The organism is Bradyrhizobium sp. NDS-1 (assembly GCF_032918005.1).
GTDB classification, from domain to species: domain Bacteria; phylum Pseudomonadota; class Alphaproteobacteria; order Rhizobiales; family Xanthobacteraceae; genus Bradyrhizobium; species Bradyrhizobium tunisiense.
In genome coordinates, this window is record NZ_CP136628.1 from 4,374,696 (window position 1) to 4,431,024 (window position 56,329).

The 56,329-nt window shown below is 64.4% G+C and carries 52 protein-coding genes (1 of these 52 running past the window's edge); 19 read left to right on the forward strand and 33 right to left on the reverse strand.

The window, feature by feature from the left end; all coding sequences use genetic code 11:
- Window positions 1-264, forward strand: partial view of an HlyD family secretion protein gene (locus RX330_RS20720; protein ID WP_212085495.1) — the 3' portion only. Its footprint begins 969 nt before the window's first position; 264 of the gene's 1,233 nt are visible here — the last part of the coding sequence; the start codon falls outside the window, past its left edge; the stop codon is at window positions 262-264.
- Window positions 265-363: 99 nt separating this feature from the next.
- On the opposite strand, the gene RX330_RS20725 is transcribed toward RX330_RS20720, so the two are convergent.
- The 6 genes from RX330_RS20725 to RX330_RS20750 all read right to left on the reverse strand — a co-directional run bounded on the left by RX330_RS20725 (window position 364) and on the right by RX330_RS20750 (window position 6,641).
- Complete coding sequence (locus RX330_RS20725; RefSeq protein WP_317239629.1) at window positions 364-1,374, reverse strand: 4-hydroxythreonine-4-phosphate dehydrogenase PdxA; 1,011 nt, start codon at window positions 1,372-1,374, stop codon at window positions 364-366.
- The gene (locus tag RX330_RS20730; RefSeq protein ID WP_317239630.1) at window positions 1,371-2,909 is read right to left on the reverse strand and encodes a tripartite tricarboxylate transporter permease; all 1,539 of its coding nucleotides are present in this window, start codon (window positions 2,907-2,909) and stop codon (window positions 1,371-1,373) included. Before RX330_RS20730 ends, RX330_RS20725 begins: the two co-directional genes overlap by 4 nt.
- Window positions 2,910-2,920: 11 nt before the next feature.
- Window positions 2,921-3,403 (reverse strand): tripartite tricarboxylate transporter TctB family protein, encoded by a 483-nt coding sequence (locus RX330_RS20735; RefSeq protein WP_317239631.1) that lies wholly within the window; start codon window positions 3,401-3,403, stop codon window positions 2,921-2,923.
- Window positions 3,404-3,538: 135 nt separating this feature from the next.
- Complete coding sequence (locus tag RX330_RS20740; RefSeq protein WP_317239632.1) at window positions 3,539-4,531, reverse strand: Bug family tripartite tricarboxylate transporter substrate binding protein; 993 nt, start codon at window positions 4,529-4,531, stop codon at window positions 3,539-3,541.
- 52 nt (window positions 4,532-4,583) lie between these two features.
- Window positions 4,584-5,837, reverse strand: coding sequence for a CaiB/BaiF CoA transferase family protein (locus tag RX330_RS20745; protein ID WP_317239633.1), 1,254 nt, complete (start codon window positions 5,835-5,837; stop codon window positions 4,584-4,586).
- A 9-nt stretch (window positions 5,838-5,846) separates the two neighbouring features.
- Complete coding sequence (locus tag RX330_RS20750) at window positions 5,847-6,641, reverse strand: enoyl-CoA hydratase/isomerase family protein (RefSeq protein WP_317239634.1); 795 nt, start codon at window positions 6,639-6,641, stop codon at window positions 5,847-5,849.
- 118 nt (window positions 6,642-6,759) lie between these two features.
- On the opposite strand from RX330_RS20750, the gene RX330_RS20755 reads away from it, so the two are divergent.
- Entirely contained in the window at window positions 6,760-7,425 is a 666-nt protein-coding gene (locus RX330_RS20755) for a GntR family transcriptional regulator (protein WP_212085515.1), read from the forward strand.
- Between the two features lie 157 nt (window positions 7,426-7,582).
- On the forward strand, window positions 7,583-8,554 hold the full coding sequence (locus RX330_RS20760; RefSeq protein ID WP_317239635.1) for an MBL fold metallo-hydrolase: 972 nt from the start codon (window positions 7,583-7,585) through the stop codon (window positions 8,552-8,554).
- Window positions 8,555-8,605: 51 nt separating this feature from the next.
- On the opposite strand, the gene RX330_RS20765 is transcribed toward RX330_RS20760, so the two are convergent.
- Both RX330_RS20765 and RX330_RS20770 read right to left on the reverse strand, forming a co-directional pair.
- Entirely contained in the window at window positions 8,606-11,743 is a 3,138-nt protein-coding gene (locus tag RX330_RS20765; protein WP_317239636.1) for an efflux RND transporter permease subunit, read from the reverse strand.
- Window positions 11,744-11,748: 5 nt separating this feature from the next.
- Window positions 11,749-12,951, reverse strand: coding sequence for an efflux RND transporter periplasmic adaptor subunit (locus tag RX330_RS20770; protein ID WP_212085551.1), 1,203 nt, complete (start codon window positions 12,949-12,951; stop codon window positions 11,749-11,751).
- 172 nt (window positions 12,952-13,123) lie between these two features.
- Between RX330_RS20770 and RX330_RS20775 the strand changes: the two genes are divergently transcribed.
- Window positions 13,124-13,780: a TetR/AcrR family transcriptional regulator gene (locus tag RX330_RS20775; RefSeq protein WP_317239637.1), complete on the forward strand. Its 657-nt coding sequence runs from the start codon at window positions 13,124-13,126 to the stop codon at window positions 13,778-13,780.
- A gap of 7 nt (window positions 13,781-13,787) precedes the next feature.
- Here RX330_RS20775 and RX330_RS20780 read toward each other — a convergent pair whose 3' ends face one another.
- From RX330_RS20780 to RX330_RS20805, 6 genes are all read right to left on the reverse strand, one after another.
- Window positions 13,788-14,204 carry an ASCH domain-containing protein gene (locus RX330_RS20780; RefSeq protein ID WP_317239638.1) on the reverse strand — a complete coding sequence of 139 codons (417 nt, stop codon included), beginning with the start codon at window positions 14,202-14,204 and terminating at the stop codon, window positions 13,788-13,790.
- A gap of 27 nt (window positions 14,205-14,231) precedes the next feature.
- The gene (locus tag RX330_RS20785; protein WP_317239639.1) at window positions 14,232-14,951 is read right to left on the reverse strand and encodes a haloacid dehalogenase type II; all 720 of its coding nucleotides are present in this window, start codon (window positions 14,949-14,951) and stop codon (window positions 14,232-14,234) included.
- An 89-nt stretch (window positions 14,952-15,040) separates the two neighbouring features.
- Window positions 15,041-16,042, reverse strand: coding sequence for a class II fructose-bisphosphatase (gene glpX / locus RX330_RS20790; RefSeq protein ID WP_212085566.1), 1,002 nt, complete (start codon window positions 16,040-16,042; stop codon window positions 15,041-15,043).
- A gap of 163 nt (window positions 16,043-16,205) precedes the next feature.
- The gene (locus tag RX330_RS20795) at window positions 16,206-17,522 is read right to left on the reverse strand and encodes a homoserine dehydrogenase (protein ID WP_212085568.1); all 1,317 of its coding nucleotides are present in this window, start codon (window positions 17,520-17,522) and stop codon (window positions 16,206-16,208) included.
- A 29-nt stretch (window positions 17,523-17,551) separates the two neighbouring features.
- Window positions 17,552-18,772 (reverse strand): LL-diaminopimelate aminotransferase, encoded by a 1,221-nt coding sequence (locus RX330_RS20800; protein WP_212085570.1) that lies wholly within the window; start codon window positions 18,770-18,772, stop codon window positions 17,552-17,554.
- A gap of 214 nt (window positions 18,773-18,986) precedes the next feature.
- Entirely contained in the window at window positions 18,987-19,262 is a 276-nt protein-coding gene (locus RX330_RS20805; protein WP_212085572.1) for a hypothetical protein, read from the reverse strand.
- 253 nt (window positions 19,263-19,515) lie between these two features.
- On the opposite strand from RX330_RS20805, the gene RX330_RS20810 reads away from it, so the two are divergent.
- Window positions 19,516-21,324: a PHA/PHB synthase family protein gene (locus tag RX330_RS20810; RefSeq protein ID WP_212085574.1), complete on the forward strand. Its 1,809-nt coding sequence runs from the start codon at window positions 19,516-19,518 to the stop codon at window positions 21,322-21,324.
- A gap of 64 nt (window positions 21,325-21,388) precedes the next feature.
- Window positions 21,389-21,787, forward strand: a complete 399-nt coding sequence (locus RX330_RS20815) for an MAPEG family protein (protein ID WP_094974315.1) — start codon at window positions 21,389-21,391, stop codon at window positions 21,785-21,787.
- A gap of 154 nt (window positions 21,788-21,941) precedes the next feature.
- Here RX330_RS20815 and argC read toward each other — a convergent pair whose 3' ends face one another.
- From argC to RX330_RS20830, 3 genes are all read right to left on the reverse strand, one after another.
- Window positions 21,942-22,925, reverse strand: coding sequence for an N-acetyl-gamma-glutamyl-phosphate reductase (argC, locus tag RX330_RS20820; protein ID WP_317239640.1), 984 nt, complete (start codon window positions 22,923-22,925; stop codon window positions 21,942-21,944).
- On the reverse strand, window positions 22,922-23,587 hold the full coding sequence (locus tag RX330_RS20825) for an FMN-binding negative transcriptional regulator (protein ID WP_212085578.1): 666 nt from the start codon (window positions 23,585-23,587) through the stop codon (window positions 22,922-22,924). The genes argC and RX330_RS20825 overlap by 4 nt, the downstream gene beginning before the upstream one ends.
- A 225-nt stretch (window positions 23,588-23,812) precedes the next feature.
- Entirely contained in the window at window positions 23,813-24,343 is a 531-nt protein-coding gene (locus RX330_RS20830; protein WP_317239641.1) for a DedA family protein, read from the reverse strand.
- Window positions 24,344-24,614: 271 nt separating this feature from the next.
- Between RX330_RS20830 and parE the strand changes: the two genes are divergently transcribed.
- From parE to RX330_RS20850, 4 genes are all read left to right on the forward strand, one after another.
- Complete coding sequence (parE, locus tag RX330_RS20835; RefSeq protein ID WP_212085582.1) at window positions 24,615-26,657, forward strand: DNA topoisomerase IV subunit B; 2,043 nt, start codon at window positions 24,615-24,617, stop codon at window positions 26,655-26,657.
- Window positions 26,658-27,102: 445 nt separating this feature from the next.
- Window positions 27,103-27,885, forward strand: a complete 783-nt coding sequence (locus RX330_RS20840; protein ID WP_212085585.1) for an outer membrane protein — start codon at window positions 27,103-27,105, stop codon at window positions 27,883-27,885.
- A 300-nt stretch (window positions 27,886-28,185) separates the two neighbouring features.
- Window positions 28,186-28,371 carry a hypothetical protein gene (locus RX330_RS20845; protein ID WP_027557870.1) on the forward strand — a complete coding sequence of 62 codons (186 nt, stop codon included), beginning with the start codon at window positions 28,186-28,188 and terminating at the stop codon, window positions 28,369-28,371.
- A 21-nt stretch (window positions 28,372-28,392) separates the two neighbouring features.
- The gene (locus RX330_RS20850) at window positions 28,393-29,163 is read left to right on the forward strand and encodes an SDR family NAD(P)-dependent oxidoreductase (RefSeq protein WP_317239642.1); all 771 of its coding nucleotides are present in this window, start codon (window positions 28,393-28,395) and stop codon (window positions 29,161-29,163) included.
- A gap of 101 nt (window positions 29,164-29,264) precedes the next feature.
- Here the strand turns inward: RX330_RS20850 and RX330_RS20855 are convergent, their stop codons facing one another.
- The 4 genes from RX330_RS20855 to RX330_RS20870 form a co-directional block, all read right to left on the reverse strand.
- Window positions 29,265-30,029, reverse strand: a complete 765-nt coding sequence (locus RX330_RS20855; RefSeq protein WP_317239643.1) for an outer membrane protein — start codon at window positions 30,027-30,029, stop codon at window positions 29,265-29,267.
- Window positions 30,030-30,207: 178 nt separating this feature from the next.
- Complete coding sequence (locus RX330_RS20860; protein ID WP_317243939.1) at window positions 30,208-31,455, reverse strand: FAD-dependent oxidoreductase; 1,248 nt, start codon at window positions 31,453-31,455, stop codon at window positions 30,208-30,210.
- A 1,170-nt stretch (window positions 31,456-32,625) separates the two neighbouring features.
- The gene (locus RX330_RS20865) at window positions 32,626-32,805 is read right to left on the reverse strand and encodes a hypothetical protein (RefSeq protein ID WP_317239644.1); all 180 of its coding nucleotides are present in this window, start codon (window positions 32,803-32,805) and stop codon (window positions 32,626-32,628) included.
- The gene (locus RX330_RS20870) at window positions 32,802-34,316 is read right to left on the reverse strand and encodes a caspase domain-containing protein (RefSeq protein ID WP_212085594.1); all 1,515 of its coding nucleotides are present in this window, start codon (window positions 34,314-34,316) and stop codon (window positions 32,802-32,804) included. Before RX330_RS20870 ends, RX330_RS20865 begins: the two co-directional genes overlap by 4 nt.
- Before the next feature lie 198 nt (window positions 34,317-34,514).
- Between RX330_RS20870 and RX330_RS20875 the strand changes: the two genes are divergently transcribed.
- From RX330_RS20875 to fabA, 4 genes are all read left to right on the forward strand, one after another.
- A complete protein-coding gene (locus RX330_RS20875; protein WP_317239645.1) occupies window positions 34,515-35,474 on the forward strand; it encodes an AraC family transcriptional regulator in 960 nt (319 codons plus the stop codon).
- 300 nt (window positions 35,475-35,774) lie between these two features.
- Window positions 35,775-37,325: a DEAD/DEAH box helicase gene (locus tag RX330_RS20880; protein WP_317239646.1), complete on the forward strand. Its 1,551-nt coding sequence runs from the start codon at window positions 35,775-35,777 to the stop codon at window positions 37,323-37,325.
- Between the two features lie 165 nt (window positions 37,326-37,490).
- Entirely contained in the window at window positions 37,491-38,558 is a 1,068-nt protein-coding gene (locus RX330_RS20885) for a GGDEF domain-containing protein (RefSeq protein WP_317239647.1), read from the forward strand.
- A gap of 180 nt (window positions 38,559-38,738) precedes the next feature.
- A complete protein-coding gene (gene fabA / locus RX330_RS20890; RefSeq protein ID WP_317239648.1) occupies window positions 38,739-39,269 on the forward strand; it encodes a bifunctional 3-hydroxydecanoyl-ACP dehydratase/trans-2-decenoyl-ACP isomerase in 531 nt (176 codons plus the stop codon).
- Window positions 39,270-39,323: 54 nt separating this feature from the next.
- Here fabA and RX330_RS20895 read toward each other — a convergent pair whose 3' ends face one another.
- The 9 genes from RX330_RS20895 to RX330_RS20935 all read right to left on the reverse strand — a co-directional run bounded on the left by RX330_RS20895 (window position 39,324) and on the right by RX330_RS20935 (window position 48,222).
- The gene (locus RX330_RS20895) at window positions 39,324-39,776 is read right to left on the reverse strand and encodes a TfoX/Sxy family protein (protein ID WP_317239649.1); all 453 of its coding nucleotides are present in this window, start codon (window positions 39,774-39,776) and stop codon (window positions 39,324-39,326) included.
- A 180-nt stretch (window positions 39,777-39,956) separates the two neighbouring features.
- Window positions 39,957-40,355, reverse strand: a complete 399-nt coding sequence (locus RX330_RS20900) for a HesB/IscA family protein (protein WP_195798296.1) — start codon at window positions 40,353-40,355, stop codon at window positions 39,957-39,959.
- 49 nt (window positions 40,356-40,404) lie between these two features.
- Window positions 40,405-40,776 (reverse strand): SUF system Fe-S cluster assembly protein, encoded by a 372-nt coding sequence (locus RX330_RS20905; protein ID WP_212085606.1) that lies wholly within the window; start codon window positions 40,774-40,776, stop codon window positions 40,405-40,407.
- Window positions 40,773-42,020, reverse strand: coding sequence for a cysteine desulfurase (locus RX330_RS20910; protein WP_317239650.1), 1,248 nt, complete (start codon window positions 42,018-42,020; stop codon window positions 40,773-40,775). Before RX330_RS20910 ends, RX330_RS20905 begins: the two co-directional genes overlap by 4 nt.
- Entirely contained in the window at window positions 42,017-43,321 is a 1,305-nt protein-coding gene (sufD, locus tag RX330_RS20915; protein WP_317239651.1) for a Fe-S cluster assembly protein SufD, read from the reverse strand. The genes RX330_RS20910 and sufD overlap by 4 nt, the downstream gene beginning before the upstream one ends.
- Before the next feature lie 11 nt (window positions 43,322-43,332).
- Window positions 43,333-44,085, reverse strand: a complete 753-nt coding sequence (gene sufC, locus RX330_RS20920) for a Fe-S cluster assembly ATPase SufC (RefSeq protein WP_212085618.1) — start codon at window positions 44,083-44,085, stop codon at window positions 43,333-43,335.
- A gap of 130 nt (window positions 44,086-44,215) precedes the next feature.
- Window positions 44,216-45,712 carry a Fe-S cluster assembly protein SufB gene (gene sufB / locus RX330_RS20925; RefSeq protein ID WP_317239652.1) on the reverse strand — a complete coding sequence of 499 codons (1,497 nt, stop codon included), beginning with the start codon at window positions 45,710-45,712 and terminating at the stop codon, window positions 44,216-44,218.
- 125 nt (window positions 45,713-45,837) lie between these two features.
- The gene (locus tag RX330_RS20930; RefSeq protein WP_317239653.1) at window positions 45,838-46,977 is read right to left on the reverse strand and encodes a cysteine desulfurase family protein; all 1,140 of its coding nucleotides are present in this window, start codon (window positions 46,975-46,977) and stop codon (window positions 45,838-45,840) included.
- A gap of 9 nt (window positions 46,978-46,986) precedes the next feature.
- Window positions 46,987-48,222: an acyltransferase family protein gene (locus RX330_RS20935; protein ID WP_317239654.1), complete on the reverse strand. Its 1,236-nt coding sequence runs from the start codon at window positions 48,220-48,222 to the stop codon at window positions 46,987-46,989.
- 179 nt (window positions 48,223-48,401) lie between these two features.
- Between RX330_RS20935 and RX330_RS20940 the strand changes: the two genes are divergently transcribed.
- Window positions 48,402-49,259, forward strand: coding sequence for a LytTR family DNA-binding domain-containing protein (locus RX330_RS20940; protein ID WP_317239655.1), 858 nt, complete (start codon window positions 48,402-48,404; stop codon window positions 49,257-49,259).
- A 337-nt stretch (window positions 49,260-49,596) separates the two neighbouring features.
- A complete protein-coding gene (locus RX330_RS20945; protein ID WP_014495555.1) occupies window positions 49,597-50,244 on the forward strand; it encodes an alpha/beta hydrolase in 648 nt (215 codons plus the stop codon).
- Here RX330_RS20945 and RX330_RS20950 read toward each other — a convergent pair.
- The 3 genes from RX330_RS20950 to RX330_RS20960 form a co-directional block, all read right to left on the reverse strand.
- A complete protein-coding gene (locus RX330_RS20950; RefSeq protein WP_212085628.1) occupies window positions 50,241-50,564 on the reverse strand; it encodes a DMT family transporter in 324 nt (107 codons plus the stop codon). The two genes, RX330_RS20945 and RX330_RS20950, sit on opposite strands and share 4 nt — an antisense overlap.
- A gap of 11 nt (window positions 50,565-50,575) precedes the next feature.
- A complete protein-coding gene (locus tag RX330_RS20955; protein ID WP_212085630.1) occupies window positions 50,576-51,253 on the reverse strand; it encodes a glutathione S-transferase family protein in 678 nt (225 codons plus the stop codon).
- 229 nt (window positions 51,254-51,482) lie between these two features.
- Window positions 51,483-52,586, reverse strand: coding sequence for an anhydro-N-acetylmuramic acid kinase (locus tag RX330_RS20960; RefSeq protein WP_317239656.1), 1,104 nt, complete (start codon window positions 52,584-52,586; stop codon window positions 51,483-51,485).
- Window positions 52,587-52,752: 166 nt separating this feature from the next.
- Between RX330_RS20960 and tyrS the strand changes: the two genes are divergently transcribed.
- From tyrS to RX330_RS20975, 3 genes are all read left to right on the forward strand, one after another.
- On the forward strand, window positions 52,753-54,006 hold the full coding sequence (gene tyrS / locus RX330_RS20965) for a tyrosine--tRNA ligase (RefSeq protein WP_212085640.1): 1,254 nt from the start codon (window positions 52,753-52,755) through the stop codon (window positions 54,004-54,006).
- 57 nt (window positions 54,007-54,063) lie between these two features.
- The gene (locus tag RX330_RS20970) at window positions 54,064-55,335 is read left to right on the forward strand and encodes an MFS transporter (RefSeq protein WP_212085642.1); all 1,272 of its coding nucleotides are present in this window, start codon (window positions 54,064-54,066) and stop codon (window positions 55,333-55,335) included.
- 221 nt (window positions 55,336-55,556) lie between these two features.
- Window positions 55,557-55,961 (forward strand): DoxX family protein, encoded by a 405-nt coding sequence (locus RX330_RS20975; RefSeq protein ID WP_212085643.1) that lies wholly within the window; start codon window positions 55,557-55,559, stop codon window positions 55,959-55,961.
- Window positions 55,962-56,329: the final 368 nt, after the last annotated feature.

The window sequence follows — 56,329 nt, forward strand, 5'->3', positions numbered from 1 at the left end:
CCGCAAAATCTGCGGCAGCCCGGCACGATCCTGGCATTTCTGGAGCCGCTCTATAAGGGCGGGCTCGAGGGCGTCACGCCAGGATCGGCCTGCATGGTCAACGCCTATACGAGCAACCATGATGCGATTGCGGACCCCAAGACCGGCGCACTCAAGGGATTTGCCTTGCATGTGGTCGATGCGACGGGGCTCGTGCATGCCCTTCTGTTGCGCATTCAAGCCCTGCTGCTGCCGGTCAAGACACTGGTGCTGAGCGGCCACTGATCCCGGAGATTCAGAATAGGCTCAGGATCGTGACGGGCCTATGCGCTCGCAACATGGCTCGCGAGCCTCTAGAGTCGTCGGGCGAAAGTCACCGTCGGTTCACCGAGGACGTTTTGTGGCAGTCGCCATCTCCGCCGCCAGCAGCAGCGCGGCACGGCTCGCGCCGATCGATGCGACGCCCTGCCCTGCGATGTCGTAGGCGGTGCCGTGCGCGGGCGTGCAGATCGGGAACGGAAAGCCGCCGAGCAAGGTCACGCCGCGATCGAAGCCCATCAGCTTCATCGCGATCTGGCCCTGGTCGTGATACATCGTCAGCACCGCATCGAAGGCGCCGGCCTTGGCCCGCAGGAACACGGTGTCGGCGGGAAACGGTCCCTCTGCGGCGATGCCCTCGCGCTGGCCTGCCGTCACACCGGGCGCAATGATGTCGATTTCCTCGCGGCCGAAATTTCCGCCATCGCCGGCATGCGGATTGAGCCCGGCAACCGCGATGCGGGGGCGTGCGAAGCCGGCATTGCGCATGCAGGCATCGGTCAGCGTCAGCGCACGGTGGATGCGTTCGCTGGACAGCTTCGCGGCGACGTCCCTGAGCGGGATATGAGAGGTGACGCGTGCGTTCCAGAGCCGGTCCAGCACGTTGAACTCGCTCGCGGCGGTCTTGAGGCCGACCACCTCGGCCGAAAACGCGATCTCGTCGTCATATTCGGCGCGGGCGAGCCGCATCGCCTGCTTGTTGAAGGGCGTAAAGCAGACGGCATCGACGCGACCGTCGCGGCCAAGCTCGAGCGCACGCCGATAGTTCGCCAGTGCGAACCTGCCACCGGCAAGCGTCGCGGTTCTTGGCTCGACCTCTCTGGGATCAAGGTGACGGAGATCGAGAAACAGCGCATCGCCCTGAGCTGCGCGCGGGTCGGCTCCTTGCTCCACCATCGTCAAGTCCGCCTTGACGCCGGCGACACGCGCACCCTCGTCGAAGATGCGGCGGTCACCGATGACGACGAGCCGGCAGCTCGCGCGGATGTCGTCCCGCACCACCAGCTTCGCCGTCAGCTCCGGACTGATGCCGGCGGGATCTCCCATTGCCAATGCAATGAGCGGCTTTGCGGTCATATGATCACCTTTTCCTGGGTGGTCGGGTCAGCCGCGGGAGATGCCGGCTTACGCCAGAGCCGCGCAAGCTGCAGCACGAGCGGAAGCAGCAACAGCGCGATGCCGGCGACGATCAGGCATGTCACCAGCTTGTTCGCAAAGAAGATCCCCAGGGATCCCTTCGAGATCAGCATCGACTGCCGGAACGCATCCTCGGCCTTGTCGCCGATGACGATTGCGAGCACGAGCGGCGCCAGCGGATAGAACAGCTTCTTGAAGAGATAACCGACGACACCGAAACCGAGCATCATGATGACGTCGAGATAGGAGTTCGACACCGAATAGGCGCCGACGACGCAGATGATCACGATCAGTGGCGCGATCACCACGAAGGGAATGCGCATCAAGGCGGCGAAAACCGGCACGGTGAGCAGCACCAGCACGACGGCGACGATGTTGCCGACATACATCGAGGCGATCAGGCCCCAGACGAAATCCTTCTGGTCGACGAACAGCATCGGCCCGGGATTGAGACCCCAGATCATCAGCCCGCCCATCATGACCGCCGCGGTGGCCGAGCCGGGAATGCCGAGCGACAGCATCGGCAACAGCGCGCTGGTGCCGGCTGCGTGGTCGGCCGTCTCGGGCGAGATGATGCCTTCAACCTCGCCGGTGCCGAAATATTGGCCACGGCGCGAGAAGCGGCGGGCGATGCCATAGCTCATGAAGGAGGCCGCGGTCGGGCCGCCCGGCGTGATCCCCATCCAGCAGCCGATCGCGGCGCTGCGCAGCAAGGCAAGGCCGTGCCACGGCAGGCGGCCAACGGCGCGAAACACCTCGCGCCAATCGATCTTCGAGGAGACCGCGCGGGCATGAAATTCCTCCTCGACGGCGACCAGCAGCTCGCCGATGCCGAACAGACCCATCACGGCGACGACGAAGCTCACGCCCTTGACCAGCTCATCGACGCCCATGGTCAGGCGCACGCTGCCGGACACCGTGTCGATGCCGATGGCCGCGATGGCAAAGCCGATCGCCAGCGCCACGACGGTCTTGATCGGCGCCGAGCCTCCCATGCCGACGAAGCTGGCGAAGGCGAGGAAATAGACCGCAAAATACTCGGCCGGCCCGAAGGCGAGCGCAACCTGCGCCACCCAGGATGCGAGGAACGTGATCAGGATGACGCCGATCAGCGCGCCGATCGCCGCCGAGCCGAAGGCGGTCGCGAGCGCCGTGGTCGGCCGGCCGTCGCGCGCCATGGGGTAACCGTCGAAGGTGGTCGCGACCGACGACGGTTCGCCCGGAATGTTGAACAGGATCGAGGTCACGGAGCCGCCGAACAGCGCGCCCCAATACATGCTGGAGAGCAGGATGATCGCCGACACCGGCTGCATGCCGAAGGTGAGCGGCAACAGCAGCGATACCCCGTTCGGCGCGCCCAGTCCCGGCAGCACGCCGACGAGAATGCCGAGCAGCACACCGACCACCATCAGCAGCAGATGCGGGACGGTGACCGCGATGGTGAAGCCGTGGAGGAGCTCTGAGAGATTATCCATCGACCTCTCCGTCAGAACCCGAACGCGGCGGCAAGCGCACCGTGCGGCAGACTGACCTGGAACATGCGCTCGAACACGACATAGAGCGCAAGCGCCGTTGCCCCCGCCATGGCGAGCGCACGCGGCACGGATTGGTGACGCGGGATGGCCAGCACCGTGAAGATGTAGAGCGCGGAAGCGACGTACATCCCGGCCAGCGGAATCGCCGCCACGAAGATCGCAGCCGGCACGAACAGACCGGCCAGCCGGCGCAGCTCGATGGACGTGATGGCGATGGGGACGTTGGCCAATGTGGCGGCCGGCAGCGCGCCACGCACCAGGTTGTAAAGGCTCCCGACCACCACGATGATCCCCGTCAGGAACGGAAACGTGCCGGCCTCTACACCTGCGCTCGACCAGCCGATGCCGTTGTCCAGGCTGGAGACAATGACGGCGACACCGAAGCTGCCGGTGAGGATGGCGGTGGCCAACTCAAGCGCGCGGCGGGAGATCATGGAGGGCTCCACTCAAGACCCGTAATAACGTGGCCGATCATGACACACACCGCTTCCCCGCACTCGGCAGGGACGACAGCGGAGTTTGTGGCGCGGTCCTGTCCAATCGGCCACCGCCTACGCTACCGCCCCGCCTCACTTGACGAGCCAGCCCTGCTCGCCTGCGACCTGCCTGATGTGCTCGAGGTCCTCCTTGATGAACTTGTCGAGCTCGGCGCCGGTCAGGAAGGTGTCGACCTGGGAGGTCTTCTCGATATAGTCCTTCCACTCGGGCGTGGCCTGCACCTTCTTCATCAGGTCGACATAGAATGCCGCCTGGTCCGGCGTGACCTTGCCCGGCAGCCACACGGTGCGCGGCTGCTCATATTGCTTGATGTCGAGCCCCTGCTCGATGCAGGTCGGAACGTCGCTCCAGCCTTCGCTCGCGGTGACCTTTGGCCCCTGCGGCAGTCGCTTCGGACTGAAGACACAGAGCGGCCGCTGCGTGCCGCCCCGCCATTGCCCAAGACTCTCGCTGGGATTGTTGACGTGGGAATCGAGATGCCCGCCCGCGAGTTGCACGGCGGTCTCGGCGCCGCTCTTGAACGGGATATAGGTCAGCTTGACCTTGCCGGCCTTCTCGATCATGCGGGTCAGGACCTCGTCGGTGTCCTTCGATTGCGCGCCGCCCATCTTGAACTCGCCCGCGGCAGCGGCTTTCAGATAATCGCCCGCCGTCTTGTACGGCGAGTCCTGCTTGACCCACAGCAGGAACTCGTCCTGCGCCATCGCCGCGATCGGGGTGAGATCGGTGTAGTTAAAGGCGACCTTGGAGACGAGCGGCTGCTGCCAGGCGTTCGAGGTGCCGAAGATCACCTTGTGGGGATCGCCGGCGGAGGCCTTGCCGTAGACATAGCCTTCCGCGCCGCTACCGCCGCCCTTGTTGACGACGACGATCGGCTGCTCCGTCAGCTTGTGCTTGGTGATGATGTTCTGCACCGCGCGGGCGAGATTGTCGGTGCCTCCGCCGGGCCCGGCCGTGGCCACGAACTCGATCGGCTTTTGCGGTTGCCAGGCGCTGAGCGCCGGAGCCGCGCCGGCTAGCACGCTTAACGCTGCGGAAAGCAGAAGTGTTGACGTCCGACCCATGATTTCCTCCACCTGCATTCTTTGTATTCTTATCGTTGTTCTTGCCTTCGGCTCAGGCGACGCGTTCCGCGCGTCTGCCTGATGCCCGCACGATCGCGCCTTCTTTTTCGAGCGCTTCGATTCGTGACTGGTCGAACCCGTGCTCGGCCAGCACCTCGTCCGTGTGCTCACCATAGACCGGAGCGCCCGATCGCACTTTGCCTGGGGTCTCCGAAAACTTGATGGGAAGGCCGATCGTCTTGACGGGGCCGAGCGTGGAGTGCTCGACCTCGACCACCATCTCTCGCGCCAGTGTCTGGGGATCGCCGAGGGCCTCCAGCATGTCGTGCACAGGTCCGCACGGCACGCCCTTCTCGTCCAGTGCCGCGAGCCAGTGTGCGCGCGATTTGGTGCGGAAGCGTTCGCTCAGGACCGCTTCGAGCTCCTTCAGATTGGCCATGCGGTCGGCGCCGTTGACGAAGCGCGGATCGGCGGCGAGCTCGCTGGCGCCGAGCGCTTCCAGCATCAGCAGCCAGTGCTTCTTGTTGGCGCCGCCGACGACCAGCCAGCCGTCCGAGGCTTCGAAGGCCTGGTATGGCGCGTTGAGCGGATGCGCCGACCCCATCGCGCGGGGCGCGGTGCCGGCGGCGAGCGCAATGGTCGACTGCCAATAGGTCTGCACCAGTGCAGCCTCGTAGAGCGAGGTCTCGACCCACTGCCCTTCTCCGGTCTTGAGACGATGGGTATAGGCCGCGAGGATGCCCATGCTCGCCAGCAGACCGGCGGTGATGTCGGAGAGCGGCGGACCGCATTTGACGGGCGGGCCGTCGGGACGCTCGCCGGTGAAGCTCATGATGCCGCTCATGGCCTGCGCGACCAGATCGAAACCGCGGCGGTGCTTGTAGGGGCCGGTGCGGCCGAAGCCGGACAGCGAGCAATAGATCAGCGACGGGAATTCGGCATGCAGCGCCTCGTAGCCGAAGCCGAGACGCTCCATCGCGCCGGGCGCAAAGTTCTCGACCAGCACGTCGGCGCTCGCGATCAAGCGCCGCAGCACTTCCTTGCCGCCGTCGGTCTTCAGGTCCAGCACGACGCCGCGCTTGTTGCGGTTCATCATGAGGAAGGAGGCGGCTTCATCGCCGATCTTCGGCGGCACCGAATGGCGGGTGTCGTCGCCGTTCGGCCATTTCTCGATCTTGATGACGTCGGCGCCCATGTCGGCAAGCATCAGGGTGCAGGTCGGCCCGGCCATGACATGGGTGAGATCGACGACCTTGAGACCGGCGAGCGGTCCCGAACGGCGGGAGGCGGATTGCGAACTTGGCATCGGGGCGTCCTATTGGCCGCGCCATTGCGGCGCGCGCTTGTTGAGGAAAGCATCGAGCCCTTCACGAAAATCCTGGCTCGTGTAGCACAGCAGGATGAGGTCTTCGCCCTCGTCTCCCGTGGGGCGCCGTTGCAGGCGGGCGACGGCCTGCTTGGTCGCATTCAGCGTCAGCGGCGCATGGCTGGCGAGCAGCCGGGCGACCTCATCGGCGCGCTTCTCCAGCGCGGCAATGTCCTCGACCACCTCGCCGAGCAGCCCGACGCTGGCGGCTTCCGTGGCATCGACCAGACGCGCGGTGAAGATCAGATCCTTGACGCGCGCAGCCCCAATGAGCGCCGTGAGGCGGCCGACATTGGACATCGACAGGCAATTGCCGAGCGTCCTCGCGATGGGAAAGCCGATCTTGGCGCTCCTCGTGCCGATGCGCAGGTCACAGGCCGCGGCGATGCCCGCCCCGCCTCCGGTGCAGAACCCGTTGATCGCTGCGATCGTCGGCACCCGACACTCTTCCAGCGTCGTCAGCACCCGATCGATGCGGTTCTCGTAATCGATGGCATCCTGCGGCGCCTTGAATTCGCGGAACTGATTGATGTCGGTGCCCGCGGCGAACGCCTTGTCGCCTGCCCCGCGCAGCACCAGCACCTTGATCGAATGGTCGCCGTTGGCCTGCTCGCAGATCGCGGCCAGCCGCTCATACATGGCGAAGGTGAAGGCGTTACGGGCCTGCGGGCGGTTGAAGGTGATCCGCCCGATGCCGTCCTTGCATTCAAAAACGAGGTCGTCCGCCTCCGCAGCCAGGTCCATTTCCTCATGTCCTCTTGTCTTTTTGCATTTTTGAATGCAAAATCTGCCATAAGCAAGCTGGAACTTGCAGATTTCGATCGATTTCTGTGTTTTTGCATTCAAAGTGAGCGCTGGTGCCATGCTTCATGAAGACGTCGTCGGACGCATCCGCGCCATCCTGCTCGACGGCGAGATTCCGCCAGGCGCGCGGATTCCCGAGCGCGAGCTGTGCGAGCGGCTCGAGATCTCGCGCACGCCGCTGCGTGAAGCGCTCAAGGTGCTCGCTGCCGAAGGACTCGTGCAGCTGCTGCCGCACCGCGGCTCGCGCGCGGCGAAGCTGACCGACAAGGACATGCGCGATCTGTTCGAGGTCTGCCAGGGTCTGGAGGCTCTTGCCGGCGAGCTCGCCTGCGAGCGCATCACCGACGCGGAGATCGATGCGATCGCCGCCACGCATGCGGACATGGTGCAGCATTATCGCGAGAATGATCTGATCCAATACTATCGCGGCAACCGCGCCATTCACGAAGCCATCGTCAACGCCGCCGGAAACCCCGTGCTCGCGGGGCTGTACACCTCCGTGACCGCGCGCATCCGGCGCGCGCGCTACGTCACGCCGATGACGCCACAGCGCTGGGCGCTCGCGGTCAGGGAGCATGAGGCGATCCTGAACGCACTCCAGCGCCGCGACGGCGTCGGCCTCTCCCATATCCTGCGCGCACATCTGCGCCATAAGCGCGAAGAGGTCTTGCAGGCGGGCTTTGCCGAGACGGAAGGCAATGACGTCGCGCTGAGAATTGCGTAGAGCGCAATTCCGCGGTCGCATATCTGCGAACCAATTCTACTTGCTAGCTAGACGTAACCAGCGCAGCATGGAACCTGCCGACCTCGGCCCCATGACCGACGGCCGGCCGCGATGCGCATACAATTGCGCAAGATAAAAGACAAAGCGGAGGAAATGCATGACAATCGATGTCTCTCGCCGGTCCCTGCTCGCACTCGGGGCGGGTCTTGGTGCCAGCGCCATGCTCGGCAGCAGCGCGCTGGCGCGGGCTCCCAAGCTCGGCACCCAGACGCCCTACTGGCATCGCTTCGTTCTCGGCGATGCCGAGGTGACCGTCGTGTCCGACGGGCCGTTGCCGCTGGGTGATCCCTCCGGGACGTTCACGGGCGTTCCCAAGGAAGAGGTCAAGAAGATGCTGGCCGACAATTTCCTGTCGCCGGACAACGTCGTGCTCGAACAGAATTCTCCGATCGTGAACACCGGCGACAAGCTCATCCTGTTCGATACCGGCATGGGCAGCTCGAAAATGTTCGGCGCAAGCACCGGGCGACAACAGAAGAGCATGACCGAGGCCGGCATCAAGCCGGGTGACATCGACGCCGTGGTCTGCTCGCATGCCCATATCGACCATATCGGCGGCATCGTGGACGAAGGCGGCAAGCCGCTGTTTCCGAACGCGCAGGTCTACATCTCCCAGACCGATTTCGACTTCTGGACCGACGAAGGCAAGCTCGGCAGCGCCGCGAAGGACTTCGTCGTCCACGCCCGGAAGAACCTGCTGCCGGTCCGCGACCGCATCGTGTTCTTCAAGGACGGTCAGGAGTTCCTTCCGGGCGTGCAGGCCATCGCCGCGCCGGGTCACACCGTCGGTCACACCATCTTCACGGTCTCGTCGGCGGGCAAATCCTTCGCCTTCCTCGGCGACCTCTCGCACCATTCGGTGCTGCTGCTGGAGCGGCCGCGGATGGAGTTCTCCTACGACAGCGATCCCAAGCAGGCGGCCGAGTCACGCGTCAAGCTCCTGACGATGCTTGCGGCGAACAAGATCCCGGTGATGTCCTATCACTTCGCCTGGCCGGGCTACGGCCACGTCGCCAAGGCAGGCGACGGCTTCCGCTACTATCCGGAGCCGATGAAGATGACGTTGTAGACCAGCCAGATCAGCTCCGGGCGGCGCGAGCCGCCTGGAGCTGCGATGCAGTCATTCCGCGGGCTCCGCGAGGGCAACGGCCTTGGCCGTCTCGGCTTCGGCGCAGGGAAACATCCGCCGAACGAGCACCAACAGCGCGGGGACGAAGAAGATGCCGAGGACCGTTGCCGCGATCATGCCGCCGGCAACGCCAATTCCGACGGCATTCTGGCTGGCGGAGCCCGCACCGGTCGCGACCGCCAGCGGCAGCACGCCGAGAATGAACGCGAGCGAGGTCATCAGGATGGGGCGCAGGCGCTGCCGCGCCGCGTGCAGCGTGGCCTCGACGAGGCCGCGGCCGGCCGCGATCTGCTCCAGCGCGAATTCGACGATCAGGATCGCGTTCTTCGAGGCGAGACCGATCGTGGTGAGCAGACCGACCTGGAAATAGACGTCGTTGGCCTGGCCGAACAGCGTGGCAGCGAGCAGCGCGCCCAGCACACCGATCGGCACCGTCAGCATCACCGCGAACGGAACCGACCAGCTCTCGTAGAGCGCCGCGAGACTGAGAAAGACGATCAGCAGCGAGATCGAATAGAGGTAGAGCGTCTGGCTGCCGGTGAGCCGCTCCTGAAACGACAGGCCGGTCCATTCGTGGCCGTAGCCCTTCGGCAGCTTGGCCATCTGCTCCTCCACCGCCTGCATGGCGACGCCCGAGCTGATGCCCGGCCCCGCCTGGCCTTGAAGCTCGACGGCGGCAACGCCGTTGTAGCGCTCCAAGCGCGGCGAGCCAAAACTCCAGCGATTGGTGGCCAGCGCCGAGAACGGCACCATCGAGCCCGCGGTGTTGCGGACGTACCAGCGGCCGATGTCGCTGGTGTCCATCCGGAACGGCGCATCGCTTTGCACATAGACCTGCTTGACGCGGCCACGGTCGATGAAGTCGTTGACATAAGCGCCGCCCCAGGCCGCCGACAGCGTGGTGTTGAGATCGCTGAGATTCACACCGAGCGCGGTGGCCTTTGCCTGGTCGACGTCGAGGTTGAATTGCGGCGTATCGTCCTGGCCGTTCGGCCGCGCCTGTGCCACGCGCTTGTCCGTCGCGAGCTGGCCGAGCAACTGGTTGCGCACCTGGATCAGGGCCTCGTGACCGTTCCCGCCGGTGTCCTGGAGATAGAGATCGAAGCCGCCGGAATTGCCGAAGCCCGGAATGGACGGCGGCAACACTGCGAACACCATGGCGTCACGGATCTTCGCGAACGCGCCCATGGCGCGGCCGGCCACGGCCTGCGCAGAAGTCCCCGGATGCTTGCGCTCGTCGAACGGCTTCAGGCTGACGAAGGCGAGGCCAACGTTCTGCCCCTGCCCCGCGAAGCTGAAGCCGTTGACTGCAAACACGCCTTCGACCGCATCCTTCTCGTTGTCCAGGTATTGACGCTCGACCTGCTTGATGACGTCGAGCGTGCGCGCCGAGGTAGCGCCGACCGGAAGCTGGATCAGGGTCATGATCGTACCCTGGTCCTCCTCGGGCAGGAACGAGCTCGGCAGCCGCTGGAACAGGACGACCATGCCGGCAACGATCGCCACGAAGGCGATCATGACGCCGGCGACGCGCTTGATCGCGCCGCCGGCCGTGCGCTGATAGCCGTCGGCCATGCGGTCGAAACTGCGATTGAACAGGCCGAAGAAGCCGCGCGGCGCGCCGTGTTGCGGCGGCTTCAGGATCGTGACGCACAGCGCCGGCGTCAGCACCAGCGCCACCAGCACGGACAGCAGCATCGCCGTGACGATGGTGAGCGCGAACTGCCGATAGATGATTCCGACCGAGCCGTTGAAGAACGCCATGGGGATGAACACAGCCGACAATACGACACCGATGCCGATCAGGGCGCCGGTAATCTCGCGCATCGACTTCTCGGTCGCCTCGCGCGGACCGAGCTTCTCCTCGGCCATCACGCGCTCGACGTTCTCGACCACGACGATGGCATCGTCGACCAACAGGCCGATCGCCAGCACCATCGCGAACATCGTCAGCGTGTTGATCGAATAGCCCGCCAGCGAGAGCACGCCGAACGTGCCGAGCAGCACCACGGGCACGGCGATGGTCGGAATGATGGTGGCGCGCCAGCTCTGAAGAAACACGAACATCACAACGAAGACGAGGATGATCGCCTCGAACAGCGTGTGCACCACCTTCTCGATCGACAGCTTGACGAAGGGCGTGGTGTCGTAGGGATAGACGACGCGAAGCCCCTCCGGCATGGTGGCACTGAGCTGGGCGACGCGCGCCTTCACCGCTTCCGAGGTCGCGACCGCGTTGGCACCGGTCGCAAGACTGATGCCCATGCCGGCGGCGGGCTTGCCGTTGTAGCGCGCCGCGGAATCGTAGGATTTCGATCCGAGCTCGACACGCGCGACGTCGCCGACGCGCACCACCTGGCCCGACGACGCCGTGCGCAGGATGATGTCCTTGAACTGTTCCACAGTCTGGAGGCGGCTCTGCGAGGTGATGGTGGCATTGAGCTGCTGACCGCCGATCGACGGAAGGCCGCCGAGCTGGCCAGCCGTCACCTGGGTATTCTGGGTCTGGATCGCCGCGATCACGTCGCCGGGCATGAGATTGTATTTGGCGAGCTTGTTGGGATCGAGCCAGATGCGCATGGCGTATTCGGCGCCGAACAACGTGACCTGGCCGACGCCGGCGACCCGGCTGATGGGATCGTTGACCGAGGACGACACGTAGTCGGCGATGTCGCTGGCCGCCAACCGGCCGTCCTCGGAGACGAATCCGAGCACCATCAGGAAGCTGGCCGACGACTTCACGACCTTGATGCCCTGCTGCTGCACGACCTGTGGCAGCAACGGGGTTGCGAGCTGGAGCTTGTTCTGAACCTGCACCTGAGCGATGTCGGCATCGGCCTCGTTGGTGAAGGTCAGCGAGATCTGCACGACGCCGGTCGAGGTGCTCGACGACGACATGTATTGGAGATAGTCGAGACCGGTCATGTTCTGCTCGATGACCTTGGTCACCGAGTTCTCGGCAGTCTGGGCATTGGCGCCGGGATAGGTCGCCGTGATCGTGACGACAGTCGGCGCGATCTGCGGGTACTGTGCAATCGGCAGGCGCATGACCGCGAGCACACCGCCCAGCATGATCAGGATCGCGATGACCCAGGCGAAGATCGGCCGCTTGATGAAGAAATGCGACATGGCGATTACCGCTCCGTTGTCGTGGCCGCCGGCCGCGCGTCGGCCTGCCGGGTCGGGCTCACCGTGAGGCCGGTTGCCGGATCGACCACGACTTCGACGGTCTTGACCGGCGCGCCGGGACGGGCCTTCTGCGTGCCGTCGACGACGAGGCGATCCCCCGCTCTGGCGCCCGATCGCACCAGCCAGTTGCCGTCGACCTCCTCGCCCAGATCCAGCGTCCGCTGCTCCACCTTGCCGTCCTTGTCGACGAACATCGCCACCGCCTGCCCAAGCGGATTGCGCGAGACCGCGCGCTGCGGCACCAGGATCGCGTTCGCATCGACACCGGCGACGACGCGTGCACGTACATACATGCCGGGCAGCAGCGCTCGCTCGGGATTGGCGAAGATCGCGCGCGAGGAGACCGACCCGGTGCTCTCGTTGACGCTGGCGTCAGTGAAACCGTACTTGCCCTTGTGGCCGTAGGCCTTGCCGTTTTCCATGAGAAGTTCGACCTGCACGCCCTCGGCGGGTCGCTTAAGCTTTCCGCTCGCGATCTGATTGCGCAGGCGCTCCATCTCGGAGGTCGACTGGTCGAGATCGACATAGACGGGATCGAGCTGCTGGATCGTCGTCATCGCGGTGGCCTGGCTCGCGGTGACGAGTGCGCCGGGCGTGATGCTCGACTTACCGATCCGGCCCGAGATCGAGGCGGTCACCTTGGTGCGATCGAGCGAGATCGCCGCGGTGTCGCGGTTGGCCTGGGCGGCTTTCAGGTCAGCCTCGCCCTGCTTGTAGGCTGCGACCGCATCGTCGACGTCCTGCTGGCTCGCCGCGTTGGTCTGGAGCAACTGGGTCTTGCGCGCGGCCTTCAGGCGCACGCTGACGAGCGTCGCCTCCGACCGCTGCACCGCAGCCTCCGCACTTGCCAGCGCCGCCTTGTACTGAACGGGGTCGATTTCGTAGAGCAGATCGCCTTCCTTGACTTCGGCGCCTTCCACGAAGTCGCGCTTGAGCAGGATGCCGGTGACCTGCGGCCGGACTTCGGAGACCTGGTAGGCGACGACCCGCCCCGGCAGGACGGTCGAAACCTTCGCCTCCTGCGGCTTCAAGGTCACGATGCCGACCTCCGGCACCACCTGTGGCGGTCCGGCCTGCTGGCTCTGGTCCCCGCAAGCTGCAAGCAGCAGGGCAATCAACGGAACGGCCAGGGCGATCGGAGGACGCATGATGACGATCCATGGTGAGGTGCGGGCCCTCGATGAGGGACGCGCGGAAATATTTGGAAACTCTTCGGTTTCCATAAGGAAACTTGGTAGTTTCCTTCTCCAAAGTCAAGTGCTAGGCTGCGTATGAAACTGCGTTCAAACAGTCGTGAAGCAGCACGCGGCGGATGTTCCCATGGCGAGAGAATCCAGCAGTCAAAAGCGCATGACCCCGTCTTCGGAGCACACCAGGCCTGCCATCAAGATTCCCGCCCCGGACGCGCGGATGACGCAATTGCTGGCGGCGGCGAAGGACACCTTCACCAGCAAAGGCTTCGCCGCGACGACCATGGACGACATCGCCGGCGCCGCAGGCATGTCGAAGAAGACCCTCTACAAATTGTTCGAAAGCAAGACCGACCTCTTCCGCGCCATGCTGCTGGGCAGCCTGCCCAAAGACCAGTTCACGGACGCGCCTTCCGAAGGATCACCGGTGACCCGACTTCGAAACATGCTTCGGGAGGCTGCAGACGTGGCCTTGTCGCCGAGCGAGATCGCGCTGCAGCGCCTGATCATCGGTGAACGCCAGGCCTCGCCTGCGCTGGGTCGCATGTTTGCCGAGGTCATCATGGAGAGCGGCACGGAGCATATCGTCGACCTACTTGAGAAGGTCCGCCTCGAGCCCCGTTTCGAAGGCGTGCCGCTCCGCCTCGTTGCCGAAATGCTGTTCGGCATGGTGTTCGGCCACGATCATTTCAGGCTGCTGACCGACACCGGCTTCAAGCTCAATCGCCGCGTGCTGGACCGCCGGATCGATCTTGCGATTGCGACGTTCTGTCTGCCTGACGATTAAGCCGAAGCTAAGACTCCTCGCCGGGTCCACCTCTGAAGACTTCGATCAGGTGAAAGCGCTCGCACATCAGCATCATGTCGCCGCTATATCGTCCGAGCCTGCCGAAATAGGATTGATGGGCGCGGCGCCAATAGGCCAGGCTCCGGTCGCCTTCCCCCTCGTCATGCGCAAAGGCTGCGTCGACCTCATTGAAGCGCCGATACGTCACCTCGGTGGTTTCGATGACGCAGCGCGGCTCCGCCCGCCCGTCGAGCACGACCCAGCGCTCGCCGGGCGTGGAGGTGTTCGGCTCGTCTTCGGTGCTGCATGTCGCGGTCTTGATGCCCTTGATGACGAGCTCGACCAATTCGTCCGCCAGCACGGGGCTGTCGCCGAATGCGAAGGTTCGCAGATGTCGATACCGCTCGGGGACTGGCTTGCTCATCGCTTCCCCGCCTTTGCGAAATGTAGCCTAGCACCCGAGCCTGTCGGCGATCCCGCCAAAATCCTTCGCGACGATGTCCCAATTGCCGGTCGCTTCGAAGTCGACCTTCTGAAGCGGGCCATATTCCGTCGGCCGCGCCACGAACGCGGTCTTGAGTCCGTTTTTCTGTGCGGCCGCGAGATCGCCGTTGTGGGCGGCGACCATCATCACCTCTTCCGGCTTGAGGCAAAGCAGCTTTGCTGCGCCGAGATAGGTCTCGGGGTCGGGCTTGTAATGCTCGAACAGCTCGGCCGACATGATGAGATCCCACGGCAGGCCGGCGAACTTCGCCATGTTGGTGAGCAGCGCGACGTTGCCGTTCGACAGCGGCGAGATCACGAATTTCGATTTCAGCCGCGTGAGGCCGGCGACGCTGTCCGGCCAGGGATGCAGGCGGTGCCAGCCCTTGGTGAGGTAGTCGAGGTCGGCTTCGGTCAGGCCCTTGATCGCGAATTGATCGACCAGCTTTTCCAGCGAGCGGCGGTGCAGGTCATCCAGCATGACATAGCCGCGCTCGGGATGTTTGCGCACCTCGTCCATGGAAGCCATGTACATCCCGCGCCAGCCGTCGACGAGCGCGGTCCAATCAGCGCTGATCCCGCGCTGCTTGCTCCACCACATGAAGTCGGTGATGAGACTCGTACGCCAGTCCACGACCGTCCCGAACACGTCGAAGACCAGGGCTTTCACGGCGGAGAGATTGGTCATGTGCGCTTCCTGGCGTTGTTTGTTCTTGGTCATTCCGGGATGCGCCGTCAGGCGCAGGCCCGGAATGACGGATGCTGTTATTGCCTTGCTCAGTCCAGGTGGAACTTGGCCAGCTCGCGGTGCTCGGCCTTGATGTAGCGCACGGTGCCGGTAACGGAGCGCATCACCACCGTCTCTGTCTCGATCACGCCGTCCTTGCGGAATTTGACGCCCGAGAGCAGCGAGCCCGTGGTGACGCCGGTGGCCGCGAACAGGCAGTCGCCGCGCGCCATGTCCTCGATGCCGTAGATCATCTTGGGATCGTTGACGCCCATCTTGGCGGCGCGTTCGATCTTCTCGGCGGAATCGAGAATGAGGCGGCACTGCATCTGGCCGCCGATGCAGCGCAGCGCCACCGCCGCGAGCACGCCTTCCGGCGCGCCGCCGGTGCCGAGATACATGTCGACGCCGGTATTGTCAGGGTCGGCGCAATGGATCACGCCGGCAACGTCGCCGTCGGTGATCAGGCGCACGGCGGCGCCGGTCGAGCGCACGCTCTCGATGATGCTGGCATGGCGCGGACGATCGAGCACGAGAACCGTAATGCCTTCGGGCTGGACACCCTTGGCCTTGGCGAGACGGCGGACGTTGTCGGCCGGTGTCGCATCGAGATCGACGACGCCCTTGTCGTAACCCGGGCCGATCGCGAGCTTCTGCATGTAGACGTCGGGCGCGTGCAGCAGCGTGCCGCCGTCGGCCATCGCCATGGTGGCGATCGAGCCCGGCATGTTCTTGGCGCACAGCGTGGTGCCTTCGAGCGGATCGACCGCGATGTCGACCTGCGGGCCCGCGTTCAGGCCAACCTTCTCGCCGATGAAGAGCATCGGCGCCTCGTCGCGCTCGCCCTCGCCGATCACGATGGTGCCCTCGATCGGGAGCTTGTTGAGCTCGCGGCGCATCGCATCCACCGCAGCCTGGTCGGCCGCCTTCTCGTTGCCGTGCCCGCGCAGCCGCGCCGACGACACCGCCGCCCGCTCGGTCACGCGCACGATCTCCAGCGTGAGAATGCGCTCGAGCAACGCTTGCGGCGGGACTGAGATATGGGTCGACATCGGCTAACTCCTTCAAAACGGTTCTGGACAGAAGTCTCTGCCCACATCAACTCTCAACGCCCACGGTTCGTTCGACGAACCACCCTCATTGTTTGAGCATGATCTTTTCGGAAAACCGCTCAACACTTCGCGCTGCGCGGCCCACCGGGTCCGAGGTCATGCTCTAGTTTTTCTCGATCCGGATCACCTGCGGCCGTCCGCTGATCACCTTGTCCTTCTGCACGGCAGCGAGCGCGCGGCGCACGGCATCCTCATGCGTGGCGTAGGTGATCAGGATGACAGGCACGGGGACCGCCTTGCCGTTATCGGACGCAGCGCCGCCATTGGGATGACGCTGCACGATCGACTCGATCGAGATCTTCTGTTCTGCAAGCCGCGTCGCGATCGCAGCCGCGGTGCCGGGGAAATCGCGCGCCAGAAGGCGGATGTAATAGCCGCCCTCGTGGCGCTCCATCGGCGCCTTCTTGGTGTCGCGCAATTGCGAAATCGGCCGACCGAACGGATTGGCACGGATGCCGCGCGCGACATCGGCGATGTCGGCGACCACGGCGGATGCGGTCGCGGCGCCGCCGGCGCCGGGGCCGACCAGCGTGATCGGCGGAATGCCCTCGCCGTCGATCGTGACCGCATTGGTGACACCCATCACCTGCGCGATCGAGGAGGATTTCGGCACCATGGTCGGATGCACGCGCTGCTCGATGCCCTTGACGGTGCGCACCGCGACGCCCAGCAGCTTGACGCGATAGCCGAGATCGGACGCCGCGCGCAGGTCTTCCGGTGCGATCGATGAGATGCCTTCGACATACACCGCGCTTTGAGCAACTTTCGTGCCGAAGGCGAGGCTGGCGAGGATCGCGAGTTTTTGCGCGGTGTCGTGACCATCCACGTCGAAGGACGGATTGGCCTCGGCATAACCGAGCCGCTGTGCGTCCTTGAGGCATTCGGCGAAGGACAGCCCCTCCTGCTCCATCCGTGTCAGGATGTAGTTGCAGGTGCCGTTGAGGATACCGTAGACGCGATTGATGCCGGTTCCGGCAAGACCCTCGCGTAACGTTTTGATGACGGGGATCGCGGCGCCGACGGCTGCCTCGAAATTCAGCGCACCGCCGTGCTTTTCAGCGGCTTTCGCCAGTTTCAACCCGTGCTTCGCCAGCAGCGCCTTGTTGGCGGTGACGACCGACTTGCCGGCGTTGAGCGCGGCTTCGACGGCGGAGAGTGCCGGATCGCCGGCGCCGCCCATCAGCTCAACGAAGCAATCGATGCCGGGATGGGTTGCCAGCGCCAGGGGATCCCTGACCCATTCGACGCCGCGCAGATCGACGCCGCGCTTCTTCGCCTTCGAACGCGCGGTGACGGCAACGACACGGATGCCGCGGCCGCTGCGGCCCGCGAGCACGCGCGCCTGCGTTTCAATCAAACGGACCACTTCGGCGCCCACGGTGCCGAGCCCCGCTATGCCCACTTTCAGGGGTGCAACCATGATGTCTTAGAAAACCTGCCGAAGAGAATTTAGCGCCGATTGGCGAGCGGAACGACGTTGTGCAACGTTTCGATGCCGCTTTCAAGGAAGCGTCGCACGCCGCGCGCGGCCTGCCTGATCCGTTGCTCGTTTTCCACCATGGCAATGCGGACATATCCTTCACCATGCTCGCCGAAGCCGACGCCGGGCGACACCGCGACGCCGGATTTCTCAACCATCAGGGTTGCGAACTGCATGCTGCCGACGCTGCGGAAGGCTTCCGGCAGCGGCACCCAGGCGAACATCGAAGCCTCCGGCGGCGGAATCTCCCAGCCGGCGCGGCCAAACGATTCCACCAGCGCATCGCGGCGCTTGCGGTAGGTGTCGCGCATCTCCTTGATGCAATCGTCGGGACCGTTCAGCGCCGCGGTCGCCGCGACCTGGACCGGCGTGAAGGCGCCGTAATCGAGGTACGACTTGACGCGGGCGAGCGCCGCGATCACGCGCTCATTGCCGACCGCAAAGCCCATGCGCCAGCCGGCCATCGAATAGGTCTTCGACATCGAGGTGAATTCGACGGCGACATCCATCGCGCCCGGCACCTGAAGCACCGAGGGCGGCGGATTGCTCTCGTCGAAATAGACCTCGGCATAAGCGAGATCGGACAGGATCAGGATCTCGTGCTTCTTCGCGAACGCGACGAGGTCCTTGTAAAAATCGAGGCTCGCGACATAGGCGGTCGGGTTCGAAGGATAGCAGACGACGAGCGCGAGCGGCTTCGGGATCGAATGCACGATCGCCCGCTCCACCGCCTCGAAGAACTGCGGCGTCGGCTCGGAGGGCACCGAGCGGATGACGCCGCCCGCCATCAGAAAGCCGAAGGCGTGAATCGGGTAGCTCGGGTTCGGACAGAGGATGACGTCGCCCGGCGCCGTGATCGCCTGCGCCACATTGGCAAAGCCCTCTTTCGAGCCGAGCGTCGCCACGATCTGGGTGTCCGGGTTGAGCTTCACGCCGAAGCGGCGGGCGTAGTAGCCGGCCTGGGCCCTGCGCAATCCGGGGATGCCGCGGGACGCCGAGTAGCGGTCGGTGCGCGGCTTGCCCAGCGTCTCCTTCAGCTTCTCCAGCACATGCGCCGGCGCCGGCAGGTCCGGATTGCCCATGCCAAGGTCGATGATGTCGGCGCCGGCATTCCGCGCGGCCGCCTTGGCCCGGTTGACCTGCTCGAACACGTAAGGCGGAAGGCGGCGAATGCGGTAAAATTCTTCCATGGCTCTCTGGGCTCCGGGCAACCGGTCAGGACAGAATCGACAGGACGGACGCCGATTGGGTGAGGCGCCCAGAATCGCTTTGAAAACTGCTCAAAATCAAATACTTAGAGCAATCATCGACAACGAAGACTGAAGTCGTTCGCCCTGACTCTCGGCTGAACCATGATCTTTTAGCACGGCAAGGCGGGGGCGCCAGCGATTACGTTGCCGTGCCTCATTTCGCGTCCTTGCCAGCAGCGGCCTGGCGATCACGCGCGGCTGCAAGCTCGGCCTCGATCTTGGCGCGCTGCTCCAGCGGAATGATTGCCTGGTCGCGATCCGGTGGCAGATCGTGCACCGGCAGGTAGGTGCCGGGCTCCCTCGGATGCGCCTGCGCGTCCGCGGGTGTCATATCGGCGAGCTGGCTCGAGCAGCCGCCCATGGCGAGCGCCGCAATCAGCAGCGCGCTGCGGATCGGCAGCGCCTTTTGCAGGTCCCATAACGCCAACACCTGGGAAATCCCCTACTCGTCCCAAAGCACGGCCCCGGGCAACCTTACCCAAGACCGCGCCCAAGCTCAAACCATTGCTGCCCGAAATGGCGAGAGCGAAAAACAGCCGTTGCCCACCAAGCCGAGCGGTGCGGCCCGAATGTGACGGAACCAAGAAGATTTGTCGCACTGCAACACATCTTCGAGAGTGTTTAACGCCAAACATGCGAGCTTCGCGGTGACGAATACGGAATGAGTCGTTACTGTTCTGCTCATGAATATGGCCACGACCGATACGCCCAAACCCGAGACGAAGTTCGATGCGGAAGCCTTCGCGATGAATGTCGCGCGGGCGATGGAGAGCGGCGGCAAGGCGCTCGCCGCTTACCTCAAGCCGCGCGAGAGCGGCGAGGTGCAGGATCGCCCGCCGGCCGAGCTTGCCGAGGTGGTCAAGACCTTCACGTCGGTCGCCGAATATTGGTTGTCGGATACGTCCCGTTCGTCCGATCTGCAGATCAAGCTGGCCAAGGACTATCTCGACCTCTGGGGCTCCGCGGCGCGCCGCATGGCCGGCCAGGACGCCCCGCCCGCGATCGCGCCCTCCCCGCGCGACAAGCGCTTTGCCGACCCGGAATGGAAATCGAACCAGTTCTTCGACTTCGTCATGCAGCTCTATCTGCTTACGGCCAAATGGGCGCAGGAACTGGTGCGCGATGCCGATGGGCTCGATCCGCAGACCCGCCGCAAGGCGGAGTTCTACGTCCAGCAGGTCATTAACGCGCTGTCGCCGTCCAACTTCGTGCTGACCAATCCGGAGGTGCTGCGCGAGACTGTGGCGAGCAGCGGCGAAAATCTCGCGCGCGGCCTGACGATGCTGGCCGAGGACATCGCGGCCGGCAAGGGCATGCTGAAGATCCGCCAGTCCAATCCGGACAATCTCGTCGTCGGCGTCAACATGGCGACGACGCCGGGCAAGGTGATCTACCAGAACGAGATCATGCAGCTGATCCAGTATTCGCCGACCACGGAGCGCGTGCTGCGCACCCCGCTCCTGATCGTGCCGCCCTGGATCAACAAGTTCTACATCCTCGATCTCAAGCCGGAGAAATCCTACATCAAGTGGTGCGTCGACCAGGGCATCACCGTGTTCGTGATCTCATGGGTCAATCCCGACAAGCGGCTCGGCAACAAGAGCTGGGAAGACTACATGAAGCAAGGCCCGCTCACGGCGATGGACGTGATCGAGAAGATCACCGGCGAGATGAAGGTGCACACCGCCGGCTATTGCGTCGGCGGCACGATGCTGGCGACCACGCTGGCCTGGCTCGCCGAGAAGCGTCGCCAGCGCGTGGCGTCCGCGACGTTCTTCGCCGCGCAGGTCGACTTCACCCATGCCGGCGATCTCCTCGTGTTCGTCGACGAGGAGCAGATCGCATCGCTCGAACAGGACATGAAGACGGCCGGCGTGCTCGAAGGCTCGAAGATGGCGATGGCCTTCAACATGCTCCGCTCCAACGATCTGATCTGGTCCTACGTCGTCAGCAACTATCTGAAGGGCCAGCAGCCGAGCGCGTTCGATCTGTTGCACTGGAATTCCGATGCGACGCGCATGACCGCGTCGAACCATTCCTATTATTTGCGCAACTGCTATCTGGAGAACCGGCTCTCCACGGGCACGATGGTGCTCGACAACACGTTGCTCGATCTCTCCAAGGTCAAGGTGCCCGTCTACAACCTCGCCACACGCGAGGACCACATCGCGCCGGCGGAATCGGTGCTGTACGGCTCGCAGTTCTTCGGCGGCCCGGTGAAATACGTGTTGTCGGGCTCGGGCCACATCGCCGGCGTGGTCAATCCGCCGGCCTCGAACAAGTATCAGTACTGGACCAACGACAACATCAAGGACGTCAACGTCGCGCAGTGGATGAAGGACGCCGTGGAGCACAAGGGCTCGTGGTGGCCGGACTGGCGTGAATGGCTGCGCGGAATCGATCCGGAGGAAGTCCCGGCGCGCAGCGTCGGCAGCGACGCCCTGCCCCCGATCGAGGACGCCCCCGGCAGCTATGTCAGGGTCCGCGCATAGCGGAATCTTCCGCGCTTTTGTATAGACTCGGCGCTCAACGCAGCGACGACAGAGAGGATCGACCATGACGCGCGAATTGTTCTGGCTGACACTGACGGTGATCCTGACCGGGATCCTCTGGATTCCCTACACCATCAACCGCTGCCAGGTCCGCGGCCTCACTGGCGCGATGGCCAATCCCTCGCGCGGCGACAAGCCGCAATCGGAATGGGCGAACCGCCTGATGTTCGCGCACGACAACGCGGTCGAGAACCTCGTGCTCTTTGCACCGCTGGTCTTGATCCTCAACGCGATCGACTATTCCACCAAATGGACCGTGCTCGCCTGCGCCGTCTATTTCTGGTCGCGCGTCGCGCATCTGATCGTCTATGCGCTCGGCATCCCGGTGTTCCGCACCCTCGCCTTCACCGTCGGCTTCCTCGCCCAGGCCGTGCTGGCATTGGCGATCTTCAAGGTATTCTGAACCAGTGTCCCGGACGCGCGGAGCGCGAGCCGGGACCCAGAAGGCTGCAATCGAAACAAGCAAGAATGGGCCCCGGCTCTGCAGCGCATCATAGCACCGGACGATGCTTCAACATCGCCGGGGAAGTGCCGCGCTGAGTCCGGGGCACAAAGCCCTACGCCTCCGGCAGGCCCAGCATCAGCCGCATGTTCTGCACGGCGGCGCCTGAGGCACCCTTGCCGAGATTGTCAAGCCGCGCGACCAGCACGGCCTGATGATATTTGTCGCTGGCGAAGACGTAGAGCTCGAGCTGATTGGTCTCGTTCAGCGCCTCCGGCTCGATCCGGCCGCCCTTGCTCGCCTCGTTCTGCAGCGGCATCACCGAGACGTATTTCGAGCCGGCGTAGCGCTTTGCCAGCGCGGCCTGGAGGTCGGTACCGCCAGGTTTGCCCGGCAAGGTGTCGAGCTGCAGCGGCACCGAGACCAGCATGCCCTGCCGGTAATTGCCGACAGAGGGAATGAAGATCGGGCGCCGCGTCAGGTTCGAATAGAGCTGCATCTCCGGCAGATGCTTGTGCTCGAAGCCGAGACCGTAGAGCTCGAAGGACGGCGCGCTGCCGTCCTCGAAGCTTGCGATCATCGACTTGCCCCCGCCGGAATAGCCGCTCACCGCGTTGACCGTGACGGGATAATCAGGCGGCAACAGGCCGGCATCGACGATCGGCCGCAGCAGCGCGATCGCGCCGGTCGGATAGCAGCCGGGATTGGAGACCTTCCTGGCGGCCTTGATCTTGCCGGCCTGGTCGGCCGTCAGCTCGGGAAAGCCGTAGGCCCAATCGGGCGCGATCCGATAGGCGGTGGAAGCATCCAGCACCTTCGGCGCCGACGTGCCCATGCTGTCGACCAGCGCAACGGTTTCCTTGGCGGCATCGTCGGGCAGACAGAGAATGACGAGGTCCACCTCCTCCATCAGCGCCTTCTTGGCCGCGGGATCCTTGCGCTTGTCGTCGGGAAGCGTCTTCACGACCACGTCGTTCTGCAGCTTCAGCCGCTCGTTGATGCCGAGCCCGGTGGTGCCGGAGCCGCCGTCGACAAAGACGTTTGCGGGTTTCTTCGCCGCGCCGGTGATCGGGGCTTTCGTGGTCTCAGCGAGGCTCATGACGCGCTCCTTTCGAGCTTGTTCGTGTCGTGTTCAAAAACTTGCGGCCTGGTCTGCCGCATCAACTCCGAGATCTGCTTCGCGTCGGCATCGCCGGCGCCGAGTGCATTTGCGATCGCCGCATAATCGGCGTCGGATTTGTGCTGGTTGAGCTTGAAGCTGCCTTCGACCTCTTCAACATTCATCACCAGACCCACGATCGCCTTCTTCATCGCTTCGAGCCTGCCCGCCGTCATCTTGCCCGACGTCCACGGCTTCTTCGGCAGCAGCCAGTGCTCGAACTTGTCGCTGAGCGTGTCGATCTGCACCGACAGCTCGTCGTCCGACAACGGCCGCACCGGCCCGCTCAGATGCACCGACTGGTAGAGCCAGGTCGGCACCTGGTCCGGCGAGACGTACCAGTCCGGCGATACATAGGCATCGGGGCCGTTGACCGCGAGCAACCAGGACGCTTCGCCCCCGGCAAGCTTTAGCAGCGGATTGTGACGGGCGACATGAAAGGCGGCCTGCGGCGTGCCGTCGGCAGCGTAGGTCAGATAGAACGGCAGCGGGGAAGCGACCGGCTTCTTTCCGTCGAAGGCGCAGATGGTGCCGAAGCCGCGCTCCTCTGCGAACTTCAGGCTCGCGGCGCGGTCCTGCTTGAAAAAGGGTGGCGTGTACATCGTGGTCTCCTGCTGGGCCTCCGTGGGGGCCGCCGGATCAGATCGCGCTGAACAGGAGAGAGAATGCCGCGGATCGGATCCAGCGGCAAAGACGATGATCTCAAACGCGATCGACCGCCCAAACCGCAAGACTGCGGCGGCGGCGACGGGCGAACAGGATGGTCGCGGCGTTGATCATGGCGCGGGGCTATAAGGCCAGATCCGGTTCCCGTCAAGGTTTGGACGTCAGATCACCCGCCAGATCCACTCCATGATTTTGGCGAGCACGTCGCCGAACAGCAGCAGCACGGCCGACCAGACCAGCGCGGAGACGAAATTGGCGACCTGGAAACTCCAATAGGGCATCTCGAAGATGCCGGCCGCGAGCGGCACCGAGGCGCGCAAGGGACCGAAGAACCGGCCGATGAAGATGCTGGGCACGCCCCATCTGCGCACGAAAGCCTCGCCCCTGGGCAGGAGTCCCGGATAGCGCGACAGCGGCCACATCTCGGCGACCTTCTCCTTGTAGCGGTAGCCGAACCAGTAGGAGACCCAGTCGCCAAGCGCCGCGCCGAGGCCGCCGGCGATCCAGACCGGATAGAAGTTGATGCCGCTCGCCCCGATGAGCGCGCCGATCCCCACCAACGCACCCCAGGCCGGGAACAGCAGCGAGATGAAGGCGAGCGATTCTCCGAAAGCGAGCAGGAACACGATCGGAGCCGCCCAGGCCTGGTGAACACGCACGAATTCGGCCAGGGCGTGCGCAAACTGCTCCATCAAAAATAGCCTTCCCGCCCCGTCTCAAGGTGCTGCGATGAAAAAGACTGGTAAGCCAAGGACTTGTGTGACATCAAGTCACAAAGCCCGCCTCACGCAGACCGGCAAGTCAATTTGCCGGGAATTTGGAGGGGGTGCGGCGTAAAATCGCCGGGATTGGCCCCCAACGACACCGCCCGGCCCGCCCTGCGATAACCTTTCCAAGTCAGAAGTGGCATAGTCGGCCTCATCGATTCGCCGCCCAAGCGGCCCTCAAAGCGCATCAAGATATATGTCCAAGCAGTTGAAGCCCAAAGCAAAAGACGACTTTTTCGGCGGCGACGAGCCGAAACCCCGCGCCGCCAAGGCGGCGCCGCGTGCGGGCGGCGGGGAAGCTGATTACACCGCGGCCGACATCGAGGTACTCGAAGGCCTGGAACCGGTGCGACGCCGGCCGGGCATGTATATCGGCGGCACCGATGAGAAGGCGTTGCATCATCTGTTCGCCGAAGTCATCGACAACTCGATGGACGAGGCGCTGGCCGGACACGCGACGTTCATCGGAGTCGAGCTCAGTGCAGACGGGTTCCTCACCGTCACCGACAACGGCCGCGGCATCCCGATCGATCCTCATCCGAAATTCCCGAAGAAGTCGGCGCTCGAAGTCATCATGTGCACGCTGCATTCGGGCGGCAAGTTCGACTCCAAGGTCTACGAGACATCAGGCGGTCTGCACGGCGTCGGCATCTCCGTGGTGAATGCCCTCTCCTCGCGTCTCGAGGTCGAGGTCGCGCGCGGCCAGAAGCTGCACCGCATGATCTTCGAGCGCGGCCATCCCAAGGGCAAGCTCGAGGATCTCGGCAAGGTCAACAACCGCCGCGGCACGCGCGTGCGCTTCAAGCCCGACACCGACATCTTCGGCGCCAAGGCCGCGTTCAAGCCGCAGCGCCTGTTCAAGATGACGCGCTCGAAGGCGTATCTGTTCGGCGGCGTCGAGATCCGCTGGAACTGCGCGCCCGACCTGCTCAAGGGCATCGAGGATGTACCGGCCGAAGCGACGTTCCACTTCCCGGGCGGCCTCAAGGACTATCTGGCGGCTGCGATCCACGCCGACACGCTGGTGCATCCCGACATCTTCTCCGGCAAGTCGGGCCGCAACGGTGCGCACGGCGCCTGCGAATGGGCGGTGGCGTGGACGGCGGATGCGGATGGCTTCCTCTCCTCCTACACCAACACCGTGCCGACGCCGGACGGCGGCACGCATGAGTCCGGCCTGCGCAGCGCGCTTCTGCGTGGCCTGAAGGATCACGCCGAGCGCGTCGGCCAGGGCAAGCGTGCAGCCTCCATCACCTCCGAAGACGTGATGGTGGGTGCGGCCGTGATGCTCTCGGTGTTCGTGCGCGAGCCCGAATTCCAGGGCCAGACCAAGGATCGGCTTGCCACCGCCGAGGCGCAGCGCATCGTCGAGCAGGCGATCAAGGATCCGTTCGACCATTGGCTGTCGGGCAATCCGAACATGGCCAACAGGCTGCTCGACTTCGTGGTCGACCGCGCCGAGGAGCGGCTGCGGCGCCGCCAGGAGAAGGAGACAGCGCGCAAGACGGCCGGAAAGAAGCTGCGCCTGCCCGGCAAGCTCGCCGACTGCACCGACGCCGGCACCGACGGCTCGGAGCTGTTCATCGTCGAGGGTGACTCGGCCGGCGGCAGCGCCAAGCAGGCGCGTGACCGCAAGACCCAGGCCGTGCTGCCGCTGCGCGGAAAAATCCTCAACGTGGCGTCCGCCGGCAAGGACAAGCTGACGGCCAATGCCCAGCTCTCCGACCTCGTGCAGGCGATCGGCTGCGGCCAACTCCTGCATTACCGCGAAGAGGATCTGCGCTATCAGCGCATCATCATCATGACCGACGCAGACGTCGACGGCGCCCACATCGCCTCGCTCCTGATCACCTTCTTCTACCGGCAGATGCCGCGGCTGATCGACGAGGGCCACCTCTTCCTCGCGGTGCCACCGCTCTACAAGCTGACCCACGGCTCCAAATCGGTCTATGCGCGCGACGACAAGCACAAGGAGGCGTTGCTCAAGAGCGAGTTCAACGCCAACGCCAAGGTCGAGGTGAACCGCTTCAAAGGCCTCGGCGAGATGATGCCGGCGCAGCTCAAGGAAACCACGATGGACCCGCGCAAGCGCACGCTGCTCAAGGTGGTCCTGCTTGCCGACGATCGCGACACCACGGCCGATTCGGTGGAGCGCCTCATGGGCACCAAGGCCGAGGCACGCTTCGCCTTCATCTCGGACAAGGCCGAGTTTGCCAGCGAGGAATTGCTGGACGTGTAGAGCCCTCGGGGCCGTCTACTCCGTTCGGGAGCCTCGGCGGGAGCCGGGGCTCTTTTTATTTGTGGGGACCCCGCCTGTTTATCGATAAGGCCTGCAGATGGTCCGCACGGCCTTGAGCGATTCCCGGCTCCGCGAACGCGACTCGGCCAACGACTCACGGCGCTGAGGCTGAGGCGGGACTGCCGCCATTTCGGACAAGGCTCGATCTCCTAACGAAACCTTACCCGAACCCGAAACTTCGAAATTCACACAAGCTACTGATTTTGCATGGTTCTTTCTAATTTCGGGAGCTGCCCCTCGGACGCCCGCTCAGCGGCGTTTTCCGGCGACTGTGCCTAGCCGGCAACAGCATTTCGGCGAGAACCGTCTATAGTCCGGGCATCAGATGAAACGAACTTCAGTGCGCTCGCGCCTGCTACGACAGACCAAGGTTGGGGATTTTGACATGAAGAAGACTTTGCTCGCTCTGACCGCCGTTGCGGCGATGACCGGTTCGGCCTCGGCTGCCGACCTTGGCGCCCGTCCCTACGTGAAGGCTCCGATGCCGGCGCCCGTCGCCAACTGGACCGGCTTCTACGTCTTCGGCGGTGGTGGCGGTGGCCTCTCGAATGCCGACCAGAGCATTGTGGATACGGCCACCGGCACGCCGTTGACGATCACGCAGCGCCAGGGCGGTTCCGGCTGGTTTGGTACGGTCGGCGCTGGTTACGACTGGCAGTTCAGCGGCACCTGGGTCGCCGGTGTGTTTGGCGACGCTCAGTTCGGCAGCATCCGTTCCACCATCCAGGATCCGACCTTCGACATCACCGGTAACCAGAAGCTGGAAACCTCCTGGGCCGCGGGCGTCCGCCTCGGCTGGCTGGTCGCTCCGAACGTTCTCTCCTACGTCAACGGCGGTTACTCCGGCGCTCACTTCGGCCGCACCAACTTCACGACGCTCGGCGGTACCCCGGCCGGTGTTCACCTCAATGGCTACGATCGTCACGGCTGGTTCATCGGCGGCGGCGTCGAGAACAGCCTGAACATCTTCGGCATCACCTCGCCCGGCTGGTTCATGAAGACTGAGTATCGTTCGGCCTTCTACGATACCAAGACCGAGGCCATTCGGTTCGATGGCACCGACGTCCCAACCATCAACAGCGTCCGCGCCAACAGCTGGAACCAGACGATCTCGACCTCGCTGGTCTACCGCTTCAACTGGACCGGTCCGGTCGTCGCGAAGTACTGATCTGATCTCACGATCAAACGTTAAAGCCCCGGCATCGTCCGGGGCTTTTTCGTTGTGGGTCTGTCGGCAGCCGATGCTCGCCTCCAACGACCGTCCTCGGCGGTGAACCTCGCACAATATCGTCGATCGCCCTGCCCGCGCATCGCGACATCCGCCGGGATTCGCCTGCGACGGGCTTCTGCCGGCGCCGGCATTGTAACCGAACCAGAGCTACGGCTACTGTACGCCCCAAGCTTTCGAGACCACGGCCATCGTTGATGCCGCGCGTCGCGATGGAAGCAGATCGATGGGGAGGAATGCATGCGCAGATTTCTGCTTGTAGCAGGCCTGTTTGCCCTCGCCGTCGGGCTGCTCTGGATCGGACAGGGCACGGGCACCGTTCCCTGGCCGCGATCGAGCTTCATGGTCAACCAGCTGCAATGGGCCGGCTACGGCGCCGCCATGGCCGGCTTCGGGCTGGTGCTGATCTGGCAGAGCAACCAATAGAAGAAACCAGGGAATACAAGCATGACATCCAGCCGGTTCGATCTCCGCGGCAAGGTCGCGGTCGTGACGGGAGGCAATGGCGGCATCGGGCTCGGCATGGCGCGCGGTCTCGCCGATGCCGGCGCCGACATCGCCGTGGTCGGACGCAACGAGGCCAAGTCTAAAGCGGCAGTCGAGGATCTCAGGCAGCGCGGCGTCAAGGCGATCGCGGTTGCGACCGACGTTACGGACAGGGCAGCGATCGAAACCATGATTGCGCGCGTGGTAACGGATCTCGGCCGCATCGACATTCTCGTCAACAACGCCGGCATGAGCATCCGCAAGCCGCCGCACGAGCTCGAGCTCGACGAGTGGAACAAGGTGATCAACACCAACCTCACCAGCGCCTTCCTGTGCTCGAAGCTCGCCTATCCGCACCTGAAGGCGTCCGGCAACGGCAAGGTGATCAACATCGGCTCGATGATGTCAATCTTCGGAGCGAGCTTCGCCACGGCCTATGCGGCGAGCAAGGGCGGCATCGTGCAGTACACGCGCGCCTGCGCCAATGCCTGGGCGCCCGACAACATCCAGGTCAACGCGATCCTGCCGGGCTGGATCGATACCGACCTCACCCGCGGCGCGCGGCAGCAGGTCTCGGGATTGCACGAGCGGGTGCTGGCGCGCACGCCTGCGGGGCGCTGGGGCGACATCGACGATTTCGCCGGCATCGCCGTGTTCCTCGCCTCGCCCGCCTCGAACTTCGTCACGGGCACCGCGATCCCCGTCGATGGCGGCTTCTCGGTGATGGCCTGAGGCCGGCCTGCACAACGCAAAAAAGAAGCCCCGGTCGAAGCCGGGGCTTTTGAATTTGGCCGTTCTTTTTTTGATCGTTGGTCGCGTTGCGGTCGACGTGCTCAGTAGCGGGCGATGGTCGGTGCGTCGAACTTGTAGCTCGCGCGCACGACCGCCCACTGGATATCGCGGGGCTTGGCGTCGAACGTGTAGTTGGTCGTGGTGCCGCCGAGCTGATAAGTCTGGCTGCCGAAAGCCGCGTAATTGTACTCGAGGCCGACGATCCAGTTGCGGGTGACGCCGTATTCCCAGCCAGCGCCGACCGTCCAGCCGTTGGCCCAGTGGGTCTGACCGCCCGAGCCTGCGGCGCCGACGGTGTCACTGACGGAGAGACGGTTGTTCACGCCGGCATAGCCGCCCTTGATGTAGAAGAGGTTGTTCTGCACGGCGAAGCCGGCGCGGCCGACGACGGTCGCAAGCACGTTGGCACGCCAGGAGAACACGTCGTCACCGGCGCCGAACACGGTGTTGGTGAATGTGCCCTTGTTATCGAGGCCGGAGATCGTGCCTTCCATGCCGAACACGTAATTGTTGGCCTGCCAGTTGTAGCCGATCTGGGCGCCGCCCATGATGCCCGAACTGCGCTGACGGAAACCTTCTCCCGGAGAGAGATCGCCGAAGCCGCCACTGTTGCCGTTGTTGATGAACTGCTCGTTGGTCCAGGCGCCACCGATGTGGCCGCCGACATAGAATCCGGTCCAGTTGAACAGCGGCTCGGCGTAAGCCGGCGCCTTGGTGTAGCGCGCGCCGAGATCGGCGGCGGAAGCCGCACCCGCCGCAACCAGAGCGGTCGTGCAGGCGAAGGCGGCAATCAATTTGTTACGCATGGTACAACCCCGTGTCCTTTGATGGGCGCAAGGTCACAGACGGGTGTTACTAAAATTGGAATCAACAAAGTTAACGCAGCGCAGGGGCCCGCGTCGGCCTGCAAATCCGTGAGCGCTGTTGCGCGCTGGCAACGCCGCACGCGCGATTTAACGCGAAATTATCCCTGTCGTCCCTGCGCTACGAAGTCGGTGCGGCCTTCGAATGCACGTGCTCGGGCCGCACGCCGAGCGCCAGCAGGCGCGCCGGGATGCCCTGGAGCCATGGCAGCGCGGTGATGAGGCGCACGATCAGCGGCACTTTGAGCGGCCGGTCGCCCGACTGCAACGCGCCGCTGATGATGTTGTTCTGCACGATCACCTGCATCCGCTGCGTCACCTTTACAGGGAACTCGCGGCGCCGCCTGATCGCATCGAGATCGGTCTCGGACGGACAGCCGTGCTGCATCTTGTCGGCGAGCAGGTTGGCGGTCGCGACCGCATCCTGCACCGCGAGATTGACGCCGACGCCGCCGATCGGCGACATCGCATGCGCCGCGTCGCCGATGCAGAGCAGGCCCGGCCGCGTCCAGCGCGCCAGGCGGTTGATTGCGACGGTCAGCAGCTTGACGTCGTCAAAGCTCTTCACCTCGGCGATGCCGCTCTTCAGGATCGGCGCCATGCGCACGACGTCGTCGAGCAGAGCCGATAGTCCCCTCGCCTTCACCGCATCAAATTGTCCCTTGGCGATGACGTAGGCGCATTGCCAATAGTCGCCGCGGTCGAAGGTGATCATCATCTTGCCGGGCTCGACGCGCGCGAACACGTTTTCGGTCTCGTCGGGTTTGCGGCCGGCGCGGAACCAGAGCACGTCCATCGGCGCGCCGATCTCCTCGACGGCGAGGCCCGCGCGCTCGCGCACCGTCGAGCGCCGGCCGTCGCAGGCGATGGTGAGATCGGCTTCGATGTCGATGAGGCCGTCAGGCGTTTTCGCCCGCACGCCGGCGATCGCCTCGCCGCGGCGGATCAGATCGACCGCCTCCGTGCTCATCATCACCTCGAGCGAGGCAAAGCGCTGGCCGGCCTCGCGCAGGAAATTCAGGAAGTCCCATTGCGGCATGAAGGCGATGAAAGGGTATCTGGTATGGAGCCGGCTGAGATCGGCGATGCGCACCGGCGTGCCGCCGAACAGGCCGTCCATCTTCTGCAGGCGCTGATGCGGCAGCTTCAGGAAGCCATCGATCAGGCCGAGCTCGTCCATGATTTGAAGCGTCGAGGGATGCACGGTATCGCCGCGGAAATCGCGGAAGAAATCCGCATGCTTCTCCAGCACGACGACCTCGATGCCCGCCCGCCCCAGGAGATATCCGAGCATCATGCCGGCCGGCCCGCCGCCGACGATGCAGCAGCGGACCTTTCTCGTCCGATTCGATTGCCGGTCGAATGTCATTGCAGCCACGATCCGAGTGTCGATCAAGATGTGGCGGTCAATGTAACGCCGATTCCAGGTGACCGGCTCCGAATTCGGATGCGGGACGTCGAACGCTGCCGGCAGCTCGGGTCACGCCGGCCGCCCCATCCCGGAAATAAGCCGCAGCTCCTGTCGTTATCAGGAGATACGACCCGGAAGAGCATCAGAGGGAACGTTAAAGGTGGTAGGCGGCCCGCTTGGCGCGGACCATCTGAACGGGAACTGGATCATTTCTGATCTTCATTGCTGGTCCCGGTGCCCGGGCTGCCGATCGGCAATCCATTGGGCGCATGGCCGGCGCCAGCGTTCCGCGCAGCTTGCGCCGCTGACGGCGACGTGCCGTTCGCAGTCGGCGGCTGAACGTTCGGATTGCTCTGGCTCCTGTTGGTGTTGACGTTGGCGCCTGTGGTAGGGGCACGCGTCCCCATCCCCGAAGGGGCTGACGGCCCCGAACTGGCGCTGCTGGATGAGGTGCCCATTCCGGCCCCCGAGCTCGCCGCAGATCCCGCGCCTCCGGTACCTGTTCCGGCTGCGGCGCCGGCACTGGCACCGCCACCCGCGCCGCCGCCACCTGCACCGCCGCTGCCTCCACCACCGGCACCGCCACCTCCCTGAGCATAAGCGGTCGTCGAAAGCGCAGCGCAGGCGAAAGCCACGAGGATGGACTTGCGGAACATGGATCGTCTCCCTGGTTTGGTGGACAATCGACAATCCAAGATACCGAGAGGTTGTTCCTGATCCTGCGGCGAATAGATGCCTGCTTCCCTCTGGGCTTCGCGAGGGGCATTTGATCAAGCACGCAAGCTGCCTATCAGGCGCGCGTCGCATCCCTTAAGTCCGCTCCAAGGGAAGTTGTCACTCCTCTCAGAGCAGTGCCGTCTTGAAGGGTCATCCCGATACGAATCGGAAATGGAACGCGAGGAGCGCCGACAATTGCTCCGAGACCACCTCTCAACGGTAGACGAGAGCACCAAGGGATCCCGTCAAGGAGTGCAACCAGGCCATCTTTCATGGACCTGTGCGCCCGCGGCGATCTGCGAGAGTCAATCATTGATTGAAGTCTGACGTGAGTCCGCTTGGCGGTCGCGGACGGCAAGACTCCCGGCGTGACGCGTCGGGAGTGAGACGATGGGTAGCTACGAAACCGAGTTAGCCGGCATCGGCAGCGGCCCCTTCAATGACGGTGAGCATATAGCTCGGAAATGTTGAAGAGCGCAGCTCGCCTTTAAGGGTGAACCACTGACAATCGATGTTTTCATCGCTGATCGCGTGGACGGTCATGAGGGCCCGCCGGCACGCCGCGCTGGCGACGAGGTTGCTGAGCCTCAATTGTTACTCCGGTTCGCGCTGCGAAAACTCTTGATCTCGGACACGCTGCCGTCGCGATAGGTCAGCTCCACCGAGACGGACTGCGTGCTTGGAGCGAGCTTCATGTAGAGCGGCATGCCGGCGCTGACCGCGCTGGGATCGCGCATGTCGCAAGGCGGCATCTTCAGAACCTGGTTGGGCACGGCGCTGTCGATGCCGATGCGCACCTCGCGGATGGCGCAGCGATAGGACACGAGATGCGTGTAGTAGACGAGCAGGCCGTTGAACTCGCGGAACGACAGCCAGCTCGTCGCGGTCATGTCGAGGATCTTGCGCTGGTCGCGGATCAGCGCGGCCTCGGGATCGAACCGGATGGGGAACGGGCCCTGCATATCGCCGGACTGGTCGACATAGCGGACCTCGATGGTGCCGGCCTGTGCATCCGGCGGCAATTCGATCGACGGGTTAGGCATCCGCTTGCGCGTGCGCGGATCGAGCGTGTCGATGAAGCCGGTCTCGCGGAAATCGCCCTTGCCGGCCATGCGCCAGGAAATGCCGAGCGCGGGGTCGGCGAAGGAGAACACCACGCTCCAGCCGCCATTGTGCCGCGAGAAGCTCGCGATCGGCGCGTTGGTGGCCTCCTCCCTCGGCAGTTGCGGCACCGACACCGGCGGCAGCGCGGCGAGCTTCGTGGGCGGCGGATCGTCGGAACGCACGACGGCATCCTTGGCGAGGCCGCTGAGGAACACGTCGTCGACCATCTGGTCGAAATAGACGGGCACCTGCCTGTGCTTCACGGTGTCGGCCATCTCGCTGACGGCCCGGCGGGTGCGCTGCGCCACCTGCACGAGGTTCTCGCCGGGCTTGAGCAGCTCCTTGGCGAAGGTGCGCGTGAACACCGAGTTGGGATTGGCGTCGTCGTTGGAGAGGCGATCGAGCGCGGTCTGGCGGGGACCGGCCGAGAACACCGAGAACACGCCTTCGGGCAGTTGTGTCATCGGCGCAAGCCCGCCGCCTCCGGCGACGGCGCGGGTGCCCTTGCGCTCGAAAGGATTGTTGCGGCAGGCATCGAACACCAGGATCGACGTTCGCGCCTTCTTGTTCTGAAGGCGCTCGACGATGCGGTCGGCCAGGATGGAGGCGTCGCGCACCAGTTCCTCCTGCCCTTCGGTCGCGGCCGGCACGTCGGTGGGCAGCAAATAGTTCTGGCCCGCGATCTCGAAGCCGTGGCCGGCGTAGAAGAAGAACGCGGTGTCGCCGGGCTCGATCGCCTTGTCGAAGGCGAGCAGCGTCTCGGAGAATTGCTGCCGGCTCTGGTTCTCGGCGACCATCACCGAGAAGCCGAGCTGCTTCAGCGTGTCGCCCATGGTGCGGGCGTCGTTGACCGCCTTGAGCAGCTTCGGGACGTTCCTGTAGTCGTTGTTGCCGACGACGAGCGCGACACGCTTCTCGGCATGAGCGGGAGCTGCGAAGCCGCTCAGGCCCGCCACGAGGCCAAGGGCCGCCAGAATTCCGAAAAGCCGACGTGTCATCGCAAGATTCCCGTTGCAGAACGGCCGCAGGCCGCATCCTTGGAACAGCAGTTCATTGGAGCCCCTGCCGCTGTGTGATAGTCGGCCCAGGCGTAACGGGGGTTCAAGGGTCGGGGCTCCGGTTCATTGATCTGGCTATGGCAGATTCCCGCGGAATCTGCTCTTTCTAGGGCAATTGCTCTGCAAGCGGGGGCTGCCGTGTATCGCTGGTGTACCGACGAGGTCGAGCCGAATGATCGCTTCGACTATTGGCGCGAGGTGCGCTCCAAGGGGTTGTTCGGCGTCACCGCCGAACTCGAGCGCGAACGGCGTGCGGACTTCTTCGGCGAATTCTCGCTACGCCAGCTCGGCGGCGCCGGCCTCGTCGAGCTGAAGGCCTCACCTTACACCGTGGAGCGCAGCGCGTCCGACATCGCCGACGCGCCGGGCGACGCCATCTGCGTCTACCAGCAGCTCGGCAGCGGCGGCTGGTTCGGCGGCATGCGCGGAAACGACTTCGCGATCGCCAATGGCAGCTTCGCCACCAGCCATACCGACCTGCCCTATCGCACCGCGCCCTCGGGCGCCGGCGGCTTCCACCTGCGCGTCCTGAAGATCCCGCTCAGCAGCATCCCGGTGCAGGACAGACGCATGCGCGAGCTTTCGCCCCGGACGTTCGGCGATCCGACCCTTGCGCCCCTGCTCGGTGCCTGCTTTGCAGATCTCAATGAGGCCGCTGACGACGTCGCTCTCGACGCGACGTCCCTCGTGCAAGCCCTCGCCCATCTCGCCCTCATCGAGCGCGGCATCGTGCGGCCCGGCGGCCGGCGCGGACAGGCCGCGCTGCGGACTGCCCGGCTGTCGCAGGCCCGACGCCTGATCGCGTACCATCTGCAAGACCCCGGTCTGGCGCCGGCGATGGTGGCTGATAAGCTCGGCGTGTCCGTGCGCCACCTGCACATGCTGTTCGAGACCGCGGAGAAGAGCTTCTCGCAGACCGTGACGGACGAACGCCTGAAACAAAGCCGCCGCCTGATGCGCGAGTCGCCCCAGCGGCTGATCGCCGACATCGCGGCCGCCTGCGGCTTCGAGAGCCTGGCGACCTATTACCGGGTCTTCAACGCCGCCTACGGCATGGCCCCCGGCGACTTCCGGGCCCAGGGCTCGGATGGACGTTAGCCGCCGTTTTGGCGGCCCCGGCCGGAGCGCGCGGCTCGGCGGAAAAACCCCAGTCGCGCCCGCTATTTGGCAAAAACCTCAGGTTTTTTAGGGTCTTCCCGCGCCCGCTCCATTGACTTTGGCCGATTCCCGCCTATGTTCCGAGGCGACGCGGCTCAGATCGAAGAGCGATTCCTGAGCGTCGCGCTTTGTCCGCGTGAGTCAGCACCCCCAGCTTCTTTGAGAGCGCGCCGTTTCGGGGTGGAACGCGACAGCCTTAATCACCCTCGATTCCGAACGGCGGTTTCGACCAGAGGCTCAATGTCCTTTTCAAATCTCGGACTGTCCGAAAAAGTCCTCGCCGCAGTGGCGGCCACCGGTTACACCACCCCCACCCCCATTCAGGAACAGGCGATCCCCCACGTCCTCGCACGCAAGGACGTGCTCGGCATCGCCCAGACCGGCACCGGCAAGACCGCGGCCTTCGTGCTGCCGATGCTCACCATCCTCGAGAAGGGGCGCGCCCGGGCCCGCATGCCGCGCACTCTGATCCTCGAGCCGACTCGCGAGCTCGCGGCCCAGGTCAAGGAAAACTTCGACCGTTACGGTGCCGGCCAGAAGCTCAACGTCGCGCTCCTGATCGGCGGCGTCTCCTTCGGCGACCAGGATGCCAAGCTGACGCGCGGTGTGGACGTGCTGATCGCAACCCCCGGCCGCCTGCTCGACCACACCGAGCGCGGCGGCCTGCTGCTCACCGGCGTCGAGCTGCTCGTCATCGACGAAGCCGACCGCATGCTGGACATGGGCTTCATTCCCGACATCGAGCGCGTCTGTAAGCTCGTCCCGTTCACGCGCCAGACCCTGTTCTTCACCGCGACCATGCCGCCGGAAATCCGGCGCATCACCGAGACCTTCCTGCACAATCCGCAGAAGGTCGAAGTGTCCAAGCCCGCGACCACCGCGGTGACCGTCACGCAGGTCCAGGTGCCCGCCGGGCGCGAGGCGCACGAGAAGCGCGAGCTGCTGCGCCGCCTGCTGCGCGAAGCCAAGGATCTCAAGAACGCGATCATCTTCTGCAATCGCAAGCGTGAAGTGGCGATCGTTCACAAATCGCTTCAGAAGCACGGGTTCAGCGTCGGAGCCCTGCACGGCGACATGGACCAGTCGGCTCGCACGGCCGCACTCGAGCAATTCCGCAAGGGCGAGTTGCCGTTGCTCGTCGCCTCCGACGTCGCCGCCCGCGGCCTCGACATTCCCGAGGTCAGCCACGTCTACAATTTCGACGTTCCCCATCACGCGGACGATTACGTTCACCGCATCGGCCGCACCGGCCGCGCCGGCCGCACCGGCACCGCGATCTCGATCGTGACGCGGCTCGACCAGAAGTCGATGGCAGCGATCGAGAAGCTGATCGGACAGAGCATTCCGCTCGCCGAGGGCGATTTTGAAATCCACGCCGAAGCCTCCGATGCGACCGAACGTCCGCGCGAGTCGCGTGGCCGCGAACGTTCACGCGGTGGGCGCGGCAAGCCGCAGCGCGGCCGCGACCGTGAGCGCAGCCACGAGCCGCGCGAGGCGCTGGGTGAGGCAAGACATGCTTCCGAAGCAAGACCTGCCTCCGAGGCCGGACATGCCCCCGAAGCCAGGAGTCCTTCGGAGGCACGACAGCCCGCTGAAGCAAGGCATCGCCCCAGCGACAAGCGCAGGACGGAGTCGCGACACGACGCCCGCCAGCAAGCCAATCCGTCGCATGTACCGTCAATCGGCCGTCCCGAGCCCCGCCGCCAACGCGAGGCCGACAGCGAGCCGGGCGATCACTCGCATCTGCCGGCGTTTCTGCTGCGGCCGGTCCGCTCTCCCGCCGGAGCCTGAAGCGCGACGCGCTCCAGGTTTCGGTTGAGCAAACCCGCCCTACAAGTTTCTAGATTTATTCGTGGACGTATATTTACGGGGCGTTCACGATCGTCCGTTAGCCTACGAACATAATTTAAGCATTGCTGCGGTCGATTGCGCCCCGACCGCCGTGGGGTATGTTCCGTGGTCAAGGTTCTCGACGAACACGAACGCACGATGGCGTTCGCCGAAGTGGCGCTCGGCCAGATCCGATCGCTGCGACAGACGGCAATTCCCCGCAATTACGAGATCTGGTACGTCTACGCCACCGGCTACAACGCACCGCTCAATAAGATCGTCAACGAGACGCTGGCGCGCAGCGGCAAGCTGACTGAAGCCGATCTCGAGCAGATCTACGAGACCTATCTCTCCCACATCAAGACCACCGACCGTATCGACAAGGTCGGCGCGCGCGTCATCGGCGAGATCGACGACGTGATGAAGGTCCTGGGCGATGCACTCGGCATGACCGGCTCCTACGATGCCAGCCTGTCGGGCGCCACCGAAAAACTCTCGTCGGCCAGGAGTCGCGAGCAGATCAGGTCGATCGTCGAAGCGCTGCTGCGTTCGACCAGCGAGATGCGTGAGACCAACAAGGCGCTGGAAGACCGGCTGACGTTGTCGAAGAACGAGATCAGCAATCTCCAGCAGAGCCTGGAGGCGATCCGCGCCGAGAGCCTGACCGACCCGCTCACGGGACTTGGCAACCGCAAATATTTCGACCGCATGATCGGCATGGCCGTGCAGAACGCACTCGCATCGGGTGAGCCGCTGTCGCTGCTGCTGTTCGACATCGATCACTTCAAGTCGTTCAACGATTCCTACGGCCATCTGACCGGCGACCAGGTGCTGCGTCTCGTCGGCCTTTCGCTGAAGCAGACCATCAAGGGCCAGGACATCACCGCACGCTATGGCGGCGAAGAGTTCGCGGTCGTGCTGCCCAACACCGCGCTGCGTCAGGCCCTCACGGTGGCCGACCACATTCGCCGCGCGGTGATGGCGAAGGAATTGAAGAAGAAGTCCACCGGCGAGATCCTCGGCCGCGTCACCATCTCCGTCGGCGTCTCCATGCTCAAGCAGGGCGACGACACCGACGCGCTGATCGAGCGTGCGGATGCCTGCCTCTACGCCGCAAAGCGCAACGGCCGCAACCGCGTGATTTGCGAAGCCGATCCGGAATACGCGGTCGAGACGCACAGCCGGGTGGCGTAGGCTTCCGCGAGCTGCCGCAGGGTGAACGAAGCGAAGCCTGCCCACCACCTGTTTCGATCATGGAAAGACCCTAGGAACGGCGCTGCGCGCCTTTGCCCACCCTGCGGCACCGCCCCGCTTGACATTGTTCGGCGGCAAGCAACATCCTCCCGGCCGCCTGAGCATTGAGGACTTGTCGTCTTGTCCAACCCCCTCGATTTCCACGCGCCACAATCGTCCTACACCAGAGACGAGCTACTGCGATCGAGCGAAGGCGGCTATTTCGGCCCCGGAAACGCGCAATTGCCCGCGCCGCCGATGCTGATGATGGATCGCATCACCGAGATCAGCATGGACGGCGGCACGTTCGGCAAAGGTCATATCGTCGGCGAGCTCGATATCACGCCTCACCACTGGTTCTTCGATTGCCACTACCGCGGTGACGCGATGATGCCGCCTACCCTTGGACTCGACGCCATGTGGCAGATGGTCGGCTATTGGCTCGGCTGGTCGGGCTCACCCGGCAAGGGCCGCGCCATCGGCGTCGGCGAGGTGGAATGCACCGGCGAGATCACACCAAACGCCCGGCAAGTGCGCTACGAGGTCGCGATGCGCATGGTCCGTCGCGGCAAGCTGGTGCTCGGCATTGCCGATGGCCGCGTGCTCGCAGATGGCGTCTGCGTGTTCACGGCCAAGGATATGAGGGTCGGCCTGACCAAGGCCGCGGATTGAGGTCTCGTACGGTCGGCAAAGGCGCAAAGCGCGCTGCCCACCATCTCGTCGTGATTATTTCGAGCGGTGGTCCCGCTTCGCTTTGCCTACCCTCCGCACCGTTTTCTTGGCGGTCTTTTTAGCTACCTTCTTGGCCAGAGACTTCTTCGGCGCGCCTTTTCTCGCGGCGCCCTTCTTCGGCCGCTTCTTCACCTTGGCGCGCTGCGCGGCGGCGAGTGCCGCCCTCGCCCATTGCACCAAGTCCTCGGAATCGTCGAACAGGCGCGCCGGCAGCTCCCAATAGGAGTTGACCGTCACGGTCTTGGCGCGGGTCGAATATTGGAACGGCCTTGAGCCCTCGGCTTCGAAGTCCGGAATGGTCACCTCGTCGGCGCGGAAGAACAGACCGGCGCGCAAGGCAAGTGCGAAGTTGACGCCGTCGACGGAAATGCCGTGGCCGGAGAACATCTTGCGGATGGTGACGGGGCCGAAATCGGAAAACAGGTCGATCAGGAATTCGCGGTCCATGGCCCAACGCTCTCCCAGATGTCGTCCCCGCGAACGCGGGGACCCATAACCACAGGGAGAAGTTTAGCGAAGACTGTTCGTCATGCCAGTGTCGGTACGAACACCGCCCGACACCGATAGATCACGCGGTATGGGTCCCCGCGTTCGCGGGGACGACAGCGGAGGGCTCGGCGAGCCGGGCTACCCGTCGATCTTGGCCGGCCGCAGCTCGACCGACTCGCCGCAGCCGCAGGCGGAGATCTGGTTGGGATTGTTGAAGACGAACTGGGCCTGCATCTTGTCGGCCTTGTAGTCCATCTCGGTGCCGAGCAGGAACAGCACGGCCTTGGGGTCGACCAGGATCTTGACGCCCTTGTCCTCGACGACCTCGTCGGTCGGGCGGACGTCATGGGCGTATTCGACCGTGTAGGATTGGCCGGCGCAGCCGCCGTTCTTCACGCCGACGCGCAGGCCGACGATTTCGGAATCGGCGCGCTGGGTCAGCTCGGAGATGCGCTGGGCAGCAGCGTCCGTCAGCCGCATCACCTGCGGGCGGGGCCGCCGGGGCTTGGGTGTCGAAGCTGGTGTTGCCTGTGTCATGTTATGTATGTGGTCCGTTGCGGAGCGAATTCAATGCGAGCAGAAACCGTCACCACATGTTGAGCACGAGGCGCGCCTCGTCGCTCATGCGCTCGGGCGACCACGGCGGCTCCCAGACGACCTTGACGTCGACCACGCCGACGCCTGGCACGCTGGCAACCGCGTTCTCGACCATGGTCGGCAGCTCGCCGGCGGCCGGACAGTTCGGCGTCGTCAGGGTCATCTGGACGTCGACGGAGCGGTCATCCTTGATCTCGACCTTGTAGATCAGGCCGAGCTCGTAGATGTCGGCCGGGATTTCCGGGTCGAACACGGTCTTGAGACCCGCGATGATCTCGGTGGTCAGCCGCTCGGTCTCCTCCGGCGGCAGCGCCGACTGAGTTTCCATCGGACTAGCTTTGATTTCGGCCGTGTCACTCATGCGAACAAATCCCGCGCCTTCAGAAGCGCCTGTGCCAGATGATCGACTTCTTCCCGCGTATTATACATGCCGAACGAGGCCCGGCAGGTGGCCGTGACGTTGAACCGCTCTAAAAGAGGCATCACGCAATGGGTGCCGGCGCGCACTGCGATGCCCTGGCGGTCGATCACGGTGGCGACGTCGTGGGCGTGCGCGCCCTTGAGCTCGAAAGAGATCACCGGGCCCTTGCCCCGCGCCGTGCCGATCAGCCGCAGCGAGTTGATCTCGCGAAGCCGATCCTGCGCGTAGGTGGTGAGATCGTGCTCGTGGGCGGCGATGCGCTCCTTGCCGACCGAATTGACGTAGTCGATGGCGGCGCCAAGGCCGACGGCCTCGACGATCGCGGGCGTGCCGGCCTCGAACTTGTGCGGGGGATCGCCATAGCTGATGAAGTCGCGCGAGACCTCGCGGATCATCTCGCCGCCGCCGTTGAAGGGACGCATCGCGACGAGATGGTCGTACTTGGCCCAGAGCACGCCGATGCCTGTCGGGCCATAAACCTTGTGGCCGGTGAAGACGTAGAAGTCGCAGCCGAGGTCCTGGACGTCGACGGGCAGATGCACCGCGCCCTGACTGCCGTCGACCAGCACGGGAATGCCGCGCGCATGCGCGATCTTCACGACGTCCTTGATGGGCACGATGGTGCCGAGCGCGTTCGACATCTGCGTGATCGCGACCAGCTTGGTCTTCGCGGTCAGCAGCTTCTCGAACTCGTCGACGAGGAAATTGCCCTCGTCGTCGACCGGCGCCCATTTGATCACGGCACCCTGACGCTCCCTCAGGAAATGCCAGGGCACGATGTTGGAATGGTGCTCCATGATCGAGATGACGATCTCGTCGCCTTCCCCGATGTTCGGCCCGCCCCAGGACGAGGCGACCAGGTTGATCGCCTCCGTCGCGTTGCGGGTGAAGATCACTTCTTCCGTGCGAGGCGCGTTGATGAACTGCGCGACCTTGGTGCGGCCGCCCTCATAGGCTTCCGTCGCGGCGTTGGCGAGGTAGTGCAGGCCGCGATGCACGTTGGCGTATTCGCTGGTGTAGGCCTGCGTCATGCGGTCGAGCACGGCGCTGGGCTTCTGCGCCGAGGCGGCGTTGTCGAGATAGACCAGGTTCTTGCCGTAGACCTGCATGGCGAGCGCCGGAAAGTCCTGGCGCACGCGTGCGACGTCGTAAGTTCCGTTCTTGACCGCGGGATGCGTGCTCATTGGCGCCGCTCCAGCCAGCGCTCGGCGATGCCGATCACATGCTCGCGCAAGCCGTCATCGGCGATCTGCTCGATCGCCTCGCCGACGAAAGCCTGGATCAGCAGCGCCTGGGCCTGCTTCTCCGGCAGGCCGCGCGCCTTCAGATAGAACAAGAGGCTGTCGTCGAGTGCGCCGGCGGTGGCGCCGTGGCCACAGGAGACGTCGTCGGCAAAAATCTCGAGCTCAGGCTTGTTGTCGGCCTCGGCTTCGTCCGAGAGCAGCAGCGCGCGGATCATCATCTTGCCGTCGGTCTTCTGCGCGTCGGGACGGACGATGATGCGGCCCTGGAACACCGAATGCGCGCGGTCGTCGATCACGGCGCGGAAGATCTCGCGGCTGACGCAGTTCGGCACGGCGTGGTCTACCACCAGCGTGGTGTCGCCATGCTCGGTCTTCTGCAACAGGTTCACGCCATTGGCGGAGAGCTCGCTGCCCTCGCCCGCCAGCGTGATGAAGCCCTGAAGGCGGCTGACCGCGGCGCCGGTCGTCATGTTGAAAAAGTTGAACTTCACATTGGCGCCGATGGTGACGAAGTGCGACGAGACATTCACCGCATCAGGCGCATCATCCATCAGGCGGATGTGCGCGACATCGGAATCGTCGCCGACCGTGACAAGGACGGCATCGTTGACCTGGTAGGCCTTGGCACCCGCCGCGACGAAAGTCTCAACGATGGTGGCGCGAGCGCCCTTCCCGATCGCGATCTGCGAGCGGGTGAACGCCGAGGCCGACGCGGCGGTCGCGATGTGGACGATCTGGATCGGCGCGGACAGCCTGGCGCCGTCGGCAATCGACAGCAGGACGCCATCGGTCGCCATCGCCGCGTTCAGCGCGATCACGGCGTCAGTCGACGCGGTCTTCAGCAGACCGGCATCCTTTTCCAGCGTCTCCCGCAACGTCCTGAAGCCCGCCTCGGCGGCAAGTGCCTTCACGTCGGAGAGCTCAGCCGCGAACACGCCGTCGACCAGCACCAGCTTGCGGGCGCCGTCGATCGCATGCGCCTTCACCGCATCCGCGGCACGCTTCAGCGCGGCCGCATCGGGCGCGGCTGACAGCGGCAGAACCTCGCCGACCAGCGCACGCAGATCGGTGTATTTCCATTCCTCGATCCGGCGGTGCGGCAGGCCGAGACGCTCATAGGTCTCGAATGCCTCGCGGCGCACGGCGGTGATCGCGGGCGAACCCGGCAGCCGGCCTTCGGCGCTGGTGAAGAGATCGCTCACCGCGCGGCCCTTTCCGGTCTTTGCCACAGCAACGTTCATCGCAAAATTCCTTACGCGGCATCCTCGAACTGGGCGTATCCGGACGCCTCCAGCTCCAGCGCCAATTCCTTGCCGCCGCTCTTCACGACACGGCCCCTGGACATCACGTGCACGACATCGGGCACGATGTAATTCAGCAGCCGCTGATAATGGGTGATCACGACCATCGCGCGCTTCGGCGAATGCAGCGCGTTGACGCCGTCGGCCGCAATGCGCAGCGCGTCGATGTCGAGGCCCGAATCCATCTCGTCGAGGATGCACAGGCTCGGCTCGAACAGCGCCATCTGCAGCACCTCGTTGCGCTTCTTCTCGCCGCCGGAGAAACCGACATTGACGCCGCGCTTGAGCATGTCCTGCGGAATGTTCAGCGACTTCGAGACCTCGCGAACCTTCTTCAGGAAATCCGGCACCATCAATTCGCTCTCGCCGCGCGCCTTGCGCTGCGCGTTGAGCGCGGTGCGGAGGAAATTCATGGTGGTGACGCCGGGAATCTCGACCGGATACTGGAACGCCAGGAACACGCCCTTGGCGGCGCGCTCCTCGGGCGCCATCTCCAGCAGATCTTCGCCCTTGAACAGGATCTGTCCGTCGGTGACCTCGTAGCCGGGCTTGCCGGCGATGACGTGCGAGAGCGTCGACTTGCCGGAGCCGTTCGGCCCCATGATCGCGTGGATCTCGCCCTCGTTCACGGTCAGCGTCAGCCCGTGGAGGATCTCGCGCTCCTCGACACGAACCTTGAGGTCTTTCACTTCAAGCAAAGCCATTTTGTTTTCCATCTATCTCCTCATCCTGAGGAGCGCCGAAAGCGCGTCTCGAAGGAATGAGGCCACCAATCTTTCCGGTATCCATCCTTCGAGGCGGCCGCTTGCGCAGCCTCCCCGGATGAGGTCCGAGCTAGCCGACCGACCCTTCCAGCGAGATCGAGATCAGCTTCTGCGCTTCCACCGCGAACTCCATCGGGAGCTGCTGCAGCACGTCCTTGACGAAGCCGTTGACGACGAGGCCGACCGCCTCTTCCTGCGAGAGACCGCGCTGGATGCAGTAGAACAGCACGTCCTCGGAGATCTTCGAGGTCGTCGCCTCGTGCTCGAACGTCGCAGAGGAGTTCTTGGCTTCGATGTACGGCACGGTGTGCGCGCCGCATTTGTCGCCGATCAGCAGGGAGTCGCAGGCGGTGAAGTTGCGCGCGCCGGTCGCTTTCCGATGAGCCGTCACAAGACCACGATAGGTGTTCTGCGACCTGCCGGCGGCGATGCCCTTGGAGATGATGCGGCTCGACGTGTTCTTGCCGAGATGGATCATCTTGGTGCCGCTGTCGACTTGCTGGAAGCCGTTCGAGATCGCGATCGAGTAGAACTCGCCGCGCGAATTGTCACCGCGCAGGATGCAGCTCGGGTACTTCCAGGTGATGGCCGATCCGGTCTCGACCTGGGTCCAGGAGATCTTGGAATTGTTGCCGCGGCAGTCGCCACGCTTGGTGACGAAATTGTAGATGCCGCCCTTGCCTTCCGAATTGCCGGGATACCAGTTCTGCACCGTCGAATATTTGATCTCGGCGTCGTCATGGGCGACGAGCTCGACCACGGCGGCGTGGAGCTGGTTCTCGTCGCGCTGCGGCGCCGTGCAGCCTTCGAGATAGGAGACGTAGGAGCCCTTGTCGGCAATGATGAGCGTCCGCTCGAACTGGCCGGTGTTGCGCTCGTTGATGCGGAAATAGGTCGACAGCTCCATCGGGCAGCGCACGCCGGGCGGCACGTAGACGAACGAGCCGTCGGAGAACACCGCCGAGTTCAGCGTCGCGTAGAAATTGTCCGAGGTCGGCACGACCGAGCCCAGATATTTCTGCACCAATTCAGGGTGCTCGCGGATCGCCTCCGAGATCGGCATGAAGATCACGCCGGCCTTCTTCAGCTCCGCCTTGAACGTAGTCGCAACCGAGACCGAATCGAAGACAGCATCGACCGCGATCTTGCGGCGCGCGGGATCTTCCTCGCCGGGCTTGGGTTCCACGCCTTCGAGCATGGCGACTTCCCGCAAGGGGATGCCGAGCTTCTCGTAGGTCTTCAGGATTTCCGGATCGATCTCGTCGAGCGAGGAGATCGTCTTCTTCGGCTTCGGGGCCGCGTAGTAATAGAGGTCCTGGAAGTCGATCTTGGGATAATCGACACGCGCCCAGGTCGGCTCGGTCATGGTCAGCCAGCGCCGATAGGCTTCGAGCCGCCACTGGAGCATCCAGGCGGGCTCGGTCTTCTTCTCGGAGATGAACTTGACGGTATCTTCCGACAAACCCTTGGGGGCCTTGTCGGACTCGATCAGGGTCTCAAACCCATAACGATATTGATCGACGTCGATGCGCTTCACGCGCTCGACCGTCTCTTGTACGGCTGGCATTCCATCCTCCGCTCGCGGTTTCAAGGACCGCGGTGGATCAAACTCGAACGAGTATTACGACGTCTATTACGATGTTTTTTGGCGGAAAGCACGGGCTTAGAACCGTTCAAGCCGTGTTTCATCGCTTAGCCCTTAAGTAGGGTATTACCGAGCTTTCGCCAAGCCTCTAACGCCCTATTGATGTCATCTGGTTCGGTGGACCAGCCCAGACTGAGACGCACCGCTCCCTGGGCGACCACCGGGTCATAGCCCATGGCCGAAAGAACGTGGGACGGCTGGACCTTTCCCGAGGAACAGGCCGAACCGGAGGAAACTGCGACGCCTTCGAGGTCGAAGCCAATCACGGCCGTCTCGGCTTTGAGACCGGGCGCCGTAAACAGAACGGTATTTGGCAACCGCTCAACATCATCTGAGAAGATCGTTGCGGCTGCAATCCCTCGAATACCATTTTCCAAGCGTATTCTGAGGGTTGCCATTTGTTCCGCATCCTCCCGCAGAGCCTGAAGCGAGGCCTTCACCGCCGCGCCAAAGCCCGCGATGCCGGCAACATTCTCAGTTCCGGCACGACGGTTGAGCTCCTGTCCCCCGCCTCGCAGGACGGGCTCCAGACCGACGATTCCTTCGGCCACGACCAGGGCACCGATCCCCTTGGGGCCGCCGATCTTGTGCGCAGAAAAGGTCGCAAGGTCGGCGCCTACAGCCCTGATATCGAACGGGATTTTACCCAGCGCCTGGATCGCATCGACGTGCAGGAGGCCCCCCGCCTCGTGAACGATACGTGCCGCCTCGGCGATCGGCTGGAGCGCTCCCGTCTCGTTGTTGGCGGCCATGACCGAAACCAGCGCCGGCGGGCCGTCATTGAGCTGGGCCTTCAGATGCTCGAGGTCGACCACGCCGGAGCGGGTAACCTTGATCAGACCGATCGTGGCTCCGGGGAATCGCCCTCCGGCCAGCACCGAAGCGTGCTCGCCCGCGGAGACCAGCAGCCGCTCGACAGGGCCGCCGGCCGGTCCACGCAGGCCCAGCGACAGCGCCAGCGCGTTGGCCTCGGTTCCGGCCGAGGTAAAGACGACGTTCCGGGGCAATGCACCGACCGCCGCGGCCAGCTCGGCACGGGCCTCCTCGACCAGCCGCCTCGCCTCCCGCCCCTCGGCATGGACCGACGACGGATTGCCGAGAAGGTCAAAGGCCGCAACCATTGCCGCCCGCGCCTCGGGGCGCAGCGGCGTGGTCGCGTTCCAGTCGAGATAGACACGGGTCGGCATCTGGCCCTCTTAGCACCTTTTGCCATCCGGCCAATCGGACGGCCGCGCGCGTCGGGCCGCTCGAGGCTGCTCCATTCTGGCGGCCGTCCGCGGCGCCGCCCGCAATCCGAACAGAGGGCGGAGCCAAGCGATGCGCCGGACGAGCTCATAGGTCACCACACATGTGAGCGCGGTCCCGATGATGACAATGGAGGCCTCGATCCCAACCGGGAGACCGCTGTCATGCAATGCATGCGCGATCACGATGATCGCGGTCTGATGCATGATGTAATACGGGAAGATCGCATCGGTCAGATAGCGGCGCACGGGACTGTCGGCTGTGAAGCAGCGCCGCGCAAAGCCCAGCACAGCGGCGATCGCGAGCCATTGATAGCAACCATAGGCCGAGGCGGCGCCCCACTTCAGCGCGGGTGACGGCACGAAAACGCCGGCGCGAACCAGGATGAAGGCAAAGAAGCAGGCACCTGCAGCCACCAGTGCCGCCCAGCGCTGGCGCTCGAGGTTGCGCCAGATCCCCTCCTGCTTCGCCAGCAGGAAGCCGAGCAGGAAGGCCGTCGCATGGTCCGCATGGTTGTACCAGTCGCCGAACAGCGCATGCGTCGACGGGAAAGCCGGAAACAGCACCAGGCGCCAAGCCGCAAACAGCAGGCAAGGCACGATCAGGAGCCATGGTCCGGCGAGCACGACAGCCAGCTTCCGGCCGAGCCACTCGGCGCCGGCCGGCCACAGCGCGAGCACGCCGATCAGGGCCATCGTGTAGACCCACAGATAGACCACGAACCAGAGATGGTTCCAGGTCGGCAGCACGATGCAGGGGTTCGGACAGAACTGCGCGCCGAAGGCAAAGTAGTGCCTGAGGTAGAAATCGAAGAAGCCTGCGGGATAGCCGAGGCTTTCCACGATCTGGAGATAGGATTGCGGCGGCACGATCACGAGCATGCCGAAAATCAGCGGGATCAAGAGCCGCGCCGACCGCGCCCCGGCGAGCGAGGCCAGGCTGGACTTGTCGAGCATGAAGCGGGTGGCAACCCCGGACACCAGGAACAGCAGCGACAGCCGCCAGGGGTTGACGAACAGCATCACCGGTTCCAGCCAGGTCAGCCGGTGCACGCTCTTGATGTGAAATCCCCAGGACACGTAGAGCATGCCGACGTGGTAGAAGATCAAGAGCCCGAAGGCTAAAATCCGCACCCAGTCCAGATCGATGCGCCTTTCCGGGTTTTGGAATTGCTGTGGTGTTGTCATGGTTTTCTGCTCCTTGACGGGTCGACAAACGCGGTGCTCGGGCCATGGCTGACACCGAAAATGCCCCGCCGTCGGAGCGCGTCGAGCCGGTTTGGGATCAGAATCGGAGCCGAGGGGACGAGCCGCCGGCGGCCGGGACGAACAGCGGGCCTTTTGGGATCAGCGGCGACGACCGGACGATGTTCGCTGCGATCGCGGCCGTCGCGCTCGCGATCGGAATCGTCAATGCGCTCTCGGGCGCTCAGGACGCCGCCTGGCGCGGCGACACCTACGACATCGGCCGGCGGCTGTTCTGGGAGATGTCGAGCATCTCCGTCATCCTGCTGCTGCTGCCGATCCTGGTGCTGGCGGTCCGCCGCATGCGCCGGACACCTGGCCTGGCCGCACGTGCAGGAATCGGGGCTGTCGCCCTGCTCGGCTTCTCCGCCCTCCACATCACCGGCATGGTCGCAGTGCGGAAGCTCGTGCTCTGGCTGGCCGGAGGCGCCTACGACTTCCGCTTCTCGCTCGCGACGGTCCTGTACGAATTCCGCAAGGACGCCGTGGCCGTTGTCCTGATCGCCAGCACGATCTGGCTGCTCGAAAGCCGGCGTGAGCTGAGGAAGGCCGCAGTCGCTCCGTCGGCGCCGCCTGCCCCGCAACGATCGTCGTCCCCCGAGATGATCTGGCTGCGCGACGGTACGAGCCGCATTCGCGTGGTGCCGCGCGACATCCTCTGGGTCGCGTCCGCCGGCAATTACATCGAGTACAGCCTCGCCGACGGCACCCGGCACCTGATCCGCGGCACGCTCGCAGCGGCGGAAAGCGAGCTGGCGCGCTTCGCCATCGTTCGCATTCACAGGACCAGGCTTGCCAATCTCGATCGGGTGCGCGGCGTGGACCTCAAGGCCTCAGGAGATTTCGAGCTTGCCTTCGACAACGGCCAGACGCTCGGAGGCAGCCGGCGTTACCGGCCGGCGGTCGCCTCGCTCGGAAGCCGAACCGCCCCGATGGGAATCGCCGCCGCCGATCGGCCGGAGATCCATAAACAGTCGTGATTCCAATCGGTTGAGCGCTGCTATCCTGCCGAGCCTCAGGCTTTTGCCGTTGTCCGTTTGAATTCAGCCAGGTCCCGGTCATGGGCGTCATGCCTGAGACGACGCTGCGATGACTGGCTAAGCTCTTGAGCCCATTGAGAGATGTCGAAGAAGCTTGCTTTTTGACCCTTGCCTCGTGTTAGAAGCGCGCGTCAGTTCACCTGCGCGCCACTCGCGCATCATCCGAGGGCGCGCCTCTCCACCTTTCATCCGTGCTCTCGTCGGCGGCGACGCCAGGTGAGCCTCAATCGGACGATTGCGCAGGGATCACCTCCAAGGGACTCAATCAGAGACATCCATGCCTGAAGTCATTTTCACCGGCCCTGCCGGCCGCCTCGAGGGCCGCTATCACCCGGCCAAGCAGAAGAACGCGCCGATCGCGATGATCCTGCATCCGCATCCGCAGTTCCACGGCACGATGAACCATCAGATCGTGTACCAGTGCTACTACGCGTTTGCTCATCGCGGCTTCTCGGTGCTGCGCTTCAACTTCCGCGGCGTCGGCCGCAGCCAGGGCTCGTTCGACCACGGCACGGGCGAATTGTCGGATGCCGCCGCAGCGCTCGACTGGGCGCAGACCATCAATCCCGAAGCGCGCGCCTGCTGGGTCGCCGGCTTCTCCTTCGGCGCCTGGATCGGCATGCAGCTCCTGATGCGCCGCCCCGAGGTCGAGGGCTTCATCTCGATCGCACCGCCCGCCAATCTCTACGACTTCTCGTTCCTCGCGCCCTGCCCGTCGTCGGGCTTGATCGTGCACGGCGAGAAGGACGCAGTGGTGCCGCCCAAGGACGTCAACACGCTGGTCGAGAAGCTGAAGACGCAGAAGGGCATCGTGATCGACCAGCAGGTCATCCCCGGCGCCAACCATTTCTTCGACGCCAAGCTCGAGCCGCTGATGGAAACCATCACGGCGTATCTGGACATGCGGCTGGCGAACGTTCGCTAAGCCAGCTTGAGCGCCACGATCCCCGCCAAGACGAGCGCGATGCCGACCATCTTCATCGCGCTCAAGGTCTCGCCGAACAGCACCACGCCCATCACGAAGGTGCCGGCCGCGCCGATGCCGGTCCACACCGAATAGGCAACGCCGACCTCGAGCACCTTCAACGCGCGCCCGAGCAGGACGACGAAGGCGGCGAGCAGCACGAGCGAAATGATGCTCCAGCCCAACCTCGTGTAGCCTTCGGCATATTTCATCGAGATCGCCCAACCGACATCGAGCGCGCCGGCGACCACCAGCATCAGCCAGGCCATGGATTGCGACATCGGCGTTGCGCTCAGGCCGCGAGCTTGAGCAGATGCGCGTCGTGGCGGACGAGGAAGGCGCGCAGCAATTGCGGATAGTCCTGGCCCACGGCAGTCCGGACGCTCGGACGCTTCGATAGCTCCGCACGCCAGTCCCGGACCTTCGGCACGTCGTTGAAAATGCCGTGCTCGGTCAATTCGTCGAACAGATCGAAATAGCGGAAGACCGGCGCGAACACGGCGTCGACGAGACTAAAGGCGTCGCCGGCGAAGAACGGACCCCCGCCTAGCGCGGCTTCGACACGCGCGAACTTTGCGACAAGCGCCTGCCGCTTGCTTTCGAACGTCGCGGCATCCGTCGTCGTCTCCAGGCCCCAGAGATCGCCGAGGATCGCCGAGCCGAACTCCATCCAGGCGCGGTGCTCGGCACGCTTCAGCGGGTCAGCCGGATGCAGTTTCGCGCCGCCTTGCGTCTCCTCGATGTACTCGCAGATCACGTTGCTCTCGAACAGCGCGACCTCGCCCTTGTCAGTCGTCACCACCAGCACCGGCACCTTGCCGAGCGGCGACAGTTTCAGAAACCAATCGGGCTTGGCAGCGAGATCGATGTCGACCCGCTCGAACGGAACGCCCTTCTCCTTCAACGCGATCACTGCGCGCTGCACGTAGGGGCAAAGCTTGTGGCTGATCAGTTTCAGTGAGGCGGTCATGGCGTTGACCCCGGCGATTAGATGCAGATGCATTAAATGTAGATGCATTTGCATGCACTCGTCAAGTTCAATGCAACTGCATTAATTGCGGCCGAGCGAAGCGTCGCAGAATCGTTGCGGTATTAGGATGACGGCGCACTTCTTGCCACTGCTGGCGTCGGGCAAAACACCGCAAGCCTCGTCAACCCCTTCCGGCAAAATATTCCGCTTTCCCGAATTGAAGCCACCCTCAGGGCCGTGCGATCACCCCGCCCGTCATCGGCATCGGCACGCCCGTGGTCGCCGGATAGGACAGCGGCAGGCCCTTCAGGCCGCGGGCAGCGAGGAAACCGAAGGCCTGGGCTTCGATGGCATCGGAGGCCCACCCGAGCGTCTCCGCCGCCTCGACGGTCGCCGAGCCCACCCGCTCCCGCAGCATCCTGAGCATGGTGAGGTTGCGGGCGCCGCCGCCGCAGACGATCCAGCCCCGCGGCCGCCGCGGCAACAACGGGATGATCCGGGCGATCGCCGCCGCGGTGAAGGCGGTCAGGGTCGCCGCGCCGTCGGCGGGCGCGACGTCGCCGAGCTTGAGTGCAGCGAAGTCGTTACGGTCCAGCGATTTCGGCGGAGGCAACGTAAAGAACGGCAGCTTCAGTGCGCTGGCGATCCAGGCCTCATCGACCTTGCCGAGAGCTGCAAATCTTCCTTCCGCATCGAACGCCTGGTTCATGGCGCGGTACATGAAATCATCCAGCAGCGCGTTGCCGGGGCCGGTGTCGCAGGCGATCAGCGTCTCGTTGCCGTCGATATAGGTGATGTTGGAAACGCCGCCGATATTGACCACGACGATCGGCCCTTCGCGGCCCAGCGAATGGGCGAGCGCGCGGTGGTAGACCGGCACGAGGGGCGCGCCCTGCCCGCCAGCCTCGACGTCTGCGGCGCGGAAATCAAACATCACCGGAACGTGGATCGCCCTCGCCAGCGCCGGCGCGTCGCCGATCTGGACCGTCAGCCGCTTCTCGGGGCGGTGCAGCACGGTCTGGCCGTGGAAGCCGACGATGTCGATATCCTCCGGCCTCATGCGATTCTGGGCGAAGAAGGCGGCCACCGCCTCGGCATGCGCCTGCGTCACGGCGCGCTCGGCATCGGCCAGCACTCCCGGCCGGGCTTCGCGTTGCGGCAGGTGCACAGCCTCGGTGAGCGCCTGGCGCAGCAGATTGCGCTCTGCCGGGCTATAGGGCCGGTAGCCGGTCGCGCCGAACGCCTTGACCTGCTTCCCGTCGGTCTCGATCAGCGCGACGTCCACCCCGTCCAGCGAGGTACCGCTCATCAAACCGAGTGCCGTCAACATCATGGGATCAGCGTCCTCGAAAGTCCCGCGCCGGCATGCCGATCTTGTGCCAGAGGGACACATCTTATAATGCCACAGCGCCAAGCGGCGGGCAGCCATCGGGTTCCCACCCAAGACCCTTAAATTGCCCCCAAAACAGTAAACCAAGAATTGTCAGGCGCGCCGACAGATGACTGCATTTAAATCGGATTTCCTCAATACCCTGCAGGAACGTGGTTTCATCCACCAGTGCTCCGATTTCGAGGGGCTGGACGCGCTCGCCGCCAAGGGCGAAGCGACGGCCTATGTCGGCTACGATTGCACCGCCCGTTCGCTGCATATCGGCAATTACCTGACCATGATGATGCTGCACTGGCTGCAGCAGTCCGGCAACAAGCCGATCACGCTGATGGGCGGCGGCACCACCATGGTGGGCGATCCCTCCGGCAAGGACGAGACGCGCGCGATGCGCACCGTCGCCGAGATCGAGGCCAACAAGGAATCGATCCGCGGCGTGTTCGCGAAGGTGCTGCGCTACGGCGAAGGCAAGAGCGACGCCGTCATGCTCGACAATGCGGAGTGGCTGACCAGGCTGAACTGGATCGAGATGCTGCGCGACGTCGGCCGGCACTTCTCGGTCAATCGCATGCTGACCATGGACTCCGTGCGGCTGCGCCTCGAGCGCGAGCAGGAGATGAGCTTCATCGAGTTCAACTACATGGTCTGCCAGGCCTACGACTTCGTCGAGCTCGCCAAGCGTACCGGCTGCAAATTGCAGATGGGCGGTTCGGACCAGTGGGGCAACATCATCATGGGCGTCGATCTCGGCCGCCGCATGGGCACGCATCAACTGTTCGCGCTGACGACGCCGCTGCTCACGACGGCCTCGGGCGCCAAGATGGGCAAGACCGCGCAAGGCGCGGTCTGGCTCAACGCCGACCAGTTCTCGCCGTATGATTTCTGGCAGTACTGGCGCAACACCGAGGATGCCGACGTCGGCAAATTCCTGAAACTGTTCACGACGCTGCCGATGAGCGAGATCAAGAAGCTCGAGGCGCTCGGCGGCTCGGAGATCAACGAGGCCAAGAAGGTGCTCGCGACCGAGGCGACGGCGCTGCTGCACGGCCGCGATGCCGCGAACGAAGCGGCGGAGACCGCGCGCCGTACCTTCGAGGAAGGCGCGCTCGCCGAGAGCCTGCCGACGGTGGAAATTCCGCGCGGCGAGTTGGAGGCCGGCCTCGGCGTGCTCAACGCCTTCGTCAAGGCGGGTCTCGTCACGTCCAACGGGGAAGCACGGCGCCAGATCAAGGGCGGCGGCCTGCGCGTCAACGACGAGCCGGTCACGGACGAGAAGATGGCACTCTCGGCGGCCAATCTGACGCCCGAAGGCGTGATCAAGCTCTCCTTCGGCAAGAAGAAGCACATCCTGATCAAGCCTGCATAGGCGTATGAGCTTTTCACTGCTTGTCAGGGCGCGCGGATACGCGCTCCCTGACGAGCAATGGACCAGGACACGCCCAAAGCTGCGGTCAAGGAAACGAGCAAGGACGGCGTAGCGGCGCCCCCGCAAGGTGCCGTGCGCGTCGCGCTCACCGTGCTCGCGCTCTGCTTCACGCTGGCCGTGCTCGGCCGCGGGCTCGGCGACAGCTTTACGGTTTTCCTGAAGCCGATCTCGGAGAGCTTCGGCTGGGACCGCGCGCAGATCGTCTCGGTCTATTCGCTCACATGGCTCGCGAGCGGTCTCACCGCGCCCTTCGTCGGCCGCTTGTTCGACCATTCCGGACCCCGCATCGTCTATGCGCTCGGCCTGTTGCTGCTCGGCGCGGCATTCCTGATCGCGGCCCACGCCCAGCATCTCTGGCAGTTCCAGCTCTCGATCGGCCTCTGCGTCGGCATCGGCGTCGCCTTCATCGGCATCGTGCCGAACTCGATCCTGCTCGGCCGCTGGTTCGGACCGCGTCTGCCGACCGCAATGTCGGTGGTGTATTCGGCCATGGGCGGCGGCGTGCTGGCGCTGTTGCCTGCCTCGCAGCTCCTGATCGATCACATCGGCTGGCGCGACACCTATCAGCTGTTCGGCTTGGCGGCACTGGGCCTGCTCGTTCCGCTGATGCTGCTGCCCTGGCGGCTGTTCGCCGCGGGCTCGCCGCATGTCGTGAAGAAGACCGATCCCGACTTCGTCGACAAGGGCTGGACGCTTCTCGGCGCCATGCGCCATCACGCCTTCTGGGCGCTGTTCGCGACCTTCTTCTTCACCGCCGTCGGCATGTACGCGATCGCCGCGCAGATCGTTGCCTATCTGATCGATGCCGGCTTCCCGCCGCTTCAGGCTGCGACGGCCTGGGGGTTTTCCGGAATCGTCCTGGTGTTCGGAATGTTGGGCGTGTCCGCGCTCGACGGGCTGATCGGGCGGCGGCCGTCGGTGCTGCTCAGCTACGCCATCTCGATCCTCGGCATCTTCCTGCTCTGGCTCTTGCAGTATTATCCGAACGTCGTTCTGCTCACGGGCTTCGTCATCTGCTTCGGCAGCATGATGGGCTCGCGCGGCCCCCTGATCAGCGCCACCGCGATGAGGATCTTCCAGGGCAAGCGCGTGGGAACCATCTACGGCACGATCTCGATCGGCAGTGGCCTCGGCTCGGCGTTCGGCTCCTGGAGCGGCGGGCTGATTCATGACGCGACCCACGGCTACAACGCGGTGCTTGCCTTCGCACTCGCGAGCGTGATCCTCGGAATGATTCCATTCCTGATCGTCCCCGCCTTGCGGCGGTAAGTATCCCGGAAGTAACCTGAGCGCGTTCGCGTCACCGGGGAATTACGGATGGGCACGACGCCAGCTCGTGCAAAAAAGCGCGGGCCGCGCGCCTCTGTTGGCCGGTCGTGCGTTATTTTGTCCTACATGACGAAAATGTCAGAATGGAAATGACGCTGGGTGGCTTGCGAGATGGAATTGAATACGGTCCAAGTCGCCCATTGGATGGAGGGCACAAACCAATGGACTTTCCCTATCTCACTCGCTTCCAACCGGTTCTCTTGAGCCTGTTTCGCTTCATCACCGGCCTGCTGCTGTTTCAGTACGGCGTTGCCAAGATCTTCAAGTTTCCGGTGCTTCCATACTTCGCCAACATCCCGCCGCTGATCTACGCGGCCGGCGTGCTCGAACTCGTGCTCGGTGCGCTCCTGATGCTCGGCCTGTTCACCCGCCTCACCGCTTTCATCCTCGCCGGTGAAATGGCCTTCGCCTACTTCATGGGCCACATGTTCAAGGGCGAAACGCCGGTGTTCCTGCCGCTGCTCAATCGCGGTACCGAGGCGATCCTGTTCTGCTTTGCTTGTCTCTATCTGTCGGCTGCCGGCGGCGGCTCGGTCAGTGCGGATGCAGCGATGGGCAAGAAATAGCGGCGCGGACGCACTGCGCTGGCGCGCCCTCAAGTGACCCCGCAAGCAGGACGGCACCGGCGGATCCGCCGGTGCCATCTCAACGCGCGCCCAGCACGTTCCAGATCAGGACGAGGGCCGCAACCAGCAGCACGGACATGATGATGCGGTGAACGAATCGGTTCATCGCTGCTCCGGCCGCGCTTGATCATCACCAAATTCCGACATCATTTTTCCCCGCGACCTGACGCGCCACGTGCGGCGAGGCACGTTCGGCCTGCATGTTTGTGCACGCGGCTGCAGACGCTGCGCGCAGGAGCACGCCGCACGCGTCCATTCATGATTGGTAAGAACTTCATGCTACCGACACGAGCAATAACAACCATTCC

What these genes read in the sequence shown, in the direction of transcription:
- RX330_RS20725 (WP_317239629.1), bottom strand. Translation starts at nt 1,374, where the DNA reads ATGACCGCAAAGCCGCTCATTGCATTGGCAATGGGAGATCCCGCCGGC.
- RX330_RS20730 (WP_317239630.1), bottom strand. Translation starts at nt 2,909, where the DNA reads ATGGATAATCTCTCAGAGCTCCTCCACGGCTTCACCATCGCGGTCACC.
- RX330_RS20735 (WP_317239631.1), bottom strand. Translation starts at nt 3,403, where the DNA reads ATGATCTCCCGCCGCGCGCTTGAGTTGGCCACCGCCATCCTCACCGGC.
- RX330_RS20740 (WP_317239632.1), bottom strand. Translation starts at nt 4,531, where the DNA reads ATGGGTCGGACGTCAACACTTCTGCTTTCCGCAGCGTTAAGCGTGCTA.
- RX330_RS20745 (WP_317239633.1), bottom strand. Translation starts at nt 5,837, where the DNA reads ATGCCAAGTTCGCAATCCGCCTCCCGCCGTTCGGGACCGCTCGCCGGT.
- RX330_RS20750 (WP_317239634.1), bottom strand. Translation starts at nt 6,641, where the DNA reads ATGGACCTGGCTGCGGAGGCGGACGACCTCGTTTTTGAATGCAAGGAC.
- RX330_RS20755 (WP_212085515.1), top strand. Translation starts at nt 6,760, where the DNA reads ATGCTTCATGAAGACGTCGTCGGACGCATCCGCGCCATCCTGCTCGAC.
- RX330_RS20760 (WP_317239635.1), top strand. Translation starts at nt 7,583, where the DNA reads ATGACAATCGATGTCTCTCGCCGGTCCCTGCTCGCACTCGGGGCGGGT.
- RX330_RS20765 (WP_317239636.1), bottom strand. Translation starts at nt 11,743, where the DNA reads ATGTCGCATTTCTTCATCAAGCGGCCGATCTTCGCCTGGGTCATCGCG.
- RX330_RS20770 (WP_212085551.1), bottom strand. Translation starts at nt 12,951, where the DNA reads ATGCGTCCTCCGATCGCCCTGGCCGTTCCGTTGATTGCCCTGCTGCTT.
- RX330_RS20775 (WP_317239637.1), top strand. Translation starts at nt 13,124, where the DNA reads ATGGCGAGAGAATCCAGCAGTCAAAAGCGCATGACCCCGTCTTCGGAG.
- RX330_RS20780 (WP_317239638.1), bottom strand. Translation starts at nt 14,204, where the DNA reads ATGAGCAAGCCAGTCCCCGAGCGGTATCGACATCTGCGAACCTTCGCA.
- RX330_RS20785 (WP_317239639.1), bottom strand. Translation starts at nt 14,951, where the DNA reads ATGACCAATCTCTCCGCCGTGAAAGCCCTGGTCTTCGACGTGTTCGGG.
- glpX (WP_212085566.1), bottom strand. Translation starts at nt 16,042, where the DNA reads ATGTCGACCCATATCTCAGTCCCGCCGCAAGCGTTGCTCGAGCGCATT.
- RX330_RS20795 (WP_212085568.1), bottom strand. Translation starts at nt 17,522, where the DNA reads ATGGTTGCACCCCTGAAAGTGGGCATAGCGGGGCTCGGCACCGTGGGC.
- RX330_RS20800 (WP_212085570.1), bottom strand. Translation starts at nt 18,772, where the DNA reads ATGGAAGAATTTTACCGCATTCGCCGCCTTCCGCCTTACGTGTTCGAG.
- RX330_RS20810 (WP_212085574.1), top strand. Translation starts at nt 19,516, where the DNA reads ATGAATATGGCCACGACCGATACGCCCAAACCCGAGACGAAGTTCGAT.
- RX330_RS20815 (WP_094974315.1), top strand. Translation starts at nt 21,389, where the DNA reads ATGACGCGCGAATTGTTCTGGCTGACACTGACGGTGATCCTGACCGGG.
- argC (WP_317239640.1), bottom strand. Translation starts at nt 22,925, where the DNA reads ATGAGCCTCGCTGAGACCACGAAAGCCCCGATCACCGGCGCGGCGAAG.
- RX330_RS20825 (WP_212085578.1), bottom strand. Translation starts at nt 23,587, where the DNA reads ATGTACACGCCACCCTTTTTCAAGCAGGACCGCGCCGCGAGCCTGAAG.
- RX330_RS20830 (WP_317239641.1), bottom strand. Translation starts at nt 24,343, where the DNA reads ATGGAGCAGTTTGCGCACGCCCTGGCCGAATTCGTGCGTGTTCACCAG.
- parE (WP_212085582.1), top strand. Translation starts at nt 24,615, where the DNA reads ATGTCCAAGCAGTTGAAGCCCAAAGCAAAAGACGACTTTTTCGGCGGC.
- RX330_RS20840 (WP_212085585.1), top strand. Translation starts at nt 27,103, where the DNA reads ATGAAGAAGACTTTGCTCGCTCTGACCGCCGTTGCGGCGATGACCGGT.
- RX330_RS20845 (WP_027557870.1), top strand. Translation starts at nt 28,186, where the DNA reads ATGCGCAGATTTCTGCTTGTAGCAGGCCTGTTTGCCCTCGCCGTCGGG.
- RX330_RS20850 (WP_317239642.1), top strand. Translation starts at nt 28,393, where the DNA reads ATGACATCCAGCCGGTTCGATCTCCGCGGCAAGGTCGCGGTCGTGACG.
- RX330_RS20855 (WP_317239643.1), bottom strand. Translation starts at nt 30,029, where the DNA reads ATGCGTAACAAATTGATTGCCGCCTTCGCCTGCACGACCGCTCTGGTT.
- RX330_RS20860 (WP_317243939.1), bottom strand. Translation starts at nt 31,455, where the DNA reads ATGACATTCGACCGGCAATCGAATCGGACGAGAAAGGTCCGCTGCTGC.
- RX330_RS20870 (WP_212085594.1), bottom strand. Translation starts at nt 34,316, where the DNA reads ATGACACGTCGGCTTTTCGGAATTCTGGCGGCCCTTGGCCTCGTGGCG.
- RX330_RS20880 (WP_317239646.1), top strand. Translation starts at nt 35,775, where the DNA reads ATGTCCTTTTCAAATCTCGGACTGTCCGAAAAAGTCCTCGCCGCAGTG.
- RX330_RS20895 (WP_317239649.1), bottom strand. Translation starts at nt 39,776, where the DNA reads ATGGACCGCGAATTCCTGATCGACCTGTTTTCCGATTTCGGCCCCGTC.
- RX330_RS20900 (WP_195798296.1), bottom strand. Translation starts at nt 40,355, where the DNA reads ATGACACAGGCAACACCAGCTTCGACACCCAAGCCCCGGCGGCCCCGC.
- RX330_RS20905 (WP_212085606.1), bottom strand. Translation starts at nt 40,776, where the DNA reads ATGAGTGACACGGCCGAAATCAAAGCTAGTCCGATGGAAACTCAGTCG.
- RX330_RS20910 (WP_317239650.1), bottom strand. Translation starts at nt 42,020, where the DNA reads ATGAGCACGCATCCCGCGGTCAAGAACGGAACTTACGACGTCGCACGC.
- sufD (WP_317239651.1), bottom strand. Translation starts at nt 43,321, where the DNA reads ATGAACGTTGCTGTGGCAAAGACCGGAAAGGGCCGCGCGGTGAGCGAT.
- sufC (WP_212085618.1), bottom strand. Translation starts at nt 44,085, where the DNA reads ATGGCTTTGCTTGAAGTGAAAGACCTCAAGGTTCGTGTCGAGGAGCGC.
- sufB (WP_317239652.1), bottom strand. Translation starts at nt 45,712, where the DNA reads ATGCCAGCCGTACAAGAGACGGTCGAGCGCGTGAAGCGCATCGACGTC.
- RX330_RS20930 (WP_317239653.1), bottom strand. Translation starts at nt 46,977, where the DNA reads ATGCCGACCCGTGTCTATCTCGACTGGAACGCGACCACGCCGCTGCGC.
- RX330_RS20935 (WP_317239654.1), bottom strand. Translation starts at nt 48,222, where the DNA reads ATGACAACACCACAGCAATTCCAAAACCCGGAAAGGCGCATCGATCTG.
- RX330_RS20940 (WP_317239655.1), top strand. Translation starts at nt 48,402, where the DNA reads ATGTTCGCTGCGATCGCGGCCGTCGCGCTCGCGATCGGAATCGTCAAT.
- RX330_RS20945 (WP_014495555.1), top strand. Translation starts at nt 49,597, where the DNA reads ATGCCTGAAGTCATTTTCACCGGCCCTGCCGGCCGCCTCGAGGGCCGC.
- RX330_RS20950 (WP_212085628.1), bottom strand. Translation starts at nt 50,564, where the DNA reads ATGTCGCAATCCATGGCCTGGCTGATGCTGGTGGTCGCCGGCGCGCTC.
- RX330_RS20955 (WP_212085630.1), bottom strand. Translation starts at nt 51,253, where the DNA reads ATGACCGCCTCACTGAAACTGATCAGCCACAAGCTTTGCCCCTACGTG.
- RX330_RS20960 (WP_317239656.1), bottom strand. Translation starts at nt 52,586, where the DNA reads ATGATGTTGACGGCACTCGGTTTGATGAGCGGTACCTCGCTGGACGGG.
- tyrS (WP_212085640.1), top strand. Translation starts at nt 52,753, where the DNA reads ATGACTGCATTTAAATCGGATTTCCTCAATACCCTGCAGGAACGTGGT.
- RX330_RS20970 (WP_212085642.1), top strand. Translation starts at nt 54,064, where the DNA reads ATGGACCAGGACACGCCCAAAGCTGCGGTCAAGGAAACGAGCAAGGAC.
- RX330_RS20975 (WP_212085643.1), top strand. Translation starts at nt 55,557, where the DNA reads ATGGACTTTCCCTATCTCACTCGCTTCCAACCGGTTCTCTTGAGCCTG.